This is a genomic window from Inhella proteolytica, assembly GCF_016093275.1.
Lineage (GTDB): Bacteria > Pseudomonadota > Gammaproteobacteria > Burkholderiales > Burkholderiaceae_C > Inhella > Inhella proteolytica.
In genome coordinates this window covers 331664-388926 of record NZ_JAEDAK010000002.1, presented here as the reverse complement: position 1 = coordinate 388926, position 57263 = coordinate 331664, and the positions used below count along the sequence as shown (strand labels likewise).

At 68.7% G+C, this 57263-nt stretch carries 48 protein-coding genes (2 of these 48 running past the window's edge); 32 read left to right on the top strand and 16 right to left on the bottom strand.

Annotated features, from left to right (window positions below):
- A protein-coding gene (locus tag I7X39_RS04365; RefSeq protein WP_198109740.1) for an Ig-like domain-containing protein crosses the window boundary here: on the top strand, positions 1-2717 show its 3' portion. The gene continues 1768 nt to the left of window position 1, outside the view; the window shows 2717 of its 4485 coding nt (coding positions 1769-4485); its start codon lies beyond the left edge, outside the window; it ends in the stop codon at positions 2715-2717.
- 35 nt (positions 2718-2752) lie between these two features.
- On the opposite strand, the gene I7X39_RS04360 is transcribed toward I7X39_RS04365, so the two are convergent.
- The gene (locus tag I7X39_RS04360) at positions 2753-3364 is read right to left on the bottom strand and encodes a response regulator transcription factor (RefSeq protein ID WP_198109739.1); all 612 of its coding nucleotides are present in this window, start codon (positions 3362-3364) and stop codon (positions 2753-2755) included.
- Entirely contained in the window at positions 3361-5211 is a 1851-nt protein-coding gene (locus I7X39_RS04355; RefSeq protein ID WP_198109738.1) for a sensor histidine kinase, read from the bottom strand. The genes I7X39_RS04360 and I7X39_RS04355 overlap by 4 nt, the downstream gene beginning before the upstream one ends.
- A 130-nt stretch (positions 5212-5341) precedes the next feature.
- Here I7X39_RS04355 and I7X39_RS04350 point away from each other — a divergent pair, with 130 nt between their 5' ends.
- From I7X39_RS04350 to I7X39_RS04340, 3 genes are all read left to right on the top strand, one after another.
- Complete coding sequence (locus tag I7X39_RS04350; RefSeq protein WP_198109737.1) at positions 5342-6358, top strand: TRAP transporter substrate-binding protein; 1017 nt, start codon at positions 5342-5344, stop codon at positions 6356-6358.
- 71 nt (positions 6359-6429) lie between these two features.
- Entirely contained in the window at positions 6430-7107 is a 678-nt protein-coding gene (locus tag I7X39_RS04345; RefSeq protein ID WP_198109736.1) for a TRAP transporter small permease, read from the top strand.
- Positions 7104-8390 carry a TRAP transporter large permease gene (locus I7X39_RS04340; RefSeq protein WP_198109735.1) on the top strand — a complete coding sequence of 429 codons (1287 nt, stop codon included), beginning with the start codon at positions 7104-7106 and terminating at the stop codon, positions 8388-8390. The genes I7X39_RS04345 and I7X39_RS04340 overlap by 4 nt, the downstream gene beginning before the upstream one ends.
- 72 nt (positions 8391-8462) lie before the next feature.
- Here the strand turns inward: I7X39_RS04340 and I7X39_RS04335 are convergent, their stop codons facing one another.
- Complete coding sequence (locus I7X39_RS04335; protein WP_198109734.1) at positions 8463-9626, bottom strand: hypothetical protein; 1164 nt, start codon at positions 9624-9626, stop codon at positions 8463-8465.
- A 183-nt stretch (positions 9627-9809) separates the two neighbouring features.
- Positions 9810-11303: a methyl-accepting chemotaxis protein gene (locus I7X39_RS04330; protein WP_198109733.1), complete on the bottom strand. Its 1494-nt coding sequence runs from the start codon at positions 11301-11303 to the stop codon at positions 9810-9812.
- A gap of 97 nt (positions 11304-11400) precedes the next feature.
- Between I7X39_RS04330 and I7X39_RS04325 the strand changes: the two genes are divergently transcribed.
- A complete protein-coding gene (locus tag I7X39_RS04325; protein WP_198109732.1) occupies positions 11401-12192 on the top strand; it encodes a type III pantothenate kinase in 792 nt (263 codons plus the stop codon).
- A gap of 24 nt (positions 12193-12216) precedes the next feature.
- Here I7X39_RS04325 and I7X39_RS23070 read toward each other — a convergent pair whose 3' ends face one another.
- The 6 genes from I7X39_RS23070 to I7X39_RS04295 form a co-directional block, all read right to left on the bottom strand.
- On the bottom strand, positions 12217-13050 hold the full coding sequence (locus I7X39_RS23070; RefSeq protein WP_232351697.1) for a potassium channel family protein: 834 nt from the start codon (positions 13048-13050) through the stop codon (positions 12217-12219).
- Between the two features lie 44 nt (positions 13051-13094).
- A complete protein-coding gene (hslU, locus tag I7X39_RS04315) occupies positions 13095-14432 on the bottom strand; it encodes an ATP-dependent protease ATPase subunit HslU (RefSeq protein ID WP_198109731.1) in 1338 nt (445 codons plus the stop codon).
- Positions 14429-14974, bottom strand: coding sequence for an ATP-dependent protease subunit HslV (gene hslV / locus I7X39_RS04310; protein WP_198109730.1), 546 nt, complete (start codon positions 14972-14974; stop codon positions 14429-14431). The genes hslU and hslV overlap by 4 nt, the downstream gene beginning before the upstream one ends.
- Positions 14975-15119: 145 nt before the next feature.
- Positions 15120-16901, bottom strand: coding sequence for a hypothetical protein (locus I7X39_RS04305; protein WP_198109729.1), 1782 nt, complete (start codon positions 16899-16901; stop codon positions 15120-15122).
- Between the two features lie 24 nt (positions 16902-16925).
- On the bottom strand, positions 16926-17444 hold the full coding sequence (dksA, locus tag I7X39_RS04300; RefSeq protein WP_310739852.1) for an RNA polymerase-binding protein DksA: 519 nt from the start codon (positions 17442-17444) through the stop codon (positions 16926-16928).
- Between the two features lie 121 nt (positions 17445-17565).
- Complete coding sequence (locus tag I7X39_RS04295; protein WP_198109728.1) at positions 17566-18654, bottom strand: CobW family GTP-binding protein; 1089 nt, start codon at positions 18652-18654, stop codon at positions 17566-17568.
- A gap of 124 nt (positions 18655-18778) precedes the next feature.
- On the opposite strand from I7X39_RS04295, the gene I7X39_RS04290 reads away from it, so the two are divergent.
- From I7X39_RS04290 to I7X39_RS04260, 7 genes are all read left to right on the top strand, one after another.
- A complete protein-coding gene (locus I7X39_RS04290) occupies positions 18779-19663 on the top strand; it encodes a CorC family transporter (RefSeq protein WP_198109727.1) in 885 nt (294 codons plus the stop codon).
- Positions 19663-21144, top strand: a complete 1482-nt coding sequence (gene lnt, locus I7X39_RS04285; RefSeq protein WP_198109726.1) for an apolipoprotein N-acyltransferase — start codon at positions 19663-19665, stop codon at positions 21142-21144. The genes I7X39_RS04290 and lnt overlap by 1 nt, the downstream gene beginning before the upstream one ends.
- Before the next feature lie 62 nt (positions 21145-21206).
- Positions 21207-22160, top strand: coding sequence for a glycine--tRNA ligase subunit alpha (gene glyQ / locus I7X39_RS04280; protein ID WP_198109725.1), 954 nt, complete (start codon positions 21207-21209; stop codon positions 22158-22160).
- Positions 22161-22162: 2 nt separating this feature from the next.
- A complete protein-coding gene (gene glyS, locus I7X39_RS04275; RefSeq protein ID WP_198109724.1) occupies positions 22163-24307 on the top strand; it encodes a glycine--tRNA ligase subunit beta in 2145 nt (714 codons plus the stop codon).
- A gap of 34 nt (positions 24308-24341) precedes the next feature.
- Positions 24342-24956 (top strand): D-glycero-beta-D-manno-heptose 1,7-bisphosphate 7-phosphatase, encoded by a 615-nt coding sequence (gmhB, locus tag I7X39_RS04270; RefSeq protein WP_198109723.1) that lies wholly within the window; start codon positions 24342-24344, stop codon positions 24954-24956.
- Complete coding sequence (locus I7X39_RS04265) at positions 24953-25753, top strand: lysophospholipid acyltransferase family protein (RefSeq protein WP_310739851.1); 801 nt, start codon at positions 24953-24955, stop codon at positions 25751-25753. Before gmhB ends, I7X39_RS04265 begins: the two co-directional genes overlap by 4 nt.
- Positions 25754-25760: 7 nt before the next feature.
- On the top strand, positions 25761-26591 hold the full coding sequence (locus I7X39_RS04260; RefSeq protein ID WP_198109722.1) for a M48 family metallopeptidase: 831 nt from the start codon (positions 25761-25763) through the stop codon (positions 26589-26591).
- A 238-nt stretch (positions 26592-26829) separates the two neighbouring features.
- On the opposite strand, the gene I7X39_RS04255 is transcribed toward I7X39_RS04260, so the two are convergent.
- Entirely contained in the window at positions 26830-27894 is a 1065-nt protein-coding gene (locus tag I7X39_RS04255; RefSeq protein WP_198109721.1) for an MBL fold metallo-hydrolase, read from the bottom strand.
- Positions 27895-28121: 227 nt separating this feature from the next.
- Between I7X39_RS04255 and I7X39_RS04250 the strand changes: the two genes are divergently transcribed.
- Both I7X39_RS04250 and I7X39_RS04245 read left to right on the top strand, forming a co-directional pair.
- Entirely contained in the window at positions 28122-28913 is a 792-nt protein-coding gene (locus tag I7X39_RS04250; RefSeq protein ID WP_198109720.1) for a TonB family protein, read from the top strand.
- Positions 28914-29027: 114 nt separating this feature from the next.
- Positions 29028-29735, top strand: coding sequence for a TonB family protein (locus I7X39_RS04245; RefSeq protein ID WP_198109719.1), 708 nt, complete (start codon positions 29028-29030; stop codon positions 29733-29735).
- 4 nt (positions 29736-29739) lie between these two features.
- Here I7X39_RS04245 and I7X39_RS04240 read toward each other — a convergent pair whose 3' ends face one another.
- Positions 29740-32124: a heavy metal translocating P-type ATPase gene (locus I7X39_RS04240; RefSeq protein ID WP_198109718.1), complete on the bottom strand. Its 2385-nt coding sequence runs from the start codon at positions 32122-32124 to the stop codon at positions 29740-29742.
- A gap of 133 nt (positions 32125-32257) precedes the next feature.
- On the opposite strand from I7X39_RS04240, the gene I7X39_RS04235 reads away from it, so the two are divergent.
- Positions 32258-32461: a heavy-metal-associated domain-containing protein gene (locus tag I7X39_RS04235; protein WP_198109717.1), complete on the top strand. Its 204-nt coding sequence runs from the start codon at positions 32258-32260 to the stop codon at positions 32459-32461.
- Here the strand turns inward: I7X39_RS04235 and I7X39_RS04230 are convergent, their stop codons facing one another.
- The gene (locus I7X39_RS04230; protein ID WP_198109716.1) at positions 32462-32845 is read right to left on the bottom strand and encodes a hypothetical protein; all 384 of its coding nucleotides are present in this window, start codon (positions 32843-32845) and stop codon (positions 32462-32464) included.
- 86 nt (positions 32846-32931) lie between these two features.
- On the opposite strand from I7X39_RS04230, the gene I7X39_RS04225 reads away from it, so the two are divergent.
- From I7X39_RS04225 to I7X39_RS04155, 15 genes are all read left to right on the top strand, one after another.
- Positions 32932-34554 (top strand): carboxyl transferase domain-containing protein, encoded by a 1623-nt coding sequence (locus I7X39_RS04225; RefSeq protein ID WP_198109715.1) that lies wholly within the window; start codon positions 32932-32934, stop codon positions 34552-34554.
- Positions 34538-35398: a dienelactone hydrolase family protein gene (locus tag I7X39_RS04220; RefSeq protein ID WP_310739850.1), complete on the top strand. Its 861-nt coding sequence runs from the start codon at positions 34538-34540 to the stop codon at positions 35396-35398. Before I7X39_RS04225 ends, I7X39_RS04220 begins: the two co-directional genes overlap by 17 nt.
- Positions 35361-35900 carry a GNAT family N-acetyltransferase gene (locus tag I7X39_RS04215; protein ID WP_198109713.1) on the top strand — a complete coding sequence of 180 codons (540 nt, stop codon included), beginning with the start codon at positions 35361-35363 and terminating at the stop codon, positions 35898-35900. Before I7X39_RS04220 ends, I7X39_RS04215 begins: the two co-directional genes overlap by 38 nt.
- On the top strand, positions 35897-36682 hold the full coding sequence (locus I7X39_RS04210; protein WP_198109712.1) for an enoyl-CoA hydratase/isomerase family protein: 786 nt from the start codon (positions 35897-35899) through the stop codon (positions 36680-36682). Before I7X39_RS04215 ends, I7X39_RS04210 begins: the two co-directional genes overlap by 4 nt.
- A complete protein-coding gene (gene bioA / locus I7X39_RS04205; RefSeq protein WP_375140740.1) occupies positions 36673-37968 on the top strand; it encodes an adenosylmethionine--8-amino-7-oxononanoate transaminase in 1296 nt (431 codons plus the stop codon). Before I7X39_RS04210 ends, bioA begins: the two co-directional genes overlap by 10 nt.
- Positions 37952-39130 carry an aminotransferase class I/II-fold pyridoxal phosphate-dependent enzyme gene (locus I7X39_RS04200; RefSeq protein ID WP_198109711.1) on the top strand — a complete coding sequence of 393 codons (1179 nt, stop codon included), beginning with the start codon at positions 37952-37954 and terminating at the stop codon, positions 39128-39130. Before bioA ends, I7X39_RS04200 begins: the two co-directional genes overlap by 17 nt.
- Positions 39127-39831, top strand: a complete 705-nt coding sequence (gene bioD / locus I7X39_RS04195) for a dethiobiotin synthase (RefSeq protein WP_198109710.1) — start codon at positions 39127-39129, stop codon at positions 39829-39831. The genes I7X39_RS04200 and bioD overlap by 4 nt, the downstream gene beginning before the upstream one ends.
- Positions 39831-40865 carry a biotin synthase BioB gene (gene bioB / locus I7X39_RS04190; RefSeq protein ID WP_198109709.1) on the top strand — a complete coding sequence of 345 codons (1035 nt, stop codon included), beginning with the start codon at positions 39831-39833 and terminating at the stop codon, positions 40863-40865. The genes bioD and bioB overlap by 1 nt, the downstream gene beginning before the upstream one ends.
- 2 nt (positions 40866-40867) lie before the next feature.
- The gene (locus I7X39_RS04185) at positions 40868-41218 is read left to right on the top strand and encodes a DUF3147 family protein (RefSeq protein ID WP_198109708.1); all 351 of its coding nucleotides are present in this window, start codon (positions 40868-40870) and stop codon (positions 41216-41218) included.
- The gene (locus tag I7X39_RS04180) at positions 41218-42030 is read left to right on the top strand and encodes an N-acyl amino acid synthase FeeM domain-containing protein (protein ID WP_198109707.1); all 813 of its coding nucleotides are present in this window, start codon (positions 41218-41220) and stop codon (positions 42028-42030) included. The genes I7X39_RS04185 and I7X39_RS04180 overlap by 1 nt, the downstream gene beginning before the upstream one ends.
- A gap of 27 nt (positions 42031-42057) precedes the next feature.
- A complete protein-coding gene (locus tag I7X39_RS04175; RefSeq protein ID WP_198109706.1) occupies positions 42058-43764 on the top strand; it encodes a hypothetical protein in 1707 nt (568 codons plus the stop codon).
- 80 nt (positions 43765-43844) lie between these two features.
- On the top strand, positions 43845-45839 hold the full coding sequence (locus I7X39_RS04170) for an acetyl/propionyl/methylcrotonyl-CoA carboxylase subunit alpha (RefSeq protein ID WP_198109705.1): 1995 nt from the start codon (positions 43845-43847) through the stop codon (positions 45837-45839).
- A 2-nt stretch (positions 45840-45841) separates the two neighbouring features.
- Entirely contained in the window at positions 45842-46276 is a 435-nt protein-coding gene (locus I7X39_RS04165) for a hypothetical protein (protein WP_198109704.1), read from the top strand.
- 29 nt (positions 46277-46305) lie between these two features.
- Positions 46306-47214 carry a hydroxymethylglutaryl-CoA lyase gene (locus tag I7X39_RS04160; protein WP_198109703.1) on the top strand — a complete coding sequence of 303 codons (909 nt, stop codon included), beginning with the start codon at positions 46306-46308 and terminating at the stop codon, positions 47212-47214.
- Positions 47211-48071: a phytanoyl-CoA dioxygenase family protein gene (locus I7X39_RS04155; protein ID WP_198109702.1), complete on the top strand. Its 861-nt coding sequence runs from the start codon at positions 47211-47213 to the stop codon at positions 48069-48071. Before I7X39_RS04160 ends, I7X39_RS04155 begins: the two co-directional genes overlap by 4 nt.
- Positions 48072-48095: 24 nt before the next feature.
- Here I7X39_RS04155 and I7X39_RS04150 read toward each other — a convergent pair whose 3' ends face one another.
- The 3 genes from I7X39_RS04150 to I7X39_RS04140 form a co-directional block, all read right to left on the bottom strand.
- Positions 48096-50342, bottom strand: a complete 2247-nt coding sequence (locus tag I7X39_RS04150; protein ID WP_198109701.1) for a GGDEF/EAL domain-containing response regulator — start codon at positions 50340-50342, stop codon at positions 48096-48098.
- A 74-nt stretch (positions 50343-50416) separates the two neighbouring features.
- A complete protein-coding gene (locus tag I7X39_RS04145; RefSeq protein ID WP_310739849.1) occupies positions 50417-52765 on the bottom strand; it encodes a YgiQ family radical SAM protein in 2349 nt (782 codons plus the stop codon).
- A gap of 106 nt (positions 52766-52871) precedes the next feature.
- Complete coding sequence (locus I7X39_RS04140) at positions 52872-53564, bottom strand: TetR family transcriptional regulator (RefSeq protein ID WP_198109699.1); 693 nt, start codon at positions 53562-53564, stop codon at positions 52872-52874.
- Between the two features lie 174 nt (positions 53565-53738).
- On the opposite strand from I7X39_RS04140, the gene I7X39_RS04135 reads away from it, so the two are divergent.
- Entirely contained in the window at positions 53739-54935 is a 1197-nt protein-coding gene (locus tag I7X39_RS04135; protein WP_310739848.1) for an efflux RND transporter periplasmic adaptor subunit, read from the top strand.
- Between the two features lie 17 nt (positions 54936-54952).
- A protein-coding gene (locus I7X39_RS04130) for an efflux RND transporter permease subunit (protein WP_198109905.1) crosses the window boundary here: on the top strand, positions 54953-57263 show its 5' portion. 848 nt of this gene lie beyond the right edge of the window; the window shows 2311 of its 3159 coding nt (coding positions 1-2311); it begins with the start codon at positions 54953-54955; its stop codon lies beyond the right edge, outside the window.

The following is a 57263-nucleotide window of genomic DNA, read 5'->3' as shown; positions in this document are numbered from 1 at the left end:
CGTTGGGAGTCTACAGCCTGCCGATTCGCGATGATGTGCGGCAGGGTGCGAGTTCGCCTCTTCAAGTAGGCAAGCAGCATGCAGGGGACATCGAATACTTTGGGGACACCGACCGCTACGCGGTGAGCTTGGTGGCGGGGATCGAGTATTTGTTGTCGGCGAACCCGGCATCCACTTTCGGATCGCAGGCCGTCAATCCGATCTTGCGCCTACGCGGTCCAGATTCCACCATGATCGCAGAGAATGACGATTTTGGAGGTAAATCGAGTAGTGCGCACATTTTCTATCGCGCGCCCGCAAGTGGCACTTATTACCTGGATGTCTCCGGCACCAAGCAATCAAGTGGTGCCTATCAGGTATCTGCGATGGACGTTCAGAGCGTCGATACATTCCCCCGTGATGACGATGGCCTGGGCCGCTCGCTGGACCTGGGTGAGCCCTTGCAGGGGGAAATTGAATGGTCGCGTGACACCGATATATTTTCCTTTAGACCGGTTGCAGGCTACGGCTATGAAATTCGTATCGCCGGGGCGGGCACTAACCCGCTGGGCGCGGTCAAGGTCAGTCTCAAGCTCGGAACCAACTTCTTGCAGCAGATGACCAGTGCGCAAGCCGAAGCCAACGGTGATATTGTGATGCGCTGGAAGGCCAGTCAAACTGATTACCACCTTGTGATTGTGGAAGGTTTGAATGGGAGTGCTGGGGGCTACCGGATTGTCTTCGATGAGGCCGATTTGCGTGGGCCCACGCTGGTTGGCAGCCGGCCAATGGATAATGCGACCCAGCTGGCGCGCAACTCAAGTTTCGAGTTCGATTTTTCTGAACCGATCAGGGCTGGTGCGGGCAGTTTCAGGTTGTATGGTCAATCAGGTAATCTGCTTCAGACCCTTGACGCCCGCGATTCGGCGCGGGTGGAATGGATGGGCAGCAAGGTGGTGCTCAGGCCGAAGGACGAACTGCCGCTCGGTGCCTCTGTCTACTGGCTGATCGACGAGGGGGCCGTGACGGACTCGAGCGGGAACCGCTTTGCGGGGGTTCAGGACCGGACGGCGCTCAGCTTTACCACGGTAACCAGCGACGACCACGCTGCCCGCTCAGCAGGGTCTGGCAGGGTGCTTGTGAATGAGCGAGCGGCCAACGGCCGGGTGGAGGCAGCGCGCGATGTCGATTGGTTTCAGGTGGAACTCAAGGCTGGGGCCCAGTACAGCTTTCAGTTGACCCCGTCCGGCTTTGGCCGGGACGCGATACCCGCTCTGTCCTTGGTCGATCCCTTCTTGCAGGCTATCGCTGCGACGACGAGCCAGCTCAGCGATGGCTCACGCGTGCTGAGCCATGCGGCCACTTACACGGGCACCTATTTCATTGCTGTGGCAGCCGGTACAGGGTTGGGCAGCTACCAGGTGAGCGCGCGCGAAATGGATCAGCGTCCGCCGGCGCTGAAGTCCCTGGATCTGGCCGCCTTGACTGTGCCCGCCGCACGCAATACCAACCTCGCCCTGCTGTTTGATGAGCCCATCAAGGCGGGCTCTGGGGCCATCGAGCTGCGCAACTTGACGACCGGGGAGCTGAGAACGATTGCTGCCTCGGACAGCCGCCAAGTGTCGGTCGACGGCAACAAGCTGATAGTCAATCCTGGAGCCGACCTGACGCCGGGTCGCTACGAACTGGGCCTGACGGCGGGCGCGGTGCTCGATCTGGATGGCAATGCCCTGCTTGGCTTGGCCAAGGCGCCCGGTCAAGATTTCTCGGTCAGCGCAGTGAATGGGGCGCCCACCGCCTCTGGCCTGCAACGCGAACTTATGGAGGACGCCAGCTTCAGCGGCAGTGTGGCTTACGCCAAAGACCCCGATGGCGACACCTTGAGCTATCACCTGGTGGCACCCGCCGAGTACGGCGAGGCTACGCTGACCACGTCTGGCACCCTGACCTACAAGCCCCCTGTCAATTGGAACGGGCAGCAGGTGCTGCAACTGAGTGCACGGGATGGGATGGGGGCCGAGGTCCGCTTCCCGGTGACGCTCACCGTATGGAGTGTTCAAGACCAGTTCAAGGGCACGGCCGGCGCCGATCGCATGCCGGGGTTCCCGGGCTGGGACAACTACTTCGCCATGGAGGGCGACGATTGGGTGGAGCCCGGCAAGGGCAATGACCAAATCGACGGCGGAAGTGGCCTGGACCATGTGGTGTTGTCCGGGCCGCGCAGCGAACATCAGCTTCAGGCAGTGGGGCAAAGCTGGACCGTGCGGCACCCGAGCGATGGCACCAAGAAGCTCGTCCAGGTGGAGCGCGTTCACTTCAGTGATCTGGCCGTCGCGCTGGACTTGCATGGTGCGGCGGGCATGGCCGCGCGGGTGGTTGGCGCTGTCTTCGGACCGAGCTTCTTGACCAACCGGGAGCTGATGGGGCTGGCCATTCAGGCGGCCGACCAGGGCCTCGGTACGGAGGAACTGGTGCGCTTGGCGCTGGCGCAACCGCTGTTCAAGCAGCTCGCAGGGGGTGATTCCGCGTCTGCCCTGGTTGGCCATGTCTTCAACAACGTCGTAGGGAGGTCTGCGCAGGCGGAGGAACTGAGGCACTTCAGCGACTTGATCGAATCCGGCTCCCAGAGCGCGGCCGCCCTGGTGAGCCAGGCTTGCCTCCTGGAGCTCACGGCCATCCAGATCAATCTGATCGGATTGTTCCAGCAGGGGCTGGAATATGAGCCTGTCGGCCCCTGAGCTCAGGACCCTGCAAGGGATGTGATCGGAGGCTCTCAGCTCGCCAGCAACGTTGCCAGCTCCGCCGCCGAGCGCACGCCCAGCTTGGCGAACACCCGCGCCCGGTGCACCTCCACCGTGCGCACCGAGACATGCAGCTCGTCGGCGATCACCTTGTTCAGTTTGCCGGCCGCCACGCGCTGCATGACCTCGCGCTCGCGTTCCGTCAGGCTGCCCAGGCGTGCCTGGCGTTCGGCGCAGCGCGAGCCCTCACTGCGCATCGCGCGGGCCACGGCCAGCGCCTGCTCGATGCGGTCCACCAGGGCGTTGTCGCTGTAGGGCTTCTCCAGGAAGTCAAAAGCGCCCTTCTTGAGGGCGGCGACGACCATTGGGATGTCGCCATGGCCGGTCAGGAACAGCACCGGGTTGTGCAGGCCGCGCGCCAGTAGCTCGTCGTGCAGCCGGGTGCCGCTCAGGGGCTCCATGCGCACATCGAGCAGGAATACGCCCAGCGGGGGCGTGCGTTCGCCGTCCAGTGCGGCCAGCAGCTCGGGGCCGCTGGCAAAGCTGCGCACCGTGAGGCCGCGCGAGCCGAGCAGGAAGGCCAGGGCGTCGCGCACCGCGTCTTCGTCGTCCACCAAATAGACCAGGGCGTCGTCGGCGTTCATGGGCAGGGCAGGCTGAAGGAGAAGCGCGCACCGCCCAGGGTGGCGGTGCCGGCGTCTAGCACGCCATGATGCGCCTCGATGATGGATCGACAGATCGCCAGGCCCATGCCCATGCCCTCGGGCTTGGTGCTGTAGAAGGGCGCGAACAGGGCCTCGGGTGCGCGTCCGGCCAGGCCTGGGCCGTTGTCGCAGACGTCGACGATGACGAAGCCCCCGGCGCGCCGGCTGCTGAGCCGGACCTGGCGCGCGCCGGGCTGATCGAGCAGGGCGTCGGCGGCATTGCGCAGCAGGTTGATGGCGACCTGCTCGATCAGCACGGCGTCGGCCTGCACGGCGGGCAGGGCGGCGTCCAGCTGCACGTCAACCTCGATGCCGCGGCGCTGGAACTCCTTGGCCAGCAGGGCCAGGGCCGATTCGAGCACCGGGTTCAGCGCGCAGGGTTCCAGCTGCGGCTCGTGGCGGGTCAGGAACTGGCGGATGCGCTGCACCACGCGTCCGGCCTGCGCGGCCTGCTCGCCCAGGCGCTGCAGCGCGCCCAGCACCGGTGCGTCCGCCACGCCCAGGCGCTGCAGGGAATTGAGCACGCCGGCGTTGTAGCTGGCAATCGCCGTGAGCGGCTGGTTCAGTTCATGCGCCAGCGTGGAGGCCACCTCGCCCAGCATGGTCAGGCGCGCAGCCTGGGCCTGGGCCTCGACCTGCCGCGCTTCGCGCTCGGCCAGACGCTTGCGCTCGGTGATGTCGAGGATGGTGCCCAGCCAGCCGATCTGCTGGCCGGCCGCATCCACCAGCGGCGACTCGAACACCAGCACATCGAGCTCGCGGCCACTGCGGTGGCGCCAGCGCGCCTCGTAGCCTTCGCGCGGCGCCTGGCCGGCCAGGCTGCGCTCGCTGCGCTGCATCACCTCCTGGATGGCGTCGGGCGGCCAGTAGGGCATGGGCGGCGCGCGGCCCACCAGCTCGGCCTCGCTGAAGCCCACCAGCTCGCAGAAGGTGCGGTTGACGGAAAGCAGGCGGCCGCCGGCATCACGGGCGCGCAGGCCCACCAGGGCACTGTTCTCCACCGCGGCACGCCAGGCGGCTTCGGCGCGCCAGCGCGCTTCGGCGCGTTGCACGCGCTGCATCTGGCGGCGCAGGCCCCAGCTCGCGGCCATGCTGAGGGGGATGAAACCGGCGATCAGCACGCCCACCAGCGGGCGCAGGCCGGCCGGACTCGGCTCGCGCAGGATCAGTTCCAGGCTGGCGTCGGGCGCGCTGTCGTCCAGGGCCACGCGGTAGCTGGGGCGGGTGTCGGCCTCCATGCGCACCGGCGCGTGCGTCAGGGCTGCGATGACCTGCTCGTTGCCGTCAATGATCTGCACGTCGTAGCGGCGCGCCAGCCACCAGGGCAGGGCCTGCTTGAGCAGCTGGGCGGGGCTGTAGCGCAACACCAGGCTGCCCTGCGGCAGGGGCTGCTGCAGGTGCAGGCTCAGGCCTTCATTGCGGCGCGGCTGCAGCGGCAGCTGCTCCTTGACGCGGTTGTCGCCGTCCAGCCAGGTGATGCCGGTCCACAGGCCCTGCAGGCCGGCCTCGACCTCGGGCTGGGCGCCCAGCAGGGCGTCGGGGCGCTCGCGCAGCGTGGCGGCCAGGTTGCGCAGCGCGGCGCGCTCCAGCGCCAGCTGGGCGCGCAGCGGCGTGGCGGCACTCAGCGCGTCGGCAATCAGGGTCTGGCGCTCGCGCTCGCGCTCGGCGGCTTCGTCCGCCAGCGCCCAGGCCAGCACGGCGGCCACGAACACCAGGGCCAGCAGAGCCGGCAGGGCCCACAGGCCGCGGCGCAGCAGGCGAAGCAGCAGACGGGGCAGGGCGGGCATGGCGCCACTCTACGCAGGGCCAGTGGCCGCAAGGGCACGGCGGCGGCAGAAATGTGGAAGTCCACAACTGACGCGGCGGCGTCCGAATTTCCACAATCGCCGTCACCCCATTCCATCCACGGAGACCGTCATGAGCCTGTTCGCCCGCACCCGCCGCCTGGCCATCCTCAGCACCGCCCTGCTGGCGGCCGGACTGAGCTGGGCCCAAGCCCCGATCGTCATCAAGTTCAGCCATGTGGTGGCGAACGACACGCCCAAGGGCAAGGCGGCCGACTTCTTCGCCAAGCGCGCGGCCGAGCTGACGGGCGGCAAGGTCAAGGTCGAGGTGTACGCCAACAGCACGCTCTACAAGGACAAGGAAGAGATGGAGGCGCTGCAGCTCGGCGCCGTGCAGATGCTCGCGCCCTCGCTCGCCAAGTTCGGGCCGCTCGGCGCGAAGGAGTTTGAGGTCTTCGACCTGCCCTTCATCTTTGACAACTACGAGGAGCTGCACAAAGTCACCCAGGGCCCGGTGGGCAAGATGCTGCTGGGCAAGCTGGAGGGCCGCGGCATCAAGGGCCTGGCGTTCTGGGACAACGGTTTCAAGTCCTTCAGCGCCAACAAGCCGCTCAAGAGCCTGGATGACTTCAAGGGCCAGAAGCTGCGCATCCAATCCAGCAAGGTGCTGGAATCGCAGATGCGCGCCCTGGGCGCCCTGCCGCAGGTGATGGCCTTCTCCGAGGTCTACCAGGCGCTGCAGACCGGCGTGGTGGACGGCACCGAGAACCCGCACAGCAACCTCTACACCCAGAAGATGCACGAGGTGCAGAAGCATGTGACGCTGAGCGACCACGGCTACCTGGGCTATGCGGTGATCACCAACAAGAAGTTCTGGGACGGCCTGCCGGCCGATGTGCGCGGCAAGCTGGAGCAGGCGATGACCGAGAGCACGGCCTACGCCAACCGCATCGCCAAGGAAGAGAACGACGCCGCGCTGGAGAAGGTCAAGGCCAGCGGCAAGAGCCAGGTGCACGCGCTCAGCGTGGCCGAGCGTCAGGCGATGAAGAAGGCGCTGGTCAAGGTGCACCAGGAGATGGCCTCGCGCATCGGCCAGGAAACCCTGAATGCTGTCTACAAGGAAACCGGCTTCGACCCTTCGAAGCTTTGAACGCCGGAGCTGGATCTCGCACGACCCCGGCCGCGCGCCGGGGTCCCCCTTGCTGCTGAACAGGAGCCGGCATGCGCATCCTTGACCATCTGGAGGAAGGTCTGATCACCTTCCTGATCGGCGCGGCCACGCTGATCATCTTTGCGGCGGTGCTGCACCGCTATCTGTCGGGCCTGGCCATCCCGGGCGTGCAGACCTGGCTGCTGAGCCTGAACTTCGGCTGGGCGCAAGAGCTCTGCATCATCATGTTCGTGTGGATGGCCAAGTTTGGTGCCGCCTATGGCGTGCGCACCGGCATCCATGTGGGCGTGGACGTGTTGATCAACCGCCTGAGCGCGGCGATGCGCAACAAGTTCATCGTCCTAGGCCTGCTGGCGGGTGCGCTGTTTACCGGCGTGATCTCCGCCCTCGGCGCCACCTTCGTGTGGGAGAACGGCGCGCACTACGCGATCTACAAGGCCTTCGGCCTGTCGATCGAGGGCCTCTTCGAGGGACCGACGACGCCGGATCTGGAGTGGCCGACCTGGGTCGTCTATGCCGCCATCCCGATCGGTTCGGCGCTGATGTGCTTTCGCTTTCTGCAGGTCACCGTGTCCTTCGTGCGCACCGGTGAGCTGCCGCACCACGACCATGGCCATGTCGACGGCCTGGACGAGGAAGACCCGGCTGTACCAGGCCAGTTGGACCAGGTGTTCCGCATGAATGACGACCTGCATCCGCGCATTGGCGACGAGGAGAAGAAGCCATGAGCACTGCCATCATCTTTGGCCTGCTGGTCGTGCTGATGCTGACCGGCATGCCGATCAGCATCTCGCTTGGCCTGACCGTGCTGAGCTTCCTATTCGCCTTCACCCAGGTGCCGATCGAATCGGTGGCGCTGAAGCTGTTCACCGGCATCGAGAAGTTCGAGATCATGGCGATCCCCTTCTTCATCCTGGCAGGCAACTTCCTCACCCACGGCGGGGTGGCGAAACGGATGATCCGCTTCGCCACTTCGATGGTCGGTCACTGGCATGGCGGCCTGGGTCTGGGCGGCGTGCTGGCTTGCGCGCTGTTCGCCGCGGTGTCGGGCTCCAGCCCGGCCACGGTGGTGGCCATCGGCTCCATCCTGCTGCCGGCCATGGTCAAGGCGGGCTTTCCGAACCGTTTCGGGGCGGGCGTCATCACCACCTCGGGGGCGCTGGGCATCCTGATCCCGCCGTCGATCGTGATGGTGATGTACTCGGTCTCGACCAATACCTCGGTCGGCGCCCTGTTCATGGCCGGTGTGGTGCCGGGTCTGCTGCTGGCCTTCTTCCTCGGTTTCACCACCTGGTACCGGGCGAAGAAGTTCAACTACCCGCGCCAGCCCAAGGCCACATGGGCCGAGCGCGGCAAGGCGCTGCGCGAGTCGATCTGGGGCCTGCTGCTGATCGTCATCGTGATGGGCGGCATCTACAGCGGCATGTTCACGCCCACCGAGGCCGCGGCCATGAGCGCCGTCTGGGCCTTCATCACGGCCGTGTTCATCTACAAGGACATGGGCCTGAAGGACGTGCCCAAGGTGCTGCTTTCGAGCGCCAACATGAGCGCGATGCTGCTCTACATCATCACGAACGCGGTGCTGTTCAGCTTCCTGATGACGCACGAGAACATTCCGCAGCAGATGGCCGACGCCATGATCGGCACCGGCGTGGGCATGATCGGCTTCCTCATCATTGCCAACATCCTGCTGCTGATCGCCGGCAACTTCATGGAGCCGAGCTCCATCGTGCTGATCCTGGCGCCGATCCTGTTCCCGATCGCGATGAAGCTGGGCATCGACCCGGTGCACTTCGGCATCATCATGGTCGTCAACATGGAAGTCGGCATGTGCCACCCGCCGGTGGGGCTGAACCTCTATGTGGCCTCGGGCATCACCAAGATGGGCATCACCGAGCTGACCATCGCCACCTGGCCCTGGCTGCTGACCATGCTGGTGTTCCTGGTGCTGGTGACCTACTGGCCCGCACTCAGCCTGGCCTTGCCGCGGGCGCTAGGGATGGTGGTCTGACGCTTCAACAGGCGTCAAGCAGCAGCGGGGGCCTTGAGCCCCCGCTGCTGCTTTGTTGCGCGCTGGCTTGCCTTACAGCCGGCTGCCGTTCAGCTCGATCGACTTCACTTCCAGCGTCTGGGTGCTGTCCGGCGTGGTATTGAGCGTGCGCACCGGGATGCCGTGGCCGACCAGGATCCAGCTCTTCGTCACCAGATTGGGCATGCTCGGGTCGACCTCCTTGTAGCGGCAGGTGTCATAGCTGCGACCCTGAACCGTCACGGTCTCGCGCGCTTCGTAGGTGTAGACGGAGGTGCTGTTGACGGTGTTGGTGGTGGGCGGCTGGCTCATGCCGCCCATGGTGGTGCTGCTGGTGACGCGCGAGGTGCTGGTCTTGGTGAGCGACTGGCCCGGGCGCAGGGTGAACTCGGTATTGAGTTCGGGTGGCGTCATGACGACGCGCAGGCTCTGCTTCATCAGCGTGCCACCCATCTGGATCTCGTTCTCCGATTCATCACCGAGGCTGCGGATCAGGCCGCCTTCGGCCACTTGCTCATAGCTCACGCCCTCCATCTTGTTGGTGCTGGTCTGGCCCTCCGCGGTGAAGCTGCCGTTGACCAGGCTGCGCACCTTGATGGCGCTCTGGCCTTCGAAGCTGCCACTGCCCTCGACGCGCAGGTCCAGCGTGTACTCGCCATTGCTGGCGCCCTCGCCGGTGCCGGAGATCACATAGTTGGCCAGCAGGCGGCGGCCGCTGACGAGCGTTTGCGCCGCCGGCGCCGTGCACTCGTTCAGGCTGCCCTGCGGGCCGGTGTTGCCGCACTGGCTGGGGTAGACGCTGCAGCGGTCCGCCTGCACCTGGGCCGCGAACGCGCTGGCCATGCCGAAGCCTTGCAACTGGCCGCCCGTGAAGGGCCCCAGGCCGTAGACCTGGCCGTCGCTGGCCAGGCCCAGGAAGTTGCCGTTGGCGTAGGCGCGCACCTGGAAATGCAGGCCCTCATGGTCCAGATCGAAGTTCTGCGCGCCGGTCTTGGGGAACAAGGAGGGGCCGTACTTGAATTCGGCCCAGTCGAACAACTGGGTGGCGCTGACGTCGCTGCTGGCGGCGGCCACGGCCGTGGCGCGGCGCTGCGGGCCGGCGGCCTGGGCCACAAAGGCCTTGACTTCGGCCGGCGCCGTGCTGGGGCTGGGGTCGCCGCCGCCGCAGGCGGTCAGCAGCAGGGCCAGGGAGAGGGCGGTGAGAGAGAGTTGGCGCATGACAGGTCGGGGTTTGAGGGCTCGTCCCAGGGCGGTTTGAAGTCCTGGATTCCAGGTCCGTAACCCTAGGGAAGACCCGAGTCCCTGTCATGGTCCATTCGGGCCATGTCGGAGCGGTCAGCGGCCCATCAAACGCACGGCGGCCCTTGGGCCGCCGTGTCCTTGGTCATGCTGTGCCCGGGTTCAGCGGCGTGCCATGCCGGGCACCTGGTACTTGCTGACCAGCGACGCCAGCTTGGCCGCCTGCTCCTTCAGGCTCTCGGCAGCCGCCGCGCCTTGCTCCACGAGCGCGGCGTTGGACTGCGACATCTGGTCCAGCTCCGTCATCGAGCCGGCCACGCCCCCCAGGTGCTGACTCTGCTCCGAGCTGGAGGCCGAGATCTCACCGATCACGTCGCTGACCCGCCCGACGCTGGCGACGATCTCCTGCATCGTGGCACCGGCGTCCTGTACCAGCTTGCTGCCATGCTCGACGCGCTCCACGCTGGAGCCGATCAGGCTCTTGATCTCCTTGGCCGCCTCGGCCGAGCGGCTGGCGAGCGAACGCACCTCGCTGGCCACCACGGCAAAGCCGCGGCCCTGTTCGCCGGCACGCGCGGCCTCCACCGCGGCGTTCAGCGCCAGGATGTTGGTCTGGAAGGCGATGCCATCGATGACGCCGATGATGTCGGCGATCTTGCGCGAGCTGGTGGTGATCTCTTCCATCGTCTGCACCACCTGGCCCACCACCGTGCCGCCCCGCTGGGCCACGCCCGCAGCGCTTTGCGCCAGCTGATTGGCGGTGGCGGCGCTCTCGGCCGTGTGACGCACCGCGCTGCCCAGCTCGGTCAGCGCGCTGCTGGTGCGCTGCACATGGGCGGCGGTGTGCTCGGTCCGCTGGCTCAAATCCATATTGCCGTGCGCGATCTCGCTGGACGCGGTGCGCACGCTGTCGGCGCCGTCGCGTGCCTGCGTCACCATCTCCACCAGCTCCAGGCGCATGTCCTCCACCGCGTGCTGCAGGGTGCCGAGCTCATCGCTGCGGTCCTGCGCCACACCCTCGGTCAGGTCGCCCTCGGCGATGCGCTTGGCCAGCCGCGTCAGGCGCCCCAGGGGGTTGGTGATGGTGCGCACCAGGTGCAGGGTGCTGAAGGCCATGATCAGGCAGATCGCCACCACGATGCCGGTGACCGCATAGACCGACTTCAGGCGCGCCGCACCGATGGCGTTGCGCAGCTCTTCAGCTCCGGCCTGCTGGAACTTGTGCAAATCCTGGATGGCCTGTGGGCCGCCCGCATCGGCACTGCCCTTGTCGGCCTGGGCCTTGTAGTCGTTCCAGCCCTGCTCGGCGGCGGCCAGGGCCTGGCGCTCGGCCGGGGTGGCGGCCAGTTTGGCGAGTTCCTGTTGCAGCGCCTGGATGCGCGCCAGCGTGGCCTCGCGCTGGCCCTGCAGCTTGGACTTCTGCTCGTCCGGCACGGCCTGCAGGGCCTGGCTCTGCGCGGCGTAGAGCTGGGCCTGGTGGTGCCAGCTCAGCGAATCTTCCAGCTTCGCCGTCTGGGCCACCTGCTGCAGCCGGGACTCTTCCAGCAGATGGACTGTGCGGGTAATCAGGCCGATGGCCGAAGCGCCCGTGACCACGCACAGCACGATCACCGGCGTCCACATCTGCCAGGCCAGGGAACGACTCTTCTTCAGCATCGGATGGTCTCCTGAGGATGACGGGATCCTCGCATCGCGCCGCCGGCTGTGCGGGCCCGTGTGGTGGCGATTGTTCACGCTGGTAGGCTGCGCGCCCATGAGCTTTCTTGCCATCGACATCGGCAATACGCGCCTCAAGTGGGCGCGCTTTGACGGCGCGCAGCCCGGAGCCACGTTGCTGGAGCACGGCGCGGTCTTCCTTGAGCACATCGAGGACCTGGCCGAGCGGGAGTGGTCAACGCTGCCGGCACCGCAGCAGATGCTGGGCGCGAATGTGGCGGGCGATGCAGTGCGCCGGCGCGTGGAAGAGCAACTCGAATGCTGGGATCTGGCGCCGCGCTGGGTCGTGCCCTCATCCCATGAGGCTGGCGTGCACAACGGCTACGACCACCCCACGCGCCTGGGTGCCGACCGCTGGGTGGCCCTGGTGGGCGCGCGCAGCCAGGTGCTGCGCCGCGGCCTGCAGAAGCCCTGTCTGGTGGTGATGGTGGGCACGGCGGTGACGGTGGATGCCCTCGACCTCGAGGGCAACTTCCTGGGCGGCCTGATCCTGCCCGGTCACGGCATCATGCTGCGCGCTCTGGAAGGCGGCACCGCCGGCCTGCGCGTCCCCACCGGCGAAGTGCGCGAGTTCCCCACCAACACCTCAGACGCCCTGACCAGCGGCGGCAACTACGCCATCACGGGCGCCATCGAGCGCATGCACCGCCACCTGCTGCAGCGCACCGGCATCCCGCCGCTGACGCTGATGACGGGCGGCGCTGCCTGGAAAGTGGCGCCGGCCCTGGACATTGAGCACGAGCTGGTGGATGGCTTGCTATTCGATGGCCTGCTGGCGCTGGAGGCAGATAACCAAACCCGCCGTGCGGCGACCGCGTCTTCTGCCTGACCGGAGGATCCATCGCTCAGGCCTTCAGGACCCGGATTGGGTCGGTGCGGGCGGCGGGGTGGGTAGGGTTGTTGGGGGAACGGCGCCAGATGCGGGGCATGGGTTTTCGGCGCGTGTCTCGCTCCTTCGCTGCGCGCGCAGGCTGCTCAACTCGGCACGCAGCGCGCGCAGTTCGGTGTGCAGTTCGCGCAGGATGTCTCGCTCAACCTGGCGCTCGGTGGTCTCAACCCAGACCGATGCGATGCCGGCGGTGACCAGCGACAGCGCGGCATAGCCCAGCAGCACCACGAAGATGGAGAAGATCTTGGAGGCAGGCGTGGTGGGCACGATGTCGCCGTAGCCCACGGTGGCTGCTGTGGTGAATGCCAGCCATAGACCGTCTCCGAGGGTGACGGCACGAGGCTCCAGCAGCCAGAAGCCGATGCCACAAGCCCCGAGCACGGCCACCGACAAGGCCAGCACATGGCGCAAACTGCCTCGTGTGATCCAGGGTCGCACGATCGAGATCATCTGTGCCAAGCTGAGCCCTGCCACGGCTAGGCGCAGGGGCAGCGCGGCGGCCATGTCCACGCTGGGCGGCAAGCCCGAGCTGACCAGCAGGCCCAGCACCAGCAAGGCGTCCAGACCGCGCCGACGCAAATAGCCCCATCGATGCGCATGAAGCTGCGCAAGCTTCACCTGCGCCACCACCAGAGCAATGGCTGCTGCCAGGTACACCAGGCGCCCCAGCAGATGCGGGTAGGTCTCCAACAGCTCTATGTAGAAAGCCGGAATGGTGGCCAGCAGTGCAGCCAGCTCGGTCAATTGCCAGCGCGCTTGCAGATGCAGCGCGCTGGCGGGCGAGTTGAAAGAGGCCATGAGGCAAGCCTAGGGTGACGGGGGGCACCCGGGCTTGATCGGGATCAGAGGATGAAGCGGCTGAGGTCTTCGTTCTGCGCCAGTTCGCCCAGGCGTTGCTGTACCAGCTCAGCGTCGATGCGCAGGGTCTGCCCTCCACGGTTCGGGGCGTCGAAGCTGGCTTCCTCAAGCAGGCGCTCCAACACCGTGGCCAGGCGTCGTGCGCCGATGTTCTCGGTGCGCTCGTTGACCTCGTAGGCGATGCGTGCGACGCGCTGGATCGCCTCGGGCGCAAAGTCCAGCGTCAGGCCCTCGGTGGCCAGCAAGGCCTGGTACTGCTTGATCAGGCTGGCATGCGTGCTGGTCAGGATGGCCTCGAAGTCGGTCACGCTGAGGGACTGCAGCTCGACGCGGATCGGGAACCGGCCCTGCAACTCGGGGATCAGGTCGCTGGGCTTGGCCAGGTGGAAGGCGCCGCTGGCGATGAAGAGGATGTGGTCGGTCTTGACCATGCCGTACTTGGTGCTGACCGTGGTGCCCTCGACCAGGGGCAGCAGGTCGCGCTGCACGCCCTGGCGGCTGACGTCCGCGCCGCTCACGTCGGAGCGCGAGGCCACCTTGTCGATCTCGTCGATGAAGACGATGCCGTTCTGCTCGGTCTTGTGCAGTGCGGCCTGCTTGATCTCGTCCTCGTTGACGAGCTTGCCGGCTTCCTCGTCGACCAGGGCGGCCAGCGCTTCCTTGATCTTGAGCTTGCGGGTCTTCTTCTTGCCCGCCGCCATTTGGCCGAAAAGGCCCTTGAGCTGCTCGGCCATCTCCTCCATGCCCTGCGGGCCGAGGATCTCCATGGCCGGGCCGCGTTCGGCCAGGTCGAGCTCGATCTCCTTGTCGTCCAGCGCGCCCTCGCGCAGGCGCTTGCGCATCACTTGGCGGGCGGTGTTGTCGGACTTCGGCGTCTCCTCGCCAAAGCCCATGCCGCTGGCGCGCGGCGGCGGCACCAGCACGTCGAGGATGCGCTCCTCGGCGGCGTCCTCGGCCTGCGTGCGCTTGAGCTTGACCTGAGCCTCGCGCTCCTGCTTGACGGCGATCTCGATCAGGTCGCGGATGATTGTGTCGACGTCCTTTCCGACATAGCCGACCTCGGTGAACTTGGTGGCCTCGACCTTGATGAAGGGCGCATCGGCCAGCTTGGCCAGGCGGCGCGCGATCTCGGTCTTGCCCACGCCGGTGGGGCCGATCATCAGGATGTTCTTCGGCGCGATCTCATTGCGCAGACTGCCCTCGACCTGTTGGCGGCGCCAGCGGTTGCGCAGCGCGATGGCGACGGCACGCTTGGCCTGGGCCTGGCCGACCACATGGCGGTCCAGCTCGGAGACGATCTCCTGGGGGGTCATCGAACTCATGTCAGGACTTCAATCGTGTGCGATTGATTGGTGTAGATGCAGAGGTCGCCGGCAATCACCAGCGACTGCTTGACGATGTCGGGCGCGCTCAGCTCCGAATGGCGCAGCAGGCCGATGGCGGCGGCCTGGGCATAGGCGCCGCCGCTGCCGATCGCCACCACGCCTTCTTCCGGCTCCAGCACGTCGCCGTTGCCGGTGATGATCAGGCTGTGCTCGCGGTCGGCCACGGCCAGCATGGCCTCCAGGCGGCGCAGCACGCGGTCGGTGCGCCAGTCCTTGGTCAGCTCCACCGCGGCGCGGATCAGATGGCCCTGGTGCTTTTCCAGCTTGGCTTCGAAGCGCTCGAACAGCGTGAAGGCGTCGGCGGTGGCACCAGCAAAGCCGGCCAGCACCTGCTCGCGGTAGAGCTTGCGCACCTTGCGTGCCGTGCCCTTGACGACGATGTTGCCCAGCGTCACCTGGCCGTCGCCGCCGAGCGCGACGACGCCATTGCGGCGCACCGAAAGAATCGTCGTTCCGTGGAAGACGGGGGTGTCACTCATGGGATGTTTAGGCTTGAGTTGCCAGAGAGAGATTAGCGCGTGACGGGGCCGACCCGGCGAAGGGCCGTTCCCGAGCCGGGTCAGCCCCCTGGGGGATGGCGCAGGGCCTGGGCCATCCAGGCCACAGGGCCGGAGACTGGGGGCCTTATGCGACGCGGACCTTGATGCGCGCGTGCTCGTTGATGCCCATGGCACCGAAGAACAGGGCCACCAGGCGGTGCGCATCGGTGAACACCACGCTGCGGTTCTCGCTGCGCTGGTTCAGCACCCAGTTCAGCAGGTCGCCGGCGGCGATGAAGTCCAGCCGCACCAGCTTCGGGCAGGCCACCTGCACCTGCACGGCCGCACCGATCTGCGCGCTCATGGTCTTCAGCACCTCGGTGATGTCGCCGACCAGCTGACCGGACATCTCCAGATGGGCTACGTTGCCGCCTTCCTCGGTCTCCATGGTGGAGTCCAGGAAGGCCAGGCCGCCGGCGCCGGAAATATTGGTGCTCGGCCCCTGGGTGGACAGGCTGCCGTTGGTGACGCGCACTTTGCAGCGAGCCGGATCCCAGGAGGGCGGGGACACCTCGTAGGTCACGCAGTAGTCGATCGCCGCCTCGTCGAACTGGTCCGGTCGGTTGACGACGCGCAGCGCCTCCAGGCGCAGCATCCACCAGCCGGTGTCGGTGTCGCGTTCACCCACCGGCGTGGCTTCACGCAGCAGTTCAAGCAAACGGTCGCCGCCGATCCAGCGCATCTCGGTGGCCTGCTTGGCCCAGGCGCGCAGCAAATCGGTCAGGGGCTCGCGCGCCTCGGCCTCGACGCGCTGCAGCTCCGACCAATCGAGCACCCAGGGCAGGGGGGCGGTGTCGCAGCGCTTCTTCAGCAGGGTCAGCGCATCCAGATCGAAGGCGCCGGCCGCTGCCCAGGTCACGCCGGTCGGCTTGATGCCGCTGGCCGGTGCCGCTGCCGCGCGCTCGGCCTTGCGGCTTTCGGCCACCAGCTTCGGAATCGAGAACCATTGCGGCGGCGACAGGCCGAACAGGTGCACGTAATCCAGCGCCAGCGCCTCGAAGGGCGGCTGCTGGCCGGTGGCGCGGTAGAAGTCAAAACGCACCAGCCAGGTGTCGGCATGCAGATTGCGGGGGCCGCCGGCCTGCGTCAGCTCGGTCAGCGCGCGCTCGCAGGTCTCGTTGTCGCCATTGGCGAAGGCGATCACCGCCTCGTCGAGTTCCGGGTCGTGGCCGAGTTCCTCCTGCTTGGCGGGAGGCTGGGCATCCAGTACCAGATCGAAGGTCGGCTCCGGCAGCGCGGCAGGCGCCACGTCGGTCGCGGCGCCGAAGGTCAGGTCCATCTCCAGCGGCGGCAGCGTGGGCAGGGCGCTGGGCGCGGCATCGCTGGGCGGCGGCAGGCCACGGCCCATCACGGCCGCCGATGGGGCCGGCGCCGCCACCGGTTCGCCCGGCCCCGGCGTGGGCAGGGTGGGGGCGAAGTGGGCGGCGCGGGTGGTCGAGTCGAAATCGCCCGCGGGTGCAACCTGCAGCGAGGGGCGCGGCGCCATCGAGGGACGGAAGCCCTCCTTGACCATCTGCTGCTCGATCTGGTTGATCTTGTCGCGCACCGCCTCGACGTCGTCGCGGTTGGCCTCGCCTAGGGGCTTGTCGGCGTCGCTGATGACGGAGTTGTTCTGCGCGCCAGCGGCGGCCAGTTGCTCGGGCGTCAGCCCCTCACGACGCAGGCGGCGCAGCATGTCGAACTCGCGCTTGCGCACGAAGTCATTGCGGCGCTTGCGCTCGATCATGGCCTTCAGTTCGGCCTTGGCGAGCTCGCTCTCAGGGTCGTCTTGACGCGAGTTGATCTCCTTCCAATCCGTGGTCGGATTGGCGACAAAGCGCGCCACCTTGCGCAGGAAGCTTTCCGATTGCTTGGGATCGTCGGCCATGCGCGCCTTGTCGGATCTGGGACCTCAGTCCCCGAACATCTTCTGTTTCATTTCGCGGCGCTGCTGGGCTTCCAGCGACAGCGTCGCGGTCGGGCGGGCGATCAGCCGGCCCAGGCCGATGGGTTCACCCGTCTCGTCGCAGTAGCCGTATTCGCCGCTGTCCAGGCGCGCAATCGACTGCATGATCTTCTTCAGCAGCTTGCGCTCGCGGTCGCGCGTGCGCAGTTCCAGCGCATGCTCTTCCTCGATGGTGGCGCGGTCGGCGGGGTCGGGCACGATGGTGGTGTCCTCACGCAGATGCTCGGTGGTTTCACCGGCATTGGAGAGGATGCTGTCACGCAAGGCCTGCAGCTTGCTGCGGAAAAACGCCAGCTGCTGGTCGTTCATGTACTCGCTGTCAGGCATGGCGAGCACTTCGGCATCGGTCAGCTCGTGACCGGGCTTGTTGCGCCAAGCCTCATTGCCGCCCGCCTTGGCCGCCGGCTTGGCCGGGGCCTTGGCGGCTGGGCTCGCTGCGGGTTTGGGGGTCAGGGTCTTGCTCACCTATTTACTCCTCACAGGGCCAGTGCCCTGCTGATTTATACGGCCCAAAGTGACGATCCTGGGACAGCCTGGGGCGTTTTGGGCGCGGGATTGTAGTCAGCGCACTGCCCCAGATTTACCCTCAAACCAAGCAGCCTTCCAGGCCTTGTTCCAGCACCTCGCGGGGCAGGTCGATGCCGATGAAGACCATCTTGCTGACCCGCTTTTCGCCGGCGGCCCACTTCGGCCCCAGATCCGAGCCCATCAGCTGGTGCACGCCCTGGAAGATCACCTTGCGTTCGCTGCCCTTCATGTTCAGCACGCCCTTGTAGCGCAGCATCTTCGGACCATACACCTGGACGATGGCGCCGAGGAAGTCTTCCAGCTTGGCCGGGTTGAACGCGCGCTCGGCCCGGTAGACGAAGCTCTTGACGTCGTCGTCATGGTGGTGATGGTGCGGGTGGTCGCAGTGTTCACCGTGCTCATGGTGGTGGTCGTGCCCACAGTGCTCGCCGTGTTCGTGGTGATGGCCGTGGTCATGGTGGTGATGACCGTGTTCCTCGACCTTCAGGAACTCCGGGTCGATGTCGAGCTTGGCATTGAGGTTGAAGCCGCGCAGGTCGAATACCTCGCTCAGCGGCACCTCGCCGAAGTGCACCTTGCGCTGCGGCGCGCGCGGGTTCATGTGCTTGATGCGGTGCACCAGCGCATCCACGGCCGCCGGCTCGCACAGCTCGCTCTTGCTGATGAAGATCTGATCGGCAAAGCCGACCTGGCGACGCGCCTCCTGGCGGCTGTCGAGCTGCGCGTCGGCGTGCTTGGCGTCCACCAGGGTCAGGATGGCGTCGAGCACGAAGCTCTCGGCGATCTCGTCGTCGATGAAAAAGGTCTGCGCCACCGGGCCGGGGTCGGCCACGCCGGTGGTCTCGATGACGACGCGCTCGAAGTCCAGTTCGCCGGCACGGCGGCGGCGCGCCAGGTCGGCCAGGGTGGAGCGCAGGTCTTCGCGGATCGTGCAGCAGATGCAGCCATTGCTCATCTGGATGATCTGCTCGTTGGTGTCGGCCACCAGGATTTCGTTGTCGATGTTCTCCTCGCCGAACTCGTTCTCGATCACGGCGATCTTCTGGCCGTGCGCCTCGGACAGCACGCGCTTGAGCAGCGTGGTTTTGCCGGCGCCGAGAAAGCCCGTGAGGATGGTGGCGGGGATGGGTTGCGGCTGGTTGGACATGGGGAGGCAGGGGCCGATCGGAAAACAGTCCATTTTGGGGCCAGACCTCTGGTTTCAAGTGCGTCATGGCCATCCGCTATCCTTGCCGCCCCCTGTTTGTGCGGGGCCTTGAGCCCCGGATCTGATGTCAGACCCTGCGCCGAGTCGGCCGCCCAGCGGCCGGCCGGGTGAGTCCAAGGAGAGCCCGCGCGGCCTGCTGGAGCGTGTGCTCGAGTTCCTCCACCCGGGCCCGGACTCGAAGAAGGAATTGATGGAGACGCTGGCCGAGGCCGAGAGCCGCGAGCTCATCGAGCCCGAGTCGCGTCAGATGCTCGAAGGCGTGCTGCGCATGGCCGAGCTCTCGGCCGGCGACGTGATGGTGGCCGCGCCCCGCATGGATCTGCTCGACATCGATTCCCCCTACGAGGAGCTGCTCGGCAGCGTCATCGGCACCGCGCATTCGCGCTTCCCGGTGTTCGAGGGCACGCGCGACAACATCATCGGCATCCTGCTGGCCAAAGACCTGCTGAAGCTGCAGCGCGCGCCCGAGCTGAACCTGCGCACCCTGCTGCGCCCGCCGGTGTTCGTGCCGGAAAGCAAGGGCCTGAACGAGCTGCTGCGCGACTTCCGCACCAACCGCAACCATCTGGCCATCGTCATCGACGAGTTCGGCAACACCGCCGGCCTGGTGACGATCGAGGACGTGCTGGAGGAGATCGTCGGCGAGATCGAGGACGAGTTCGACGACCGCGAGCGCGAGGGCGATGGCGGCCTCTACACCCTGGCGGATGGCAGCCAGCGCGTGGCGGGTGACACCGCCATCGAGGCCGTCAACACCGCCTTCGGCCTGCAGTTGCCGGAGCGGGACTTCGACACCATCGGCGGCCTGGTGGCGCACGAACACGGTCGCGTGCCGCGGCGCGGCGAGACGGTGGCCCTGGGTGGGCTGCTGTTCCACGTCATGCTGACGCGGGGCGGCGCGGTGCGCTGGTTCAAAGTCACGCGCGCACCGGAAGCTCCGGAGAGCTGATGCGCCTGTTGTGGGGGGGGCTGGCCGCGCTGGCCGCCGGGGTCGTGCACACGGCGTCCTTCGCGCCCTTGCTGGCCTGGCCGCTGCAGATCCTGGCCCTGGGCCTGTTGGCGGCCTTGAGCTGGCGGCAAGGCGTTCGGCAGGCCGCGGGCCTGGGTTTCCTGTTCAGCCTGGGCTGGCTCAGCTCCGGCCTGTGGTGGTTGTTCATCAGCCTGCACGAATTCGGTGGCCTGCACCCTGTGCTGGCGGTGGGCGCGCTGCTGCTGCTAGGGGCCTTCTTGAGCCTGTACAGCGCCGCGGCGCTGGCGCTGTTCGCCTGGCTCAGGCCGCGGCTGCCGGCGGCGGCACCGCTGCTCTGGGCCTGCTGCTGGCTGCTGGGTGAACTGGCCCGGGCGCAGTGGTTGACGGGCTTTCCCTGGATCGCCAGCGGCTATGCCCACACCGTGGGGCCTCTGGCCGGCTGGGCGCCCTGGGCCGGGGTGTATGGCATCGGCTTTGTGGCGGCGCTGGGCGCGGCGGGGCTGGTGCAGGTCTGGCAGACGCGCGCCCCGCGCGGGCTGGCGCTGCTGGCGCTGCCGATGCTGGGCCTGCTGCTGCCGCAGCAGTTCACGCACAGCACTGGCACCCTGAAGGTCGGACTGGTGCAGCCCAATGTGCCGCAGTCGCAGAAGTTCGACGAGGCGCGCATCGCCTCCCAACTGGACGATCTGCTGGCGCAGCTGGAGGCCGGCGAGGGCGATCTGCTGGTCACGCCGGAGTCGGTGCTGCCGCTGCCCTACGACTTCCTGCCCGTCGAGGCCCAGCAGCGGCTGACGCAGCTGTCGGAGCGCCGCCCCCTGCTGATGGGCAGCTTTGTCGGCAATGCGCAGGAGGGTTACGTCAATTCCCTGATCGGGCTGCAGCAGGGCGAGCGGCGCTACGTCTACGGCAAGCGGCATCTGCTGCCCTTTGGCGAGTTCATTCCGCCGGGCTTTGCCTGGTTCGTGCGGGCGCTCAATATCCCAATGGACGACCAGGCCCGCGGCCAGCACCAGCGGCCCTGGGTGGTCGGCGGGCAGCGCGTGCGTCCGCTGATCTGCTACGAGGATCTGTTCGGCGAGGATATCGTCGCCAGCGCAGTGGACGGCCCTGACGCTGCCACCCTGTTCGTCAATGCCAGCAACCTGGCCTGGTTTGGTCGTCACATGGTGCAGGATCAGCACCTGCAGTTCTCGCAGATGCGCGCGCTCGAATTCCAGCGCGCCGTGGTGCGTGCCACCAACACCGGGGCCACGGCCTGGGTGGACCACCAGGGCCGGCTGCGCGAGCAGCTGCTACCGCTCACGCGCGGCTTGCTGGTGGTCGACGTGGAGGGTCGCAGCGGCAGCACGCCGTATGCGCGCTGGCTGCATGCACTCGGCTTGTGGCCGCTGTGGGCCCTGGGCTTGCTGCCCCTGGTCTGGGCGGTGCTGCGGGGCCGGGCTGCGCGGCGCGCTCCCTAGAATCCGCCCCTCTCCGGGCCGCCAGGCGACCCATTCAGCCCCGCCGTCTTTGGATTCCCACCATGCTGAGCTTCCAGCAACTCATTCTTCGCCTGCAGGACTACTGGGCCAACCAAGGCTGTGCGCTGCTGCAGCCCTACGACATGGAAGTGGGCGCCGGCACCAGCCACACCGCCACCTTCCTGCGCGCCCTGGGCCCCGAGCCCTGGAACGCCGCCTACGTGCAACCGAGCCGCCGGCCCAAGGACGGCCGCTACGGCGAGAACCCTAACCGCCTGCAGCACTACTACCAGTTCCAGGTGGTTCTGAAGCCGGCGCCGGCCAACATCCTGGAGCTCTACCTCGGTTCACTGGAAGCGCTGGGCTTCGACCTGAAGAAGAACGACGTGCGCTTCGTTGAGGACGACTGGGAGAACCCCACGCTGGGCTGCTGGGGTCTCGGTTGGGAGGTCTGGCTGAACGGCATGGAGGTGACGCAGTTCACCTACTTCCAGCAGGTCGGCGGCATCGACTGCCGGCCCATCACGGGTGAGATCACCTACGGTCTGGAGCGCCTGGCCATGTACCTGCAGGGCGTGGAATCGGTCTACGACCTGATCTACGTGGAGGCCCAGAACGGCCGCCCGGCCATCCGTTATGGCGACGTGTTCCACCAGAACGAGGTCGAGCAGTCGACCTACAACTTCGAGCACAGCGACGTCGACTTCCTGCTGCAGGCCTTTGCCGCGCATGAGAAGCAGAGCAAGCACCTGATGGAGCAGCACCTGGCGCTGCCGGCCTACGAGCAGCTGCTGAAGTGCGGCCACAGCTTCAACCTGCTGGATGCGCGTGGCGCCATTTCGGTGACCGAGCGCGCCGCCTACATCGGCCGCATCCGCAACCTGGCGCGCGCCGTGGCGCAGAGCTACGTGGACAGCCGCGCGCGCCTCGGGTTCCCGATGGCGCCCAAAGCCTGGGCCGACGAGGTCGTCGCCCAGATCGAAGCCAAGAAACAAAAAGAACAGAAGGCGGCCTGATCGTGAGCACGCATCAAAACCTCCTTGTCGAACTGTTTGTCGAAGAGCTGCCGCCGAAGGCGCTCAAGAAATTGGGCGAATCGTTCGCGCAGCTGATCGAAGCCGCGCTGCGCGCCCAAGGCCTGGTGGGGGCAGGCGCGGTGGCGACCTCGTTCGCCTCGCCGCGCCGTCTCGGTCTGCACCTGACGCAGGTGCTGGAGCAGGCGCCCGAAAAGGCGCAGCGCATCAAGCTGATGCCGGTGGCCGTGGGTTTGGGCGCCGATGGCCAGCCCAGCCCGGCGCTGCTTAAGAAGCTGGCTGCTTCCGGCCTAGCAGCCGACACCTCGCTGGAGCGGGCCCTAGACGGCAAGGCCGAGGCCCTGTTCGCCAACACCGTGCAGCCCGGCGCCAGCCTGGCCCAGGGCCTGCAGCAGGCCTTGGACGAGATGCTCAAGGCCCTGCCCATCCCCAAGGTGATGAGCTACCAGCTCGCCGATGGCTGGAGCAATGTGCACTTCGTGCGCCCGGTGCACAGCCTGATCGCGCTGCACGGCGACACCGTGGTGCCTGTGAGCCTGCTTGGCCTGCAGTCCGGCCGCCACACGCAAGGCCACCGCTTCGAGGCCGCCGAGTCGCGCCTGGAGATTGAGCATGCCGACCACTACGCCGAGGCACTGAAGACCCGCGGCGCGGTGATCGCCAGCTTTGCCGAGCGCCGCGCCGAGCTGCAGCGCCAACTGCAAGCCGCCGGTGCCAAGCTCGGGCTCAAGCCCATCGAGGACGAGGCCCTGCTGGACGAGGTGACGGCCCTGGTGGAGCGCCCGAATGTGCTGCATTGCCAGTTTGAGAAGGACTTCCTGGAAGTGCCGCAGGAATGCCTGATCCTGACGATGAAGGCCAATCAGAAGTACTTCCCGCTCTTGGATGCCGCCGGCAGGCTGACCCAGCATTTCCTGGTGGTCAGCAATATCGCGCCGGCGGACGCGAGTGCGGTGATCCAGGGCAACGAGCGCGTGGTGCGCCCGCGCCTGGCGGATGCCAAGTTCTTCTACGACCAGGACCGCAAGAAGAAGCTGGCCGATCGCGTGCCCGGCCTGGCCAAGGTGGTCTACCACGGCAAGCTGGGCAGCCAGGGCGAGCGTGCCGAGCGCGTGCGCGCGATTGCGCATGCCATCGTCAACCAGCTCCGCAGCGCCACCGTGCCCTACACGGTGGAAGCCAAGGACCAGTTCGACGTGCTGGACAGCAAGGTCCAGCAGGCGGCGCTGCTGGCCAAGGCCGACCTGCTGACCGACATGGTGGGCGAGTTCCCCGAGCTGCAGGGGATCATGGGCGGCTACTACGCCCGCCATGAAGGCCTGCGTGACGGCGTGGCCATCGCCATCGAAGACCACTACAAGCCGCGCTTTGCCGGCGACGCGCTGCCGCGCAACCACACCGGCACCGTGCTGGCGCTGGCCGACAAGCTGGAGACCCTGGTGGGCCTGTTCGGCGTGGGCCAACTGCCCAGCGGCGACAAGGACCCGTTCGCGCTGCGCCGCCACGCGCTCGGCGTGATCCGCATCCTGATGGAGAAGAACCTGCCGCTCAGCCTGCCCGCCCTGGTGCAGGCCGGCGTGGCCGCCTTCCCCGAGGGCATGCTGACGCACCCCACCGTGCAGGAAGATCTGCTGCACTTCGCCTACGAGCGCCTGACCGGCACGCTGCGCGAGCAGGGCTATTCGGCGCAGGAGGTGGACGCGGTGATCGCCCTGCGCCCGGCGCAATGGGGCGACATCCCCAAGCGCCTGGCGGCGGTGCGCGCCTTCGCGGCGCTGCCCGAGGCGCCGGCCCTGGCCGCGGCCAACAAGCGCGTCGGCAACATCCTGAAGAAGAGCGAGGAGGCGCCGGTTGCGCTGAACAGCGCGCTGCTGCAGGAAGCCGCCGAACAGCAGCTCGCCGCGGCGCTGCAAGCCGCCACGGCCCAGGCCGACCCGCTGTTCGAGCAGGGCGACTACACCGGTTCGCTGCGCGCCCTGGCGGCGCTCAAGGGCCCTGTCGATGCCTTCTTCGACGGCGTGATGGTGAACGCGGAGGACACCGCCGTACGCGCGAATCGGTTGGCCTTGCTACGGGGTTTGCAGCAGGCTATGAACCGCGTCGCGGAGCTGGCCCGTCTGGCACAGTAAACCGATGCATTCCCACCACCACGCCCATCACCCGATGAAGCTGGTGATCCTCGGCCGCGACGGCACGCTGAACCAGTACCGCGACGACCACGTCAAGTCGCCCGAGGAGCTGCGCCCGCTGCCGGGCGCGCTGGAGGCGGTGGCGCGGCTCAACCACCATGGCTGGCACACCGTGCTGGCGACCAACCAGCCTGGCATCGGCCGCGGCCTGCTGGACATGGGGGCCTTGAATGCCGTGCACCTGCGGCTGAACGAGCTGCTGCAGGCCAGCGGCGGGCGGCTCGATGCCGCCTTCTTCTGCCCGCACACCCCCGAGGAGGGCTGCAGCTGCCGCAAGCCCCTGCCCGGCCTGATCGAGCAGATCGGCGAGCGCTTCGGAGCCGACTTGGCCAGCGTGCACATGGTCGGCGCCTCGCTGCGCGACCTGCAGACGGCGGCGGCGGCGGGCTGCGTGCCCCATCTGCTGCGTGGCGATCGCCTGGCCGGGGTACCGGAGGAGCGGATTGCCGAGATGCTGGACCAGGTGCCGGGCGCCCAGGTGCACCAGGACCTGGCCGCCTTCGCCGATTGGCTGATCCAGTTCGAGCGGCGCGAGCGCGCGGCACGGGGCGAGAAGCTCGAACAAGACACCGAGGCCGGCGCGCTGTGAGTCACCCCTTGATGACGGCGCTGATGGCGCTGCGTTCCGCCTTGTTCTTCGCCTGGGGTGTGCTGACCATCGTGCCCTGGGCCACGGTGGCGGTGCTGATCTCGCCCTTCGTCTCGCCCACGCGCCTGTACTGGTTCTGCTCGGCCTGGGGGCGTGTGCTGCTGTGGGGCCTGCATCACTTTGCAGGCGCGCGCGTGCGCCGGCTGGGCTTTGAGCGCCTGCCGCAGGGCAAGAGGGACGCCGTCATCCTGCTGGCCAAGCACCAGAGCGCGCTGGAGACGCTGGCCCTGTTCGCCTACATGCCGCACCCGCTGGCCTTCGTGTTCAAGAAGGAACTGCTCTACATCCCCTTCTTCGGCTGGGCCCTGGGGCGCATGGACATGGTGCACATCGACCGCAGCCGCCGTGCCGAGGCTTTCAACAAGGTGGCGGCGCAAGGCCGGCGCCTGGCGGCGCAGGGCACCTGGGTCATCATGTTTCCCGAGGGCACGCGCATCCCGCGCGGCGAAACCGGCCAGTACAAGACCGGCGGCACCCGTCTGGCCTGCGACACCGGCCTGTCCGTGCAGCCCGTGGCCTGCGCCACCGCCAAGGTCTGGCCGCCGCGCAGCTTCTTGATCAGTCCGGGCGAGTACGAGCTCTCGGTGGGCCCGGTGCTTGCGCCGCAGGGCCACACGCCCGAAAGCCTGATGGTCGAAGTCAAGCAATGGATCGAGGCCGAGATGCGGCGCCTCGACCCCGCGGCCTATCGCCCGGCGGCGCCCGCTCCGCAGGCCGCCCCCGCGCCGCAACCCTGAAGAGCGCATGAGCGACGACGCGCCCAACCAGCTTCCCTTGTTCGACAGCGCCCCGCGGCGCGAGCCTCTGCTGGCCCCGGCCGCGCAGCCGCGCCAGGGCGGGCCGCATGTGGACCTGGGCGCCCGCCGTCTGCCCTACACGCTGACGCGCTGCCGCCGCCGCTCGATCGGCTTTTCCATCGGCCCCGAGGGCCTGCGCGTGCGCGCGCCGCGCTGGGTCACGGTGGCCGAGATCGAGGGCGTGCTGCGCGAGCGCAGCGAGTGGATCCTGCGCAAGTGGCAGGAATGCGAGCGCCGCGTCGAGCAGTTGGAGGCCCTGCGCGTGCAATGGCGCGATGGCGAGCTGCTGCCCTTTCTGGGCGGTCAGCTGCGCCTGCGCGCGAGCGATGAGCCGGCCCCACGCCGCGCCGCCGTGGCGAGCTGGCAAGAGGCGGCGCTGCCCGGCGAGCCCCCCGAGCTCTGGCTGCGCCTGCCGCCGCTGGCGCAGGAATCCCAGTGGCGCGATGCCGTGCAAGCCTGGTTGCAGCAGCATGCGCGCAGCCATTTCGAGCCGCGGCTGGCGCATTTCGCTGAGCTGCTTCAGGTGCGCGTGGAGAAGCTGCGCCTCTCCAGCGCCCAGGGGCGTTGGGGCAGCGCGAACAGCCGCGGCGTCATCAGCCTGAACTGGCGGCTGATCCATTTCAGCCCGGCGGTGATCGATTACGTCATCGCCCACGAGGTGGCGCATTTGCGCGAGATGAACCACAGCCCGCGCTTCTGGAACCTGGTGGCCGAACTGCTGCCCGGCTTCGAAAGTCCGCGCGCCGAACTCAAGCGCGCTCAGTTGCCGCCGCTGTAAAGCGTTCACCGTGGCGCGGTCGGCTCCTCCTGATTGAGGAGGACGACTTGTATCTTGATGTTAAGTCTCTGTCTTCATTGGGGAATTCGCCTCCTTCTTCCGACTTCCCCCTTTTGGGGGGCTGGCCGGGCCAGTGGCGCGGCAACACACTGCGCGCCATCGCTGTCATCCAGGCGATCCCACAGGGAGAGAAGACGAACCGCCGCCGCACCTGCAAAGGTCGGCGGCGGATTCGCTTTCAGGGCACGCTGAAGCGCCAGATGGCGTCCGCGCCCTGCGTGCGCCGAGCCTCACCCTGTAGCCAGAGATGGTTCAGGTGGGCGATTGCCTCGCCCATCGCGAAAGTGGTCTGGTGCAGGTCGAGCTTGCGCGGGAACAGCACGGGCAGCACCTCGGCGGCACTGCGTGGGCCCTGCGCCAACGCGGCGCGCAGCTCGGCCAGGCGTTCGCGATGGTGTTCCTGCAACTGCCCGATGCGGCGCTGCAGCCCGCGGAACGGGCGGCCGTGCGCGGGCAGCACCAGAGTGGAGTCGGGCAAATCAGCCAGGCGGGCCAGCGAATCGAGGTAGAGCTTGAGCGGATCCGCCTCTGGCTCGACATCCACCACCGAGACATTGGTGGAGATGCGCGGCAGCACCATGTCGCCGGCGATCAGCAGCCCCTCTGCGGGTGCGCTGAAGCACAGGTGCTCGGGCGAATGGCCCTGGCCGGCGCGCGCCTGCCAGCGGCCGGCGCCGATCTGCAGCCACTCGCCGTCCAGCAGGCGCCGGTAGGCTGGTGGCACGGCTGGCACCAGGCTGGGGTAGTAATTGGCACGGCCGCGGATCTTGGCCTGGGCTTCCTCGTCCACCAGGCCATGGCTGGCAAAGAAGTCGGCCGCGGCGCTGCCGCCCATGCCCACGGTGGAAGCGCTGGCCAGGCGGGCCACCTGGTAGTCGGTGGCGCTCATCCACAGGCGCGCGCCCAGCCGCTCGCACAGCCAGGCGGCGTTGCCCATGTGGTCCGGATGGAAGTGGGTGACGATGACGCGCCGCACCGGTGTGCCGGCCAGCGGGCCCTGCTCCAGCACCTGCAGCCAGGCGCTGCGTGTGGCTTCGTCGGCAATGCCGCAGTCCACGATCGCCCAGCCCGGGCCCTGGGCCGGATCGTCGTCACGCAACAGCCACAGATTGATGTGGTCCAGCGCAAAGGGCAGGCGCATGCGCAGCCACAGCAGGCCGGGCTGGATCTCGACCGTGCGGCCCGGTTCGGGCAGGGTGTCGCCGAACGGAAAGTCCAGCGCGGCTTCTTGGGCGTTGGCCATACAGGGTGCACTTGTTACCGATCGGGCACGATAGCCGACGCGGAATCTGTAACGCAGTTACAAATTCGGCGGCCTGAGCGTGAGCTCTTTCTCATAGAGGCGAGCCCCCAGGAATGTGCCGGGATTACCCCAGCATGACAAAAGGTGTCGATCCGTACACTGCGCCGCCCATGACCGGAGTGGCGGGCTTTCACGCCCACTGGCTGGCCGTTGAGGAGATTTCCCCCATGTTCCTGCGCACATCCATTCGGGCGACCACGCTGGTGTCGCTCCTTTCGTTGAGCCTGGGCGTCCTGGCGCAGAGCGGCGATGCCGGTCTGAGCGACCAGGAGCGGGCCAAGCGCGACGCTGGCAAGGTTTTCAACTTCATCAAGTTCCACGCCGTGCGTGCGGCCAAACCGGCAGACAAGCCGGCCGAGAAGCCTGCCGACAAGCCCGTGGAGACCCGTGCAGCGGTGGCGGCGGCGCCCGTGGCGCGGCGGGCCAGCGATGCCCAGGTGGCCACGCTGGACGCGGCACGCGCGGCTGAGCCGGCGCCGGCCCAGGGCCTGGGCGCACCGACCCATCAGGCGGCGGCGCCCGCAGCGACGGCAGCCCAGTCCGCCACGCTGGCGAGCCCGATCGCCCAGAGCGAACCCAACCCACTGGCGGCGCCCGCGCAGGGTGCCGGCGCCGCCGTGTTGCCCGTCGCGGCCCTGGTGACGACGCCCAACCAGCCGGCGCCCTCGGTGACGCCGCCGCCGGCCGAGCCCGAGCCCGAAGAGGAGGTCGCGCTGCAACTGCTCGAGTACGTCGAGCCCGAGCTGCCGCGTGCCAACAACGTCAACACGGTGACGGGCGGCAAGGTCACGGTGCGGTTCGAGGTGGGCACGGATGGCAAGGTCGTCAGCGCGGTGCCGCGCGAGGGCGCGCCGCGTCGCCTAGCTCAGGCGGCGGCCCGGGCGGTGCAACAGTGGCGCTTTGCCCCGCTCAATGCGGCGCGTGAGGCCGAGGTCGACATCGTGTTCAAGCTCGATTGAGCGTGACGCATTGCCGTGAACAAGGGATGGGGGGCGAAGGCGTGCAGTATTCGCCTTGTCGCCCCGGGAAGGCGCCTCTATCGTCGCGCCTTCCTTCAGTTTGAGGAGTTCGGGATGGCGTGGGGCGGTACGAAGCGTGGGCTGTGTGTGATGGTGGCTGCGGCCTTGGCTGGCGGCGCCTGGGCGCAGTCGGACGGCAAGATCAGCGACACGGATCGCGCCAAGCGCGATGCTGAGAAGGTCTTCAGCTTCATCAAGTTCCACACCGTCAAGCCGGCCGCCGCTGCGGCGCCGGCCAAGCCCGCTCCCGCGGCCGCCAAGCCTGCCGCGGCACCGGCGCCACGCCCCAGTTCGGGCGGCAGCCAGGTGGCCAACGCCACGCCGGCTTCCAGTGCGAGCGGGGCGTCCGAACCCGTCGTCACCCGCAGTCTGGAGCCGGCAGCGCCGCCGCCGCACACCAGCACCCAGCCGGTGGCCGCACCCGTCAACACCCTGCCGCCGGCAGCCAGCGTGCCGCCCACGGCCACGCCGGAACCGGAGCCCGAAGCCGAGGCCGAAGAGGTTCCGCTGAAACTGGAGCAGTACGTCGCCCCCGAAATGACGCGTCAGGTGCTTGAGGCCATCGGTGGACGTGACCATGTGGTGCCGGTGCGCTTCACGGTTGAGCCCAATGGGGTGGTCAGCAAGGCCGAGGCGCGCGAAGGCGGGAACCGCCGCCTGGGCCAGGCTGCGGCGCGCGCCGTGCAGCAATGGCGCTTCGGCCCGCTGCCTGAGCGCCGCGTGGTCGACGTGGAACTGCTGTTCCGCGCGAACAGCGAATAAGCCCTCAGGCGCGGCGCAGCCGCAGCGCGTTGCCGAGCACCATCAGGCTGCTGGCCGCCATGGCGGCGCTGGCACCCATCGGGTGCAGCTGACCGGCCATGGCCAGCGGCAGCATCAGGGCATTGAAGCCAAAGGCCCACACCAGGTTCTGACGAATGGCCCGCAGGGTGCGGCGCGCCAGGCGCAGGCCCTCGGGGATGCGCCGCAGGTCGTCGTGCAGCAGGGTCAGCGTGGCGGCTTGGGCGGCCACCTCGGTGCCGCGCCCGCCCGCCCCCATGGCAATGCCGACATCGGCGGCGGCCAGCGCCGGCGCGTCGTTGATGCCATCGCCCACCATCGCCACGCGTTCGCCGCGCGCCTTCCAGGCGTGGATGGCGCCCAGCTTGTCCTGCGGCAGCAGGCCCCCGTGCACATCGTCCTCGTTCTGGAAGCCGAGTTGCTGGGCCACCGCCTGGGCGGCCTCGGGGCGGTCGCCGGACAGCAGGCTGCAGCGCAGGCCCTGCTCACGCAGCGCCTGCAGGGCGGCGGCCGCTTCCGCCCGCGGGCGGTCGCCAAAGCTCAGCAGGCCGAGCAGTTGGGCGGCGGGCGGGCCGCTGGCCAGCCAGCTGATGCTGTGGCCCCGCGCCGCCTGCTGCTGGGCGCTCGCTTCCCAGGCGCCAGTGGCCAGGCCCAACTCGGCCATGTAGCGGCTGGAACCCAGATGCAGCTGCAATTCGCCCAGGCGCCCTGTCAGGCCCAAGCCGGCCAGGCTGCGCACCTCGGTGGCGACGGGCGTGGGCAGCTCGCCCTGCGCCTGCACCAGGGCCTTGGCTAGCGGGTGCTCGCTGCCCTGGGCCAAGGCGGCTGCCAGGGCCTGCACCTGCAGGCGGTTGGCGTCGGCCAGCGGTTCAATGCCCACCAGCTCGGGCTGGCCGCGCGTCAAGGTGCCGGTCTTGTCGAACACGATGCGGTCGATCGTGGCCAGCTGCTCCAGCGCGGCGGCGTCACGCACCAGCAGCCCGCGCCGCGCGGCGCGGCCGATGCCCACCACCACGGCGGTGGGCGTGGCCAGGCCGAGCGCACAGGGGCAGGCCACCACCAGCACCGAGACCGCGGCCACCAGGCCCTGGCCCCAGCGCCCGGTCAGCGTCCACACCAGCAGCGTGCCCAGCGCCAGCAGCAGCACGGCCGGCACGAAGCGCGCAGCCACGCGGTCGGCCAAACGCTGGATGGGCGCCTTGCTGGCCTGGGCCGATTCGACCAGGCGTACCAGCTGCGCGAGGCTGGAGGCGGCGGCGGTCTGGGTGGCGCGCAGCTCGATCACGCCGTCCAGGTTCAGTGCGCCGGCGCGCAGGTGGTCGCCGGGTTGCTTGGCCAGGGGCAGGGGTTCGCCGCTCAGGTGCGCCTCGTCCACATGGGTGCGGCCTTCGCTCAGGCGGCCATCGCAGGGGATGCGGGCGCCGGGGCGTACGCGCACGCGGTCGCCGGGCTTGAGCTCGGCCAGCGGCTCCAGGCGCCAGGCGCCGTCGCGCCAGAGCTCGACCTGAGCCGGCGCGAGCTCCTGCAGCCCGCGCAGCGCGCTGCCGGTGGCGCGCTTGGCACGCGCCTCCAGCCAGCGTCCCAGCAGCACGAAGCTGAGGATGGAAGCACCCGATTCGAAGAACAGCTCCATCGGCCCGGCGCCACGCCACAGCAGCCACAGGCTCAGGCCCAGGGCGGCGCTGGAGCCCAGGGCGATCAGCAGGTCCATGCCGGGGCTGCGGGCGCGCAGCCCGGCCCAGGCGGCCTTGTAGAAGCGGCGCCCGGGGCCGAACTGCACGGCGGCGGCCAACAGGGCCTGCACCGCGCCCGGCAGCATCAGATGCAGGCCGAAGGGCATGGCGAGCATGGGCGCGAGCAGAGGCAGGGTGAGGGCCCAGGCCAGCAGCAGGTCGCGGCGCAGCGCGGCCTGCTCGGCCGCCAGGATGCCGCCGGGGTCGCTTTGGGTCTGCAAGGCCGCGGCGAAGCCGGCCGCACGGGCCGCCTGCAGCAGCGCGGCGGGCTGCGTGCTGGGCAGGGCCTGCAAGGCCACGCTGGCCGCGCCCAGATTGACCTGCACCAGCACCACGCCGGGCACGCGCGCCAGGGCCTCGTGGGCGCGCAGCGCATCGGCGGCATCGTGTAGGCCCTGAAGGTGCAGGGTGGCCTGCGTGAGCGGCACGTCGTAGCCGGCCTTGCGCACGGCGGCCATCAGGGCCACAGCGCTCCAGCCGGGTTCGAGCTGCAGCTGCGCGCGGTTCTCGGTCAGCAGCACCTCGGCCTTGCGCACGCCGGGCACGCCGGCCAGGGTCTTTTCCACGCGCGCCACGCAGGCGGCGCAATGCATGCCGCTGATGGGCAGGGCCAGATCGACGGAGGGCAGGGCAGACATGGCGGGGCAGTGTAGGCAGCGCCGCTGCCGCCCAAGCGCGGAACAATGTGGGTTCGACGCCCCCAGTCTCACTTCGTTCGCTACCCCCCAAGGGGGCGCTTGCCCGCTTGGGGCGGCCCTACGCTAGGCAATGATGAACACGCATCAATTTCAGGTTCCCGATCTCTCCTGTGGCCACTGCGTGGCGGCGGTGACGCGCGCCCTGCAGGCCCTGCACCCCATGGTGCAGGTGCAGGCCGATCCGGCCACCAAGGCCGTGCAGGTGCAGGCGCCGGCTGCACTCAGCGCCGAACAGCTGGCCGCGACGCTGCGCGAGGCCGGCTATCCGCCGGCGTGATCAGTCCTGGATCACCCAGGCGCCGGAGCAGGCGCGGCAGCTGACTTCCGCGCCGTCCGGGCGCGCGCACAGGCATTGCAGGCGTCCATACGTGCCGCAGTGCGGGCAGGTGGCTTGCAGCGAGACCGATTCGGCCTGACTCAGCAGCACGCCATAGCGGCGCAGCGCCCAAAACCCGACCGAGGCACTGGCCAGCACGCCGGCCCAGTTCCAGGCGCGCCCGCCCTGCGCCAGGCCCATGGCCTCAAAGCTGCCCAGCAGGGCCAGCAGGCTGAGCAGGGCCAGCACCAAATGCGCATGGCCGGCCAGCAGCTGCCGCTCGTACCAGCGCTTGAATCCCAGCCGCTGCAAGGCGTCGAAGAGAGCGGAGCCGGAGCGGGTCATGGGTCGAGCCTAGCCCTGCGACCACCCGTCGGCAAGGCCCGACCGCTCGGTCGGGCGAGAATGCCGGCCCTCCAAGGAAGAACCCCATGGCCCAGCTCCAGAGCAAGCTCAATCCCCGTTCCGCCGAGTTTCAGCACAGCGCCAGCGCCATGCGCGCCTTGATCGAGGACCTGCAGGCCAAGCTGGCCCGCATCGCCGAAGGCGGCGGCGAGGCGGCGCGCGCCAAGCATGTGGCACGCGGCAAGCTGCTGCCGCGCGACCGCGTGGCGATGCTGCTGGACCCCGACACGCCCTTCCTGGAAGTGGCCCCGCTGGCCGCGCTGAACGTCTACAAGGAAAAGGACGGCAGCGACAGCGCGCCCAGCGCGGGCGTCATCACCGGCATCGGTCGCGTCGCCGGGGTCGAATGCATGATCGTGTGCAACGACGCCACGGTGAAGGGCGGCACCTACTACCCGCTCACCGTCAAGAAGCACCTGCGCGCACAAGAGATCGCCGAGCAGAACCACCTGCCCTGCATCTACCTGGTGGACAGCGGCGGCGCCAACCTGCCGAACCAGGACGAGGTCTTCCCGGACCGCGACCACTTCGGCCGCATCTTCTACAACCAGGCCAATCTGTCGGCCCAGGGCGTGCCGCAGATCGCCGTGGTGATGGGCTCTTGCACGGCCGGTGGCGCCTATGTGCCGGCGATGAGCGACGAGACCATCATCGTCAAGAACCAGGGCACCATCTTCCTGGGCGGCCCGCCGCTGGTGAAGGCCGCCACCGGTGAGGTGGTGAGCGCCGAAGACCTGGGCGGTGGCGACGTGCACACGCGCCTTTCCGGCGTGGCCGACCACCTGGCCGAGAACGACACCCACGCCCTGGCCCTGGCCCGCCAGGTGGTGGGCAGCCTGAACTGGAGCAAGGCGCACAGCCTGAAGCTGCAGACCCCCGAGGCGCCTGCCTACGACCCGACCGAGCTGCACGGCGTGATCCCGACCGACACGCGCAAGCCGTTCGACGTGAGGGAAGTGATCGCCCGCGTGGTGGATGGCTCGAAGTTCGACGAGTTCAAGGCCCGCTACGGCACCACCCTGGTGTGCGGCTTCGCGCACATCGAGGGCATGCCGGTGGGCATCGTGGCCAACAACGGCATCCTGTTTGCCGAAAGCGCCAACAAGGGCGCGCACTTCATCGAGCTGTGCTGCCAACGCAAGGTGCCGCTGGTGTTCCTGCAGAACATCACCGGTTTCATGGTGGGTCGCAAGTACGAGAACGAGGGCATCGCCCGCGCCGGCGCCAAGATGGTGACGGCGGTTGCCTGCGCCCAGGTGCCCAAGTTCACCGTCATCATTGGCGGCAGCTTCGGCGCCGGGAACTACGGCATGTGCGGCCGCGCCTACAGTCCGCGCTTCCTGTGGATGTGGCCGAACGCGCGCATCTCGGTGATGGGCGGCGAGCAGGCGGCCTCGGTGCTGGCCACCGTGAAGCGCGACGGCATCGAGACCAAGGGCGGCAGCTGGAGTGCCGACGAGGAGGAGGCCTTCAAGGCGCCGATCCGTCAGCAGTACGAGGAGCAGGGCCATCCGTACTACGCCAGCGCGCGGCTGTGGGACGACGGCGTCATCGACCCCGCCGACACGCGCCGCGTGCTGGCGCTGGGCCTGAGTGCGGCGCTCAACGCCCCGATTCCCGAGACGAAGTTTGGTGTCTTCCGCATGTAAGGTGGCCGTCTTGCTGGCGCTTGCCGGCGCCACGCAGGCCGAGCCCCTTCAGATTCCCGTCCGCGCCGGTCAGCCGGCGCTGCAGGCGCATTGGTACCCGCTGCCGGGCCCGCAGCCCCAGCCCGCGGTGCTGGCCCTGCACGGCTGCGGCGGCCTTTACCAGCGCGACGGCAAGACCCTGGATGCGCGCTATCCGGAATACCGCCAGTTCCTTGCCGCGCTCGGTGTGCAGCTGCTGCTGACCGACAGCTGGGGCAGCCGCGGCCTGGGCCCGCAGTGCAGCACGCGCTACGCCGAGCGCAAGGTCTCGGTGGCTGAACGCCGCCAGGACGCGCTGGCCGCGCTCGAGTGGCTGCGCCAGCAGCCCGGCGTCGATCCGGCGCGCATTGCGCTGATCGGCTGGAGCAATGGCGGCACGACCGGTCTGACGGTGATCGATTCGAAGCGTTCGCCCAAGGCGCCGCCGCTCGCGGCGGCCGCCTTGTACTACCCGGGCTGCGCCAAGCTGATGCAGAACGGCGCGCCGGCCATGCCCGTGCTGCTCCAGCTCGGCGCGGCCGACGACTGGACGCCGGCGGCGCCCTGCGAACAGCTGGCCGCGCGCTGGCAGTCCGAAGGGGCCGCGGTGCAGCGCATCAGCTACGCCGGCGCCTTCCATGGCTTTGACAGCACACGCCCCGTCAGGCTGCGCACCGATGTGCCCAATGGCGTGAACCCGCAGGGCGTGCACCAGGGCGGCGATGCGGCCGCGCGGGCCGCATCCTTCGAAGCCCTGCGCCTCTTCCTGACCCAACACCTGAAGCTTGATGAAGCCCGTCACCATCCGCCCGCTGCAAGCCAGTGACTGCATGCAGCAGCTGACCGCGCTGCTGCATGCCGCCTATGCCAGCCTGGTCGAACAGGGTTGGAACTTCACTGCGGCCGATCAGAGCGTCGAAACGACGCGCTCGCGCATCGCCGAGGGCCACACGCTGGTGGCCCTGCAGGGGGAGCGCCTGGTCGGCACCGTCAGCATCCGCGGCCCCAAGCGCGCCGATGAGACTTATATCGCCGACGCCCCGCCGGCGCTCTACACCGAGCCTGGCACGGCCATCCTGTCCCAGCTGGCCGTGCACCCCGAGCTGCGCGGCCAGGGCCTGGCCGAGCGCCTGATGGACGCCGCCGAGGACTGGGCGCAGGCCCAGGGCTTCGCCCAGGTCGCGCTCGACACCGCCATCCCCGCCCAAGCCCTGCGCTGCCGCTACCTGCGCCGCGGCTACGTGGAATGCGGCGGCGTGCAGTGGCGCGGCAAGACCTACCCCTCGGTGCTGATGAGCAAACCCCTGACCCCCCTGGAGGCCGCATGAGCGCCACCCTGAAGATCGAAGAGCAGGACCGCGTCGCCCGCGTCATCCTGAACCGCCCCGAGGTTCGCAACGCCTTCAACGACGCCGTCATTCACGAGCTGACGCGCGCCTTTGAGGACCTGGGCGCGCGCAAGGACCTGCGCTGCATCGTGCTGGCCGCCGAAGGCAAGGCCTTCTGCGCCGGCGCCGACCTGAACTGGATGCGCGCGATGGCCGACTATTCCTGGGAGGAGAACCACCAGGACGCCGGCCGCCTGGCCGAGATGCTCTGGACGATCTACCGCTGCCCCATGCCCGTGATCGCGCGCGTGCAAGGGGATGTCTACGCCGGCGGCGTGGGTCTGGTGGCCTGTGCCGACATCGTCGTCAGCACGGCAGCGGCGGGCTACTGCCTCAGCGAGGCCAAGCTCGGTCTGCTGCCCGCCACCATCGGCCCCTACGTCGTCAAGGCCATGGGCGAGCGCCAGGCGCGCCGCTGGTTCACGAGCGCCGAGCGCTTCGATGCCGCGACGGCGCAGCGCCTGGGCCTGGTGCATGAGCTCGTGGCCGACCTGGAAGCGCTCGATGCCAAGGTGAACGAGCTGACCGCGGCCCTGTGCGCCAATGGCCCGCATGCCGTGCAGGCCTGCAAGAAGCTGGTGCTCGACCTGGGCGCCGAGCCCCACCTCACCGAGAAGCTGCGCGACGACACCGCGCGCCGCATCGCCGACATCCGCGCGTCAGCCGAGGGCAAGGCGGGCGTGCAAAGCTTCCTGACCAAGACCCCGGCACCCTGGCTTTGAGCACTTCCCTGAATCTGGCGGCGCGCAGCCGCGCCGCCGTCTGGCACCCCTGCACCCAAATGGCCCGGCTGGACCAGGTGCCGCCACTGCCCATCGTGCGCGGCGAGGGCCCCTGGCTGTTCGACGACCAGGGCCGCCGCTACTTCGATGCCAACAGCAGTTGGTGGGTCAACCTGTTCGGCCATGCCGATGCCGGCCTGGCCGAGGCCATCGCCCGGCAGGCCCGTACCTTGCCGCATGTGATGCTGGCCGGCTGCACGCACGAACCGGCGGTGGAGCTGGCCGAGCGCCTGAGCACACGCACCGGCGGCGCCCTCGGCCATGCCTTCTTTGGCAGCGACGGCGCCTCGGCGACCGAGATCGCGCTGAAGATGAGCGCGCACTACTGGCGCAACCGTGGCCTGCCGGACAAGAACGAGTTCATCGCCCTGGCCGGTGGCTACCACGGCGAGACCCTGGGGGCGCTGTCGGTCACCGATGTGGCGATCTTTCGCGATGCCTACGCGCCGCTGCTGCGCCGCACGCATCTGGCGCCCGCCCTGCACGAGGCCGGAGCGCTCGCGGCGATTGAGGCGAAGCTCGTGGCGCTGCAGGGCCGCTGCGCGGCCGTCATCGTCGAGCCGCTGATCCAGGGCGCGAGCGGCATGCGCATGCATGGGCCCGAGGTCTTGCGTGAGTTGCGCGCGCTGTGCACGACGTACGACGCGCACCTGATCGCCGACGAGATCGCGGTGGGCTGCGGCCGCACCGGCAGCTTCTTCGCCTGGGAGCAGGTGGACCCGCTGAACTGGCCCGACTTCCTGCTGCTCAGCAAGGGCATCACCGGCGGCACGCTGCCGCTCTCCCTGGTGCTGACGACGGACCGCGTGTTCGAGGCCTTCTTGTCGGATGAGGTGGCGCGCGGCTTTCTGCATTCGCACTCCTACACGGGCAACGCGATTGCCTGTGCCGCCGCGAACGAGGTGCTGCGGCGCATGGACACGGTGCTGCCGACGCTGGCCCACCAGGCGGCGCTTCTGCGCGAGGCCTTCGCGCCGCTGCTGGCCGACGCGCGCATCGAGCACGGCCGCCAGACCGGCCTGGTGCTGGCCTTCGACGTGCAGGAGGCGGTGGCCGGCGCGCGCTTTGCCGAGCGCTTCCACCTGGCGGCGCGCGCGCACGAGCTGTTGATCCGTCCGATCGGCCGTGCCGTCTACCTGATGCCGCCCTACCTGATCGACGCCCCGACCGCCACCTGGCTGGCCGAGCGCGTACGCGCCACGCTCGACGATGTCTGCCCTTTTTGAGCGCTTCCAGGTGCGCCTGGCCGAACGCGCCGCGCAGGACCTGATCCGCACGCGTCGCATCGCCAGCTCGCCCACCGCGCCGCGCCAGGTCATCGATGGTGTCGAGAAGCTGCTGTTCTGCTCGAACGACTACCTGGGCCTGGCCGACCATCCGGCGCTGGTTCAGGCGCTGCAAGAGGGCGCGGAACGCTACGGCGTGGGCAGCGGCGCCTCGCACCTGATCAGCGGGCACTCCGAGGCCCACGAGGCGCTCGAAGCCGAGCTGGCGCGCTGGGCGCGCGACTGCATTCCGGACGCCCGCGCCATCACCCTGTGCACCGGCTACATGGCCAATCTGGCGCTGCTGACCGGTTTGGGCGACCGCGAGGACGCACAGATCTTTTCCGAGCGCCTGAACCACGCCAGCCTGATCGACGGCGCGCGCCTGGCGCGGGCGCAGAAGAGCGTCTACACGGAGCTTGGCGAACTGGAGGCCCAGCTGCGTGCCTCCACGGCGGCCACCAAGCTGATCGTCAGCGATGCCGTGTTCAGCATGGACGGCCACCTGGCCCCGCTGCGCGAGCTGCTGGCGCTGGCCGAGGCGCACGATGCGCTGCTGCTGGTGGACGACGCCCATGGCTTCGGCGTGCTCGGCCCGCGCGGCCGTGGCAGCCTGGCGCACTGCGGGCTGCGCAGTGAGCGCCTGGTCTGGATGGGCACCCTGGGCAAGGCGGCCGGCGTGGCCGGCGCCTTCATCGCTGCCCATCCCTCGCTGATCGAGTGGCTGCTGCAGACCGCCCGCCCCACCATCTTCACCACCGCCAGCCCGCCAGCCCTGGCGCACGCGCTGCTGAAGTCGCTCGAACTGATTGAGGGCGAGGAGGGCGAGCGCCGGCGCGACCAGCTGGAGCTGCTGCGCGCGCACCTGGTGGAGGGCCTGGCGCCGCTTGCCGCCGCGCACGGCTGGCAGCTGCCGCATTCGGACACGCCGATCCAGCCGCTGATCGTGGGCGAGAACGCCGCCGCGCTGGCTCTATCGGCCCGCCTAGATGCGCGTGGCCTGCGCGTGCCGGCCATCCGCCCGCCGACGGTGGCGGTGGGGACGGCGCGGCTGCGCATCACGCTGTGCGCGGACCACCAGTCCGATGACATCGACACCCTCATTCGTGCCTTGCAGCCATGAGCCTCTTCTTCATCACCGGCACCGATACCGAGATCGGCAAGACCACCTGCACCGCCGCCCTGGTACAGGCCGCCGCGGCACGCGGCCTGCGTGCGGCCGGCCTCAAGCCGGTGGCGGCCGGGCAGGAATTGCGGGAAGGGCGCTGGGTCAATGAGGACGTGGCGCAGCTGCACGCGGCGCAGGCCGCCGGCCTCAGCGAGGCCGAGGTTGGCCCCATCCAGCTGCGCACCCCCTGTGCCCCGCACCTGGCCGCGCGCCTGGAAGGCCGGCCGATCCGCCGCGCCGAGGTCTTGGATGCGCTGCGTGCGCCGCTGCACAAGCTCGACATCGCCTTCGTCGAAGGCGTCGGCGGCTTCCGCGTGCCGCTGGATGAAGTGGCCGCCTGGGACAGCGCCGACCTGGCGCGCGAGCTGGCTGCGCCGGTGATCCTGGTGGTGGGCCTGCGCCTGGGCTGCATCAACCACGCGCTCTTGACGGCGGAAGCCATCCAGGCTCGGGGTTTGCCCTTGGCTGGCTGGATTGGCAATACCGTCGACGGCCAGATGCTGCAACACGGCGAAAATCTCGCCACCCTGCGGGCCCTGCTGCCCGCACCTTGCCTGGGCGCGGTGCCGCGCCTGGCTGAGCCCTCACCCGGCGCGGTGGCCTCCCATCTGGAGGCTGCGGCCCTGGACCGTCTGTTGAAGTTGAAGGATTCCTGATGAACGCTCCCGTGCAACCCATCCACCTGCACCGTCCGCTCAAGGCCGAGCCGGGCTTGTGGAGCGTCGCCGAGGTCGAGGCCCTGTTCGCGCTGCCTTTCATGGAGCTGATCCACCGCGCGCAGAGCGTGCACCAGCAGCACCAGCCGGCCAACCAGGTGCAGCTCTCGACGCTCTTGTCCATCAAGACCGGCGGCTGCGAGGAGGACTGCGCCTACTGCCCGCAGTCGGCCCATTACGACACCGGCCTGGAGGCCGAGAAGCTGCTGGACCTGGGCGAGGTCAAGGCCGCGGCCGAGGCCGCCAAGGCCAAGGGCGCCACGCGCTTCTGCATGGGTGCGGCCTGGCGCGCGCCCAAGGAACGCCACATGGAGCAGCTGATGGCCATGGTGCGCGAGGTCAAGGGCCTGGGCCTGGAGACCTGCGTGACAGCCGGCATGCTCAAGCCCGAGCAGGCCGTGCAGCTGAAAGAGTCGGGCCTGGACTACTACAACCACAACCTTGACACCGCGCCCGAGTTCTACGGCGAGATCATCACCACCCGCACCTATCAGGACCGCCTGGACACGCTGGAGGCGGTGCGCGCCACCGGCATGAAGGTGTGCAGCGGCGGCATCGTCGGCCTGGGCGAGAGCCGCGCCCAGCGCGCCGGCCTGGTGGCCCAGCTGGCCAACCTGAACCCGCCGCCCGAATCGGTGCCGATCAACAACCTGGTCAAGGTGGAAGGCACGCCGCTGGCCAAGAACGAGGATCTGGACCCCTTCGAGTTCGTGCGCACCATCGCCGTGGCGCGCATCACCATGCCGCACAGTATGGTGCGCCTGAGCGCCGGCCGCGAAGCCATGGACGAGGCCCTGCAGGCCCTGTGCTTCATGGCCGGCGCCAACTCCATCTTCTACGGCGAGAAGCTGCTGACCACCGGCAACCCGCAGGCCGAGGCCGACCGCAAGCTGCTGGAGCGCCTGGATCTGCGGGTGGCTGAGGTGCAGGAAGCGCCCAAGGCTGAAGCGGGCTGCGGCTGCGGGAGCGCCTGAGCGTGCTCTGGTTGGCGACCAAGTACGCGATCACCGCGGGCCTGGTCGTCGCGATCGGCGAGGCCGTACGGCGCAGTGACCGCCTGGGTGGCCTGATCGGCGCCCTGCCCTGGGTCACGGTGCTGGCCCTGGTGTGGATGCACGTCGAGGGCCAGCCCGCCGAAAAGCTGGCGCGCCATGCCCAGTACACGCTCTGGTACGTGCTGCCCACGCTGCCGATGTTTGGCGTTTTCCCTTTGTTACTGGGGCGTTGGGGTTTCTGGCCGGCGCTGCTGGCGAGTGCCGTGCTCACAATCGCGTGTTTCGGTTTGTGTGCCCTGCTGTTGCGTCGCTGGGGAATTGAGTTGTGGTGATGAGCGCGAAATCGGAAGAAGGGGCCTCGGCCGGTCCGCCTCCCGCGGAGGCCAAGGGGTCCGTGTTCGTGGACAGCCGCTGGGTCGGGCCCACGAAGAAGGCGGCCAAGTGGCTGATGTCCAGCTGGGCGCCCTCGCTGCCCCGCGGGGTGGACGAGCGCCGCACCAATCTGCAGCGCCCGCTGATCGACCGCATCCGCGACCTGGTGGGCTGGCAGCAGACGCAGACCCTGGTGGGGCGCCGCTATGGTCAGCGAGGGCTGAAGGTGAGCCCGGTGGGCAGCCCCGAGCCGGGCCTGACCACGCTGCAGGCGCGCGACGGGCGCCGGCTGATCGGCACGCTTTCGGTGCGCGAGGACGGCCCCAATGGCCTGGCGGCCGATGCCAGCTTTCCCGAAGAGTTGCTGCGCCTGCGCGCCAAGGGTCTGAAGCTGGTGGAGTGCTCCAAGCTGGCGCTCGAAGGCGCGGAAACCTCCAAGCCGGCGCTCTCCGGCCTCTTCCACCTGGCCTATCTGTATGCCCACCGCGTCAAGTTGGCCGACCTGATCATCCTGGAAGTCAACCCGCGCCACGCGCCCTTTTACCGGCGCATGCTGGGGGCCAAGCGCCTGCAGGTGGGGCACAACGCCAGCGTCGATGCCCCCTCCGTGCTGATGTGCCTGGACATGCTGCACATGGAATCGCAGGTGGCCCGCTTCGGCGGCAAGCCCGAACTGGCCGACGAGGTGCGCTGCCTCTATCCCTACTTCTACCCACCCGAGGAAGAAGCCGAACTGGTGCAGGTGCTGCGGGCGGAGCTGGAAGCCGAATAAGGGCGATACGCCCATAGGGAGCAAGCGATGTGGAAGTGCCTGGGGCTGCTGCTGGCAGCCTGTGGCTTGGTCTTGCCCACGCAGGCCGCCAGCCTGACGGTCACCGGCAGCCTGGACGCCCAGGGCCGCCTGTTGGTGCGCTACGAGCCCCCGACCGGCGTGCGGGAGCTGCCCTTCTGGCCGCCCACCCCCCATGGACAGGAGGCCTGGCGCCAGCTCATGGCCGAAGCGGGCGATGCCTGCACCGAGCTCGGCCCCAGCGCGCTGCGCATCCAGCCGGGTTGCCGCGCTGCCACCCTGCGTGTGCGGCCCCGGGTGCTGGGCGCCTACGCCACCTATGAGCCGGCGCAGCCACAGAGCGATGGCTCGGGCGTGCTGCTGCACACCGGGCATTACGCCGTGCTGCTGCCGGGCACCGAGCTGCGCTGGCGCTGGGTTGCGCCCCATGTCCTGCAGCGTGGGCGCGCCCATCGCGCCCTGGTCGAGTTGCGGATTCCGGCCGCCGAGGTCGATCAGGAGCTGCAGCACAGTGGCTGGGAGCAGCAAAAGCGCATCGGTATCGCTGAGTACGTCTACCTCGGGCGTCGTGCTGCGGAGCGCCAAGGTCCGGCCTGGCTGGCCTTGGACGGTGGCCTCGGCGCCGCGCGCGCCGCCTTCGTGCGCGAGCGACTGCTCGGCACCCTGCAGGCTTATGGTCAAGCCTATGGTCGGACCCTGCCGCACACCGGCGCCGTGGTGGTGACTCTGTCCGAATCGCCGGGCTACCACGGCGACACCACACCGGGCCAGATGATGCGGCTGCGCCTCCCGCGCGATGCCGCCACGATGTCCAACGAGGACTTCTCCCATTTCATCGCGCACGAGGTCGGGCATTGGTGGAACAAGGGTCTGTACAGCTCCGACGATGCGCAGCCCTGGTTGCACGAAGGGCATGCCGAATGGATGGCCTTGGTGCAGCAGACCCAAGAGGGCCAGATGACGCCGGCGCAGATGCGGGCGCGGGTGCAGGGCGCGCTGAACAGCTGCCTGGCCGCGCGCGGCGAGATGGCGATGGCCGCGCTGACGGGCGGCCGGCGCGACGGCACGGAATATTCCTGTGGCCTCAGCCTGATGCAGTTGGCCCAGGCCTTGCAAACCCAGCGCCAGCCCGCGGCCGAGTCGCCCTTGCGACGGCTGGCCAGCCTGCATGCCGGCAGCGGGCATCTGGATGCTGCCCGCCTCGTGGCCTGGGCTGAGGGCGATCAACCCGGCGCGCTGGGGCGCCTGCTGAACGACCGCGGCCAGCCCTTTGGTGCGGGATTCACCCAGGCCCTGCAGGCCCTGGAGCTGGCGGATGTGCGCCCGGTGGACCGCAGCGAGGAACTCGACGAGTTGACCCGCCGCACCCAGGCGGCTCATTGGGTTCGCCGCACCATGAACATGGACTGCGGCGGGGCCGCCAGCTACCACGGGCTGCGGCAGGGTTTCAAGCTGGAGACCGGGCCGATCTGCAAGACCCTGCGCCTGGGCCAGATGGCGGTGGCCCTGCAAGGCCTGCCGCTGATGGAGCGCCCGCTCGAAGCGTGGGACGCGGTGCAGGCGGCTTGCGCCCAGGGCGACACGATCCGGGTGGACTATGCCGATGGCCCGTCCTCGGAGCTGGCCTGCTCCGGGGAATTCCCGCCGCGCCCGCTGCGCGTCCTCGTCAAGCTGCGCCCCGATGCCCTGCAACGCTGGGGCATTCCGGCGGGCTGATTCAGGGCCGCAACACCGATACTGCGCGCCATGATCGCGGCGCCCTCACGAGGGGCGCCGCCGCCACTTTGGAGCCCCACGTGTTCAAGAAGATCCTCATTGCGAATCGAGGCGAGATCGCCTGCCGTGTCGCCGCCACCGCGCGCCGGATGGGCATTCAAACGGTTGCGGTCTACTCCGAGGCCGACGCCCGCGCCCAGCATGTGCTGGCCTGCGACGAGGCGGTGCTCATCGGCGGCCCGGCGCCGCGCGACTCCTACCTGCAGTGGGAGCGCATCCTGGCCGCGGCCAAGGCCACGGGCGCCGAGGCCATCCACCCCGGCTACGGCTTCCTGAGCGAGAACGAGGGCTTTGCCCAGGCCTGCGCCGAGGCCGGCGTGGTCTTCATCGGCCCGCCCGCCTCGGCCATCCTGGCCATGGGTCTGAAGGCCGAGAGCAAGCGCCTGATGGAAGCGGCCCAGGTGCCGTTGGTGCCGGGCTACCACGGCGCCGACCAGGACCCGGCCCTGCTGAAGCGCGAGGCCGACCGCATCGGCTATCCCGTCTTGATCAAGGCCAGCGCCGGCGGCGGCGGCAAGGGCATGCGCGCGGTGATGAACGGCGATGAGTTCGAGGCCGCGCTGGCCAGTTGCAAGCGCGAGGCCATCAACAGCTTTGGCGACGACGCCGTGCTGATCGAGCGCTATGTGCAGCGCCCGCGCCATATCGAGATCCAGGTGTTCGGCGACAGCTTCGGCGACTGCGTCTACCTGTTCGAGCGCGATTGCTCGGTGCAGCGCCGTCACCAGAAGGTGTTGGAAGAGGCCCCGGCCCCGGGCATGACCGCCGAGCGCCGCCGTGAGATGGGCGAGGCCGCGGTGGCGGCGGCCAAGGCCGTGGGCTATGTGGGCGCCGGCACGGTGGAGTTCATTGCCGAGCAGGACGGGCGCTTCTACTTCATGGAGATGAACACCCGCCTGCAGGTGGAGCACCCGGTCACCGAAGCCATCACCGGCCTGGACCTGGTGGAGTGGCAGCTGCGCGTGGCCGCCGGCCAGCCGCTGCCGCTGAAGCAAGACCAGCTGCGCATCCACGGCCATGCGATCGAGGCGCGCATCTGCGCCGAGAACCCCGAGGCCGGCTTCCTGCCCGCCACCGGTGCGCTCGACGTGCTGCGCTGGCCGGCGCACGCCAGCTTCACCCGCGCCGACGTGCGCGTGGACACCGGCGTGGTCGAGGGCGATGCCATCAGCCCCTATTACGACTCGATGGTGGCCAAGCTGATCGTCTGGGGTGAAGACCGCGCCCAGGCCCTGGCCCGGCTGGACGCCGCGCTGGCCCAGACCCACATCGTCGGCCTGCAGACCAATGTGGCCTTCCTGCGCCGCTGCGCGGCCACCCGGAGCTTCGCCGGCGCCGACCTCGACACCGGCCTGATCGAGCGCGAACGCGCGGCCCTGTTCGGACAACCCTGCCTGCCGCTGGATGTGGCCGCCGCCGCCGTGGCGGCACACACCCTGGCCGTGGAGGCCGGCACCCAGGATGCCGACCCCTGGAGCCGCCGCGACGGCTTCCGCCTGACCGGCGACGCGGTGCGCGGCTTCGACCTGGAGCTGGAGGGCCAGCACCATGCCGTGCAACTGCGCCGCCTGCATCGCGGGGGCATGCAGCTGGTGGTGGCGGGCCAGACCGTCGCCTTCGCGGCCGATTCCAGCGGCCCCGAGCGTCACACCCTGCTGCTGGGCGAGGGTCTGGACCAGCGCCGCATCCCCGTGCACACCTATGCCCGCGGCGAACAGGTCACGGTGTTCGCGCCACAGGGCAGCGCCACGCTGACCGAGGTCGACGTCATCGCCCACGCGGGCGAGGGCGGCGGTGCGGCCGGGCGCCTGACGGCCCCGATGCCTGGCAAGCTGGTGGCCCTGCACGTGAAGGCGGGTGACAGCGTCAAGGCCGGCCAGCCACTGGCGGTGATGGAGGCCATGAAGATGGAGCACACCCTCAACAGCCCGCGCGACGGCAAGGTGGCCGAGCTGCTGTATGCGGTGGGTGATCAGTTGAGCGACGGCGACGAGCTGCTGCGTTTAGAGAATTGACGATGTACCCGCGAGAACAATGGACAACCTTCTGGATCGTCGCTTGTGTGCTTTTCGGCCTGCTGCTTGCACGCAATGGGGTGAATAAGGCTTCGATCATTGTTTGCGGCGTGGCTGCCGTCTTGCTCTGCATCCCCTTTTACTTTGCGACCCGCGATAGATCTAAGCCGCCCAGCCGTACAGAGCGCTCGCTTGCCTTTGCATGGATGATTTTTCGTAGAACACTCGGAATTTTCTTTGGCGGGGCGATGGTGGCGGGGGCTGGAGTCGCCTTTGTCAAAGGCCCGTTCGGCCCTGGCGAGAGTGTGTTTCTGCTTTTGATTGGCCTGTGTGTTCTCTGGGCGACATGGTTTGGTCAGGGGTACAAGAAGCACACATTCACGGATGACCTCGACCTTCATCGCGAAAACAAGCGCCGGTATCGCTGGTGGTGCTAACAACCTGACCGTTCAAGTTTCGAATTGATATGAGCTTGCCCAGCCAAGTCACCCTCTGCGACGTCGGCCCGCGCGACGGTCTGCAGAACGAGAAGCAGACCGTGGCCACCGAGCACAAGGTGGAGCTGATCCAGCGCCTGCAGGAGGCCGGCATCCGCCGCCTCGAGGCCACCAGCTTCGTCAGCCCCAAATGGGTACCGCAGATGGGCGACAACGTCGAGGTGATGCGCGGCATCGCGCGCCGCCCCGATGTGGCCTACGCCGTGCTGGTGCCCAACGCCAAGGGCCTGGAGGCCGCACTGCCCCTGAAACCCGACGAGATCGTCGTCTTCACCGCGGCCAGCGAGGCCTTCACGCAGAAGAACATCAACTGCTCGATCGCTGAGAGCATCGAGCGCTTTGCGCCGGTGGTGGCGGAGGCCAAGGCGCGCGGCATCAAGGTGCGGGCAGCGCTGAGCTGCGCGCTCGGTTGCCCTTACGAGGGCGAGATCCACCCCGACCAGGTGGACCGCGTCGCGGCGCAGTTGAAGGCGATCGGCGTCGACCACCTGGGCGTGAGCGACACCATCGGCGTGGGCACGCCGCGCCGGGTGCAGGCGGCGCTGGAGCGGGCGCTGAAGCACTTTCCGCTCGCGGAGGTCAGCGGCCACTACCACGACACCTACGGACAGGCGCTGGCCAATGTCTACGCCAGCCTGGAGCTGGGCGTGGCCACCTTTGACGCCAGCGTCGGCGGTCTGGGCGGCTGCCCTTACGCCAAGGGCGCCACCGGCAATGTGGCCACCGAGGACGTGGTGTTCATGCTGAACGGGCTGGGCATCGAGACCGGTGTGGACATTGAAGCGCTGGTGGACGCGGCCGCGTTCATCAGCAAGGTACTGGGCCGGCCGCCGGTGTCCCGGGTGGCGCGGGCGCTGCTCGCCAAGCGTCAAGCTTGAACGCGGTTGCCGAGATTGGCGCGCAGCCCTGGGTTGGGGCAGGGCTGCGGCCAGAGCAATTGGCCTGGTATGACCGGCCGGGTTGGCAGTCCGATCCGCGCTTCGCAACGGCCACCGCTGAGCAGCGCGCGGGCCTGCTGGCACTGCATGAGCAGGGCTGGTTCAAGACCCGCTTGAACCTGCTGCAACACAGCGCCGACGCGGTTGATGCAGCTTGGCGCGAGGCCGCCGCTCAAGGCTTGAGCGTGCAGATCGACAGCGACAGTCTGGGGCGCTCCCTGGACTGGGCCGAGCTGCTGGAGCTCGAGGCGCAACGGGTGCCGCTGAGCTGGCGCCTGGTCAATGCCCAGCAGCAGCTGCTCGCGCTGGCCGAGCTGGTGGCGCACCCGCAGCTGCAGGCCTGGATGGCCTGTCTGGTCGGGGCCGAGCCGCAGCTGTTGAAGTGCTCGTATTTCTACCGCGGCTCGCAGGCCAGACCGCACGCGGACATGCCCTATGCACCGATCCCGGCGCCGGGGGCGCTGCTCACGCTGTGGCTTGCGCTGGAGGACGCGGATGCGGGCAACGGCGCGCTGACCGTTTTTCCGGGTTCGCACCGGCGCTTGCGCGGCTTTGATGCCGGCGGGGGCAGTCTGCTCCTCGCGGACACCGATCCTGATTCAGCGCAGGCGCGCGCTTATCTAGACCATGTGGAGGCGGAACTGGCCCGAGCGGCCATTGCGCCCGTCATCCAGACCCTGAGAGCCGGTCAGCTGGTCGTGCTTCATGCGGCCACCGTGCATGGCGGAGTGCCGATCACGGACTGGCAGCGCACCCGGCGCAGCCTGGTGCTCCACGTGGGGCGCCAGACCGTTTGACCCGGTCAGATTTGAGCGGTGGGCCTATTCCGGCGCGCGGTTACTCTGCGCCATCCAGCCTTCCAACAGCTCACCCGGCATCGGACGGGCGAACAGATAGCCCTGGCCTTCGTGGCAGCCCAGGGCCACCAGCTGGGCGGCCTGTTCCTCGGTCTCGATGCCTTCGGCCAGCACCTGCATGCCCAGGCTGCGGCCCAGGTTGACGACCATGGCGGCGATGGTGGAGCCGGCGGCTGAGCTCTGGGCCTCCTGAACGAAGGCGCGGTCGATCTTCAGGCGTTCGACCTGCAGCTGGCGCAGCTGGCTCAAGCTGGAGAAGCCGGTGCCGAAGTCGTCGATGGCGACGGTGGCGCCGGTGGCGCGGATGTCGGCCAGCACGTGCAGCACCATGTCCACGTCTTCCATGGCCATGGATTCGGTGATCTCCAGCTCCAGCGCGTCGCCCGGCACCTCGGCGTCGCGCATCGCTGCTTGCAGGGTGGGAATGAAGTGCGGATGGCGGAACTGGGCCAGCGAGATATTGACCGCCATGCGGAAGTCCATATAGCCGAGCTCGCGCAGGCGGGCGACCTGGAAGCAGGCGGTGCGCAGCACGAACTCGCCGATGGAGATGATCAGCCCGCTCTGCTCGGCCAGCGGGATGAACTGGTCGGGCGGAACGAACTTGCCTTCCTCATTGCGCCAGCGCAGCAGCGCCTCGGCGCCGACCACCTTGCGGGTGGGCAGGTGCACCTGGGGCTGGTAGACGACGAAGAGGCGGCGCGCCTCGAAGCTGGCGCGCAGGCCCTTGAGCAGCTTGAAGCGCTCGCGCGCGTCCACACCCATTTCGGCGCTGAAGTACTGGGCCGCCCCGCGGTGCATCAGCTTGGCGCGCTTGAGTGCAATGTGGGCGTCAAGCAGCAGCTCCGAGCCCAGCGCGCTGCTGTCGGCCAGGTTCACCAGGCCGGTGGTGGCGGAGAGCTGGAGCCGTTCGCCGGCCACATTGAAGGGTTCCGTGAAGACGCCGGACACGCCCTCGGCATTGATGCGCTCGGTCGGGCCCATCAGGCCGAAGGTGTCGGCCGAGATGCGCGCCATCTCGGCCCGTTCGCCCAACTGCTCGGTCAGGCGCGCGGCCACGGCCTGCAGCACCTGGTCGCCAAAGCGGTGGCCGAAGGCGTCGTTGATGTCGGAGAAGTCGTCGATGTCGATCAGCGCCAGCGACAGACCCTCGGGCGCCTGCAGATGCTTTTCCAGCAGCTCGATGAAGCGGTTGCGATTCGGCAGCTGCAGCAGCTGGTCGTTGTAGGCGTGGTCGAGCAACTGGCCGTACATGGCCACGTTGTCGAAGCCGATGGCCACGGTGGAGCTGAAGGTGTGCAGCAGGGGCAGCTCGGCCTCGTCGGGCTCGCGGGTGAGCAGGGCGTGCATCACCAGACTGCGCTCATTGGAGAGCCGGAAGTGCAGGGTGAGCGGGTTTCCGATATGCGGCTGGCCGAAGCCGAAGCTGCGTTCGATGGCGTCCCGGCTCGCGCCGGCATCCAGCAGGCTGAGGCTGGCGCCCATCAGTTCGGCGAAGGGCCCGAGCGCGCCGACGATGCGAGCCTGCTCGACGGCGTCCGAGCGGTGCTGCACGCACACCAAGCCGGCGGGCGGGCTCTCGAACAGGCCACACAGGTGTTCGAGCGCGCACTCGGCAAAGCGGGGCAGGGTGCGGATCTGGCTCAGCTCGTTGGCGGCCTGCAGGATGCGCGAGACCCCGCGGCGGCCGACCTGCAGCTCGCAGATCTGCTTGTAGGAGCGGATGGCGGCGGTGAGCACCGTGTAGAGGCGCGTGCGCGTCAGCTCGCTCTTGGTTTTGTAGTCGTTGATGTCGAGCGAGCGCACCGTCTCGATCTCGGGCGCGTAGCCGGGCTGGCCGGTGCGCAGCACGATGCGGGTGGCGTCGTGGCAGGCGTCGGCGCGCATATGGCGCACCAGCTGCAGGCCGGCGTCCTCGCTCTCCATCACCACGTCGAGCAGGGCCACGGCCAGGTTCGGTTCGCGGGCCAGCAGCTCGCGCGCCTGGGCGGCCGAGCTGGCGTGCAGGAACTCGAGTTTGCGGCCTTCGATCAGCAGGCCTTGCATGGCCAGTTCGGTGGCCTTGTGGACGTCGCTGTCGTCGTCGACGATCAGCACCCGCCAGGGCGCGCCGGCGTGCTCGTCCGCGTGGGCATCGTGCTCGTCGATGAGTTCGAGCACATCGTCGTCGGGATCGAGCCGCGCGTCAGAGGACGGAGAGAGGTCGGACATGCTGGCGTGTTACGGACGGTTCGTTGGAGTATGCGCCAGTTCATGCGGCGGCCAAGGGGCCGCATTCCCCGGGTTTAGCCGGGTTTGCGGCGGCCTTTGGCGGGCCCTCGTGCGGGTTGTCCCTGCTCGCGCGGCGGCAGGCCGGTGTGCTGGGTCAGCAGGGTGCCAGCGCGCGGGCGCTGGCTGGCTTTGGCGCTGGGTTTGACGGACGGCGTGCTGTTGGTGCGGCGCGCGCTGCAGTAGCTGCCATCGGTCTGTGGTTGCCAGCTCGGAATGAGGTGGTGCTTGCCGTTGCCAATCAGGTCGGCGCGGCCCATGTCCTGCAGGGCCTGGCGCAGCAGCGGCCAGTTGTTGGCATCGTGGTAGCGCAGGAAGGCCTTGTGCAGGCGGCGGCGCTTCTCGCCCTTGACGATGTCCACCGTCTCGCTGTCACGCGTGACCTTCTTGAGCGGGTTCTTGGTCGAGTGGTACATGGCCGTGGCGGTGGCCATGGGGCTCGGGTAGAAGGTCTGCACCTGGTCGGCACGGAAGCCGTTCTTCTTCAGCCAGAGCGCGAGGTTCATCATGTCCTCGTCACTGGTGCCGGGGTGGGCGGCGATGAAGTAGGGGATCAGGTACTGCTTCTTGCCGGCGGCGGCGCTGGCGGCTTCGAACAGCTGCTTGAAGCGGTCGTAGGTGCCGATGCCGGGCTTCATCATCTTGCTGAGCGGCCCGCCCTCGGTGTGCTCGGGGGCGATCTTCAGGTAACCGCCCACATGGTGCGTCACCAGCTCGGTGATGTATTCGGGGCTCTCCACCGCCAGGTCATAGCGCAGACCGGAGCCGATGAGGATCTTCTTCACGCCCTTGAGCGCGCGCGCCTTGCGGTAGAGCTGGATCAGCGGCCCGTGGTCGGTGTGCAGGTTCTGGCAGATGCCGGGGTAGACGCAGCTGGGCTTGCGGCAGGCCGCCTCGATTTCCTTGCTCTTGCAGCCGATGTGCCACATGTTGGCGGTCGGGCCACCGAGGTCGGACACCACGCCGGTGAAGCCCTGCACCTTGTCGCGGATGTCCTCGATCTCGCGCAGGATCGATTCCTCCGAGCGGCTCTGGATCACGCGGCCCTCGTGCTCGGTGATCGAGCAGAAGGTGCAGCCACCAAAGCAGCCGCGCATGATGTTGACGCTGAAGCGGATCATTTCCCAGGCCGGGATCTTGGTCGCGCCGTCGTGGCGGCCGTGTTCGTCCGCATAGCGCGGGTGCGGGCTGCGCGCGTAGGGCAGGTCGAACACATGGTCCATCTCGGCGGTGCTGAGCGGGATCGGCGGCGGGTTCAGCCAGACATCGCGCACCGAGGGGCCGTCACCATGGCGCTGCACCAGGGCGCGCGCATTGCCGGGGTTGGTCTCCAGGTGCAGCACGCGGTTGGCGTGGGCGTAGAGCACCGGGTCGCTCTTGACCTGCTCGAAGCTGGGCAGGCGGATGACCGAGCGCTCGCGCGGCGGGGTGACGGCGCGGGCGTCCGTCTTGGCCACCGTGCGGCGCACGATCTGGATCGGCTTTTCCTCCGCCTTGGGCGCATCGCCGGTGGCGCAGGCAGCGCCCTGCGCGCTGCCGGTTTCCTCGGTGGTGGCGTAGGGATTGATCAGCTCGTCCACCTTGCCCGGCTGATCGACGCTGCTGGAGTCGATCTCGAACCAGCCGGCCAGCTGCGGGTCGTCCACCTTGCGCATGAAGGCGGTGCCGCGCACGTCGGTGATGGATTCGATGGGCTTGCGCTGGGCCAGGCGGTGCGCGATTTCGATGATGGCGCGTTCGGCGTTGCCGTAGAGCAGCAGGTCGGCCTTGCTGTCCACCAGGATGGAGCGGCGCACCTTGTCGCTCCAGTAGTCGTAATGGGCGATGCGGCGCAGCGAGGCCTCGATGCCGCCGATGATCACCGGCACGTCCTTGAAGGCTTCCTTGCAGCGCTGGGTGTAGACCAGTGTGGCGCGGTCTGGCCTTTTTCCCGCCTCGCCGCCCGGGGTGTAGGCGTCGTCGCTGCGGATCTTCCGATCGGCCGTGTAGTGGTTGATCATCGAATCCATGTTCCCGGCCGCCACGCCGAAGAACAGCTTGGGCCGGCCCAGCGCCTTGAAGGGCTCGGCCGAGTTCCAGTCGGGCTGGGCAATGATGCCGACGCGAAAGCCCTGCGCCTCCAGCGTGCGCCCGATCACCGCCATACCGAAGCTGGGGTGGTCCACATAGGCGTCGCCGCTGACGATGATGATGTCGCACTCGTCCCAGCCGAGCTGCGTCATTTCCTCGCGGCTCATGGGCAGGAAGGGTGCCGGGCCGAAGCGCTTGGCCCAGTAGGGGCGGTAGGCCGTGAGCGCGCGCTCGGCCTTGGGCGGCTTCACAGTCTGGTGGCTGTGGGCGTCGTCTCGGGTCAGGGTGGCGGTCACGGTGGGGCCTTGGCTTTCGGGCAAACCCGCAATTGTCGTTGGGCGCCGGCCGTTCCGGTGCATGCCCCTGTGCTTTGGCGGGGCTTGTGGCGTGCTTAGTTGGGGCTTAGGCGGGGGCCTGGGCCTGCACGCAGGCCAGCAGGCGCGCGCGCTCGGCCGGTGGAATGGCCGGCAGCAGGCTGGCGCCCTGGTGCGCCAGGCCTTGCAGATAGGACTCGGTGGCGGCCTCGCCCACCTGCGTGAGGTCGAAGGTACTGGGCTGCAGCAGCCATTGGTGCAGCAGGCCGTGGCACAGGGCCACCAGGCCGATGGCCGCCTGGCGCGTGTCCAGGCTGGCGGGCAGTTGGCCGGCACGCACGGCGCCCTCCAGGTTGCTCTGGTGGCGCTCCACCCAGCGCTGGTGGGCTTCGGCCTTGCGCTGCGACAGGGCCGCCAACTCGCCGCTGAACTCCATTTTCTGCAGCGCGATCTCGAACACGCGGCGGGTGCGGCTGCAATGGGCCGTCAGGTGGAACAGGTGCACCAGGCCCCAGCGCAGCGCGGCCAGTCCGGGCTGCTGCAGGCAGGGGGCCTCGGGCGGTGCGGCTTCCAGCGGCAGGGTGGCGCGGTCCATCATGGCCGTGAAGAGCTCGGCCTTGTTCTTGAAATGCCAGTACACCGCGCCGCGGGTCATGCCGGTGGCGCTGGCGATGTCTTGCAGCGAGGTGTGGGAAACACCCTGGGCGTGGAACAGCTGCTCGGCCGCGTCGAGCAGCTTTTGCCGGGTTTCCAGCGCTTCCTGTTTGGTTTTGCGCACCATGGAGGGAGATTCTAAAGTCACTTACATACATTCGTGCATGTATGTAGACTGCGCGCCTTTCCCAAGTCCAAGCCGCCGGGTGGTGTCGAAAGGGCCGTGCCTGTTTCGTCGTGCCGGGTGAGCCAAGCCCTGCTGTCATTGCCGCGTGCCACGCGCCGCCCGAAAGGAATTCCTGTGCCTTCCCACCCGAACAAGAAGCCGCTGGTGCGGCCGCTCTGGCTCTCCCTTCCCGCCCTGCTGGCGCTGGCCGCCTGCGGCCAGCAAGGCGGCAACGCCCAGGCCCAGGGCGGCGGCATGCCGCCACCCGCCGTGGGCGTGCTGCAGGTGCAGCCGCAGGCGGTGAACCTGCAGGTGGAGCTGCCCGGCCGGGTGGAAGCCCTGCGCACCGCCCAGGTGCGGGCGCGCGTGAACGGCGTGGTGCAGAAGCGCCTGTTCACCGAAGGCGCCGAGGTGCGCGCCGGCCAGTCCCTGTTCCAGATTGACCCCGCGCCCTACCAGGCCGCACTGGACGCTGCCCAGGCCCAGCTGGCCAAGGCGCAAGCCAATGTGGCCCAGGCGGTGGCGCAGGCCGAACGCAACAAGCCCCTGGTGGAGGCCAAGGCCATCAGCCAGCAGGAATACCTGGCCTCCGTGGCCGCGGCCAAGGCGGCCGAAGCCGATGTGGCGGCCGCCAAGGCGGCGGTGCAAACCGCGCGCCTGAACCTGGACTACGCGGCCGTCAAGGCGCCCATCGCCGGGCGCATCGGCCGCGCGCTGGTGACCGAAGGCGCGCTGGTCAGCGCTGCCGAGGCCACCCAGCTGGCCCTGATCCAGCAGACCGACAAGGTCTACGTCAACTTCACCCAGAGCGCCAACGAGGTGCAGGCGCTGCGCCAGGCCCTTGCCGCCGGCCAGCTGCGCGCCGCCGGCAAGGACGCTGCCCAGGTGCGCGTGCTGCTGGACAACGGCCAGGAGGCCAAGGAGCCCGGCAAGCTGCTCTTCACCGACCTGAGCGTGGACCCCGGCACCGGCCAGGTGCAGCTGCGCGCCGAAGTGCCGAACGGCCAGGGCCAGCTGCTGCCCGGCCAGTTCGTGCGCGTGCGTTTGAGCCAGGCCGAGCTGCCCGCCGGCCTGCTGCTGCCGCAGCAGGCGGTGACGCGCGGCAGCCAGGGCGACACGGTGCTGGTGGTGGGCGCCGACAACAAGCCGCAACCGCGCCCGGTCAAGCTCGGCGGCAGCCAGGGCAATCAGTGGGTGGTGCTCGACGGCCTGAAGCCCGGCGAGCAGGTCATCGTCGATGGCTTCCAGAAGATGTTCGTGCCCGGCGCGCCGGTCAAGCCCGTGCCCTGGACCGGCCCGGCTTCGGCCCCAGCCTCGGCCGCCAGCCGTTAAGCGGGAGCTGACCCATGCTGTCCCGCTTCTTCATTGATCGCCCCATCTTTGCCTGGGTGATCGCGCTGTTCATCCTGGTGTTCGGCGCGCTGTCCATCACCAAGCTGCCGGTGGCGCAGTACCCCACGGTGGCGCCGCCCTCGCTGGTGGTGTCCACCTTCTACCCCGGCGCCTCGGCGCGCACGCTGGATGAATCCGTGCTCGCCGTGCTGGAGCAGGAGCTCAACGGCTCGCCCAATCTGGCCTACATCGAGTCGGTCTCGCAGGCCAATGGCAGCGGCACCATCACGGTGACATTCGAGCCCGGCACCAATATCGACCTGGCGCAGGTGGAGGTGCAGAACCGCCTCTCGCGCGCCACGCCGCGCCTGCCTTCGGCGGTGGTGCAGCAGGGCGTGCGCGTGGACAAGGCGCGCAACAACTTCCTGCTCTTCGTCACCCTGTCCAGCAAGGACGGCCGCCTGGACCCGATCGCCCTGGGCGACTACGCCGCGCGCTCCATCATCCCGGAGCTGCAGCGCCTGCCCGGCATCGGCCAAGCCCAGCTGTTCGGCACCGAGCGCGCCATGCGCATCTGGATCGACCCGGCCAAGCTGCGCGCCTACAACCTGAACGCGACCGAGGTCAACGCCGCCATCCGCGCGCAGAACGCGCTGGTGCCGGCCGGCGCCATCGGCGAGCTGCCTAATCTCTCGACCCAGACCGTCAGCGCCACCGTGGTGGTGAAGGGCCAGCTGGAGTCGGTGGAGCAGTTCAAGGCCATCGTGCTGCGTGCCAACCCCGATGGCTCCACCGTGCGCCTGGGCGACGTGGCGCGCGTGGAGCTGGGCGGCCAGGGCTATGGCAGCTACTCGCGCCTGAACGGCAAGCCCAGCACCGGCATCGGCATCCAGCTGGCACCCAGCGGCAACGCCCTGGCCTCGGCCCAGGCGGTGAAGGACCGCATGGTCGAGCTGCAGCGCTATTTCCCCGAAGGCGTGGTCTACGAGATCCCTTACGACAGCTCGCGCTTCGTGCAGATCTCCATCTCGCAGGTGGTGCAGACCCTGTTCGAGGCCATCCTGCTGGTGTTCCTGGTCATGTACCTGTTCCTGCAGAACTGGCGCTACACCCTGATCCCGACCATCGTGGTGCCGATCGCCCTGCTGGGCACCTTCGCCATCATGCTGGGCCTGGGCTACTCCATCAACGTGCTGACGCTGTTCGGCATGGTGCTGGCCATCGGCATCCTGGTGGACGACGCCATCGTGGTCGTGGAGAACGTCGAACGCATCATGCACGAGGAGGGGCGCACGCCCCTCGAGGCCACCAAGAAGGCGATGGGCCAGATTTCCGGCGCCATCATCGGCATCACCGTGGTGCTGGTGTCGGTGTTCGTGCCCATGGCCTTCTTTGCCGGTTCGGTGGGCAACATCTACCGCCAGTTCTCGCTCTCCATGGCGGCCTCGATGCTGCTGTCGGCCTTCATGGCCCTGAGCCTGACGCCGGCCCTCTGCGCCACCTTGCTCAAACCGGTGGAGCCCGGCAGCGGCCACAACAAGCGCGGCTTCTTCGGCTGGTTCAACCGCGGCTTTGCGGCCACCGCCAAGGGGTATGAGGGCTGGGTGGCGAAGCTGCTGCAGCGCGGTGGCCGCGTGCTGCTGATCTATGTGGCGCTGATTGCCGTGGTGGGCTGGCTGTACGTGCGCATGCCCACCTCCTTCCTGCCCAATGAAGACCAGGGCTACTTGATCGTCAACGTGCAGCTGCCGCCGGGTGCCACCGCCCAGCGCACCGAGGCCGCGGTCAAGCAGGTCGAAGACTTCATGCTTAAGCAGCCCGAGGTGCGCGCCACCGTGGGCGTGATCGGCTTCTCCTTCAGCGGCCAGGGCCAGAACGCCGCCCTGGTGTTCGTGCCCCTCAAGCCCTGGGAGGAACGCAAGGGCAAGGACCACAGCGCGCAAGCCCTGGCCGGCCGTGCCTTCGGCGCCTTCATGGCCGTGCGCGACGCCTTCATCTTCCCGCTCTCGCCCCCGCCCATCCCCGAGCTGGGCACGGCCACCGGCTTTGCCTTGCGCTTGCAAGACCGCGGTGGCCTGGGCCACGAGGCCCTGCTGAACGCCCGCAACCAGCTGATGGGCATGGCGAGCCAAAGCAAGCTCATAACCGGCATGCGCCCGGACGGCCTGGAGGACGCTCCGCAGTTGCAGCTCGACATCGACCGCGACAAGGCCAATGCTCTGGGCGTGAGCTTCGACAACCTGGGCGCGGTGATCGCCACCCAGCTCGGCTCGGCCTATGTGAACGACTTCCCCGCCAACGGCCGCCTGCAGCGCGTGGTGGTGCAGG

Coding starts and splice junctions, on each gene's coding strand:
- I7X39_RS04360 (WP_198109739.1), bottom strand. CDS start 3,364: ATGAACGCCGACGACGCCCTGGTCTATTTGGTGGACGACGAAGACGCG.
- I7X39_RS04355 (WP_198109738.1), bottom strand. CDS start 5,211: ATGCCCGCCCTGCCCCGTCTGCTGCTTCGCCTGCTGCGCCGCGGCCTG.
- I7X39_RS04350 (WP_198109737.1), top strand. CDS start 5,342: ATGAGCCTGTTCGCCCGCACCCGCCGCCTGGCCATCCTCAGCACCGCC.
- I7X39_RS04345 (WP_198109736.1), top strand. CDS start 6,430: ATGCGCATCCTTGACCATCTGGAGGAAGGTCTGATCACCTTCCTGATC.
- I7X39_RS04340 (WP_198109735.1), top strand. CDS start 7,104: ATGAGCACTGCCATCATCTTTGGCCTGCTGGTCGTGCTGATGCTGACC.
- I7X39_RS04335 (WP_198109734.1), bottom strand. CDS start 9,626: ATGCGCCAACTCTCTCTCACCGCCCTCTCCCTGGCCCTGCTGCTGACC.
- I7X39_RS04330 (WP_198109733.1), bottom strand. CDS start 11,303: ATGCTGAAGAAGAGTCGTTCCCTGGCCTGGCAGATGTGGACGCCGGTG.
- I7X39_RS04325 (WP_198109732.1), top strand. CDS start 11,401: ATGAGCTTTCTTGCCATCGACATCGGCAATACGCGCCTCAAGTGGGCG.
- I7X39_RS23070 (WP_232351697.1), bottom strand. CDS start 13,050: ATGGCCTCTTTCAACTCGCCCGCCAGCGCGCTGCATCTGCAAGCGCGC.
- hslU (WP_198109731.1), bottom strand. CDS start 14,432: ATGAGTTCGATGACCCCCCAGGAGATCGTCTCCGAGCTGGACCGCCAT.
- hslV (WP_198109730.1), bottom strand. CDS start 14,974: ATGAGTGACACCCCCGTCTTCCACGGAACGACGATTCTTTCGGTGCGC.
- I7X39_RS04305 (WP_198109729.1), bottom strand. CDS start 16,901: ATGGCCGACGATCCCAAGCAATCGGAAAGCTTCCTGCGCAAGGTGGCG.
- I7X39_RS04295 (WP_198109728.1), bottom strand. CDS start 18,654: ATGTCCAACCAGCCGCAACCCATCCCCGCCACCATCCTCACGGGCTTT.
- I7X39_RS04290 (WP_198109727.1), top strand. CDS start 18,779: ATGTCAGACCCTGCGCCGAGTCGGCCGCCCAGCGGCCGGCCGGGTGAG.
- lnt (WP_198109726.1), top strand. CDS start 19,663: ATGCGCCTGTTGTGGGGGGGGCTGGCCGCGCTGGCCGCCGGGGTCGTG.
- glyQ (WP_198109725.1), top strand. CDS start 21,207: ATGCTGAGCTTCCAGCAACTCATTCTTCGCCTGCAGGACTACTGGGCC.
- gmhB (WP_198109723.1), top strand. CDS start 24,342: ATGAAGCTGGTGATCCTCGGCCGCGACGGCACGCTGAACCAGTACCGC.
- I7X39_RS04260 (WP_198109722.1), top strand. CDS start 25,761: ATGAGCGACGACGCGCCCAACCAGCTTCCCTTGTTCGACAGCGCCCCG.
- I7X39_RS04255 (WP_198109721.1), bottom strand. CDS start 27,894: ATGGCCAACGCCCAAGAAGCCGCGCTGGACTTTCCGTTCGGCGACACC.
- I7X39_RS04250 (WP_198109720.1), top strand. CDS start 28,122: ATGTTCCTGCGCACATCCATTCGGGCGACCACGCTGGTGTCGCTCCTT.
- I7X39_RS04245 (WP_198109719.1), top strand. CDS start 29,028: ATGGCGTGGGGCGGTACGAAGCGTGGGCTGTGTGTGATGGTGGCTGCG.
- I7X39_RS04240 (WP_198109718.1), bottom strand. CDS start 32,124: ATGTCTGCCCTGCCCTCCGTCGATCTGGCCCTGCCCATCAGCGGCATG.
- I7X39_RS04235 (WP_198109717.1), top strand. CDS start 32,258: ATGAACACGCATCAATTTCAGGTTCCCGATCTCTCCTGTGGCCACTGC.
- I7X39_RS04230 (WP_198109716.1), bottom strand. CDS start 32,845: ATGACCCGCTCCGGCTCCGCTCTCTTCGACGCCTTGCAGCGGCTGGGA.
- I7X39_RS04225 (WP_198109715.1), top strand. CDS start 32,932: ATGGCCCAGCTCCAGAGCAAGCTCAATCCCCGTTCCGCCGAGTTTCAG.
- I7X39_RS04215 (WP_198109713.1), top strand. CDS start 35,361: ATGAAGCCCGTCACCATCCGCCCGCTGCAAGCCAGTGACTGCATGCAG.
- I7X39_RS04210 (WP_198109712.1), top strand. CDS start 35,897: ATGAGCGCCACCCTGAAGATCGAAGAGCAGGACCGCGTCGCCCGCGTC.
- I7X39_RS04200 (WP_198109711.1), top strand. CDS start 37,952: ATGTCTGCCCTTTTTGAGCGCTTCCAGGTGCGCCTGGCCGAACGCGCC.
- bioD (WP_198109710.1), top strand. CDS start 39,127: ATGAGCCTCTTCTTCATCACCGGCACCGATACCGAGATCGGCAAGACC.
- bioB (WP_198109709.1), top strand. CDS start 39,831: ATGAACGCTCCCGTGCAACCCATCCACCTGCACCGTCCGCTCAAGGCC.
- I7X39_RS04180 (WP_198109707.1), top strand. CDS start 41,218: ATGAGCGCGAAATCGGAAGAAGGGGCCTCGGCCGGTCCGCCTCCCGCG.
- I7X39_RS04175 (WP_198109706.1), top strand. CDS start 42,058: ATGTGGAAGTGCCTGGGGCTGCTGCTGGCAGCCTGTGGCTTGGTCTTG.
- I7X39_RS04165 (WP_198109704.1), top strand. CDS start 45,842: ATGTACCCGCGAGAACAATGGACAACCTTCTGGATCGTCGCTTGTGTG.
- I7X39_RS04160 (WP_198109703.1), top strand. CDS start 46,306: ATGAGCTTGCCCAGCCAAGTCACCCTCTGCGACGTCGGCCCGCGCGAC.
- I7X39_RS04150 (WP_198109701.1), bottom strand. CDS start 50,342: ATGTCCGACCTCTCTCCGTCCTCTGACGCGCGGCTCGATCCCGACGAC.
- I7X39_RS04140 (WP_198109699.1), bottom strand. CDS start 53,564: ATGGTGCGCAAAACCAAACAGGAAGCGCTGGAAACCCGGCAAAAGCTG.